Source organism: Brucella sp. NBRC 113783 (assembly GCF_040372265.1).
Lineage (GTDB): Bacteria > Pseudomonadota > Alphaproteobacteria > Rhizobiales > Rhizobiaceae > Brucella > Brucella teleogrylli.
The window spans coordinates 1-56291 of record NZ_BAABRX010000001.1 but is presented as its reverse complement, the minus strand read 5'-3'; the positions used below and the strand labels follow the sequence as shown (position 1 = coordinate 56291).

Sequence of the window (56291 nt, the reverse complement as noted above, 5' to 3'; positions counted from 1 at the left end):
GACCTTGGCAACGCCTTCCACATGTTCCTTGCCGGGCACGTAGGCTGCGATGTTGAGCAGGCCGGCCTTGGGCTGGGGACGGGAAAGGTTTTGCTGATCGGTCATGATTTTGGCTCCGCCAAAAGAACAGTGTTGCTTTATGGGACGCTCAAGGGATTTGAGCCCCGATGCGACATAAACCGCCATGGGCGCGAAGTCGAGAAAAACCTTGTTTTATGGGGGTTGAGCAAATCCCGAAAAGTGCGAAGCGGTTTTCGGACAAGATGTGCGTCAGAGTAAATATGTAGAGCTGATCTAATGTAATCAGATGGGCTCTAGGCGTCAGACTCTTGTTTGGCCTTGCGCAGTCCGCTGACCGGGGTTCCAAGCACCGGCACGAAAACACGCCGCGACGAGCGCTGCGCAACCGGCAGACCCTGATAGAGACGTTTCTGGGCTTCCACCACCAACACGCCTGAGAAAAGCGGCCACAGCCGCCGCCCCAGACCTTCGATTGCCAGACAAGGCCGCATCATCCAGCGCCGCGTGGCGGGTGGGAAATGCAGGGCGTCGCTGACGGTGTTGACCGTGAAATTGGCTTCGCGCAGCAGGGTGGAAAGCTGGTCGCGGCTGTAAGGCCGCCCGCTGCCGAAAGGCGTATGTTCGAAGCGGGCCCAGACGCCACGGCGGTTGGGCACAACGATCACCAGCCGCCCGTTGGGCGCCAGTACGCGCCACATTTCCTTCAGCGTTTCCGGTGCGCTTTCGGCATATTCCAACGCATGGACCATCAGGATGCGGTCGATGGAGGAATCCGGCAGCGGCAATTCTTCATCGAAGACCAAAGCCGTGGTGGATTTGTCCGCCGAAGGCCAGGCGATCGCGCCCTGTCCGGCTGGCATGAAGGCAAAAGTGCGTTCCGTATCGGCGCTGAACCGGTCGAGATAGGGCAGGCTGTAGCCCATGCCGATGAGCCGTTCGCCCGGAACACGTTCCCAAAGACCGGCAATCGCCATGCGTATGGCGCGCTCGGCCAAATGACCAAGTGTCGTGTCGTAAAAGGAGCGCAGTTCGATAATGTCCGGATGCATGCGGGCACGCTATATCAAATCCTGTCATCGGGGAATGGATATAAGAGCCTGTTCCAAAAGTCGCCCTGTGTGGCTGCAAATGGCAATTTTCTCCATTCCGGTGCTCTCGTACCAATAGTACGCTCCGCTCCGGTACTCGAAAATCACCATTTTCGCACACACATGCCGCTTTTTGTTTCAGGCTCTAAGCCTGGGCTTGTTGACAGGCGGGGTGCATTTTCTTCAAACCGTGCTATAGAGCGTGCCTTCTGCAGGAAAGCGCATCCCGAAAAGCCTGAAAAGGCTTTCGGTGGCCCATAAGCAAAGCAAACGATCAGGAGAGAACCGGCAATGCCAGAAGTCGGCGGCAAGACGATAGAAATTCTATTCAGCCCGGAAGATATTGCCGGTCGCAATCTTGAACTGGCGAAGGCTATTGCCGAACGCAAGTTTCACAATCTGCTGACGATTTCCATTCTCAAGGGCTCGTTCATTTTCGCAGCCGACCTCATCCGTGCCATGCATGATGCGGGCGTGGAACCGGATGTCGAATTCATCACGGTGTCCAGTTATGGCAAGGGCACGACCAGTACGGAAGTTCGCCTGCTGCGCGATATCGACAGCGAAGTGCGTGACCGCGATGTGCTGCTGATCGACGATATTCTGGAATCTGGCAAGACGCTCAAATTCGTCCGCGAACTGATGCTGGAACGTGGCGCGCGCAGCGTCAGTATTGCCGTCCTGCTGGACAAGAGCGTGCGGCGCAAGGTCGATCTGGAAGCTGATTTTGTCGCCTTCGAATGCCCGGATTATTTTGTCGTCGGCTATGGCATGGACGTAGCCCATTCGTTCCGGCAGTTGCCCTATGTCGGACACGTCAAGGATTGAGCGGCAAATTCGTGATGCCGGGCTGCAAAGAGCGCTTTTCTGTGCGCCGGTGCTCACGTACCCTTAAGTACGCTCCGCTCCGTTGCTCGAAAATCACTCTTTTCGCCACGGCCTGACGAATTTGCAACCGTCGTACGAGTTCGTTGAGCAGCCTCTAATCGAACTGTAACAGGCGCTGCAGATATTCCTTTTCCATCTGCGGCGTCAGCGCGTTGCCGAGCTTGCGGCGGATTTCATCCAGAATTTCACGCGCGCGCTGAATGTCGATTTCGCCGGGAATTTTGGTGCCGTTGCCATCATCGGCTCCCATGCCCTGCTGGCGTCCGAGCGGATCGCGGCCACGAGAACCATTCGCGCCCTGACCCTGCTGGACGTCCTGCCCCATCGCCTGCTGCATCTTCTGCATCATGTCGCGACCGGCACGGCGCAGGGCGTCCAGAGCGCTGCCCTGATTGTCGTTGGCCTCCGCGCCTTCATTGCGTCCTAGCGCTTCGGCGGCATTGCCCATGGATTTTCCAGCATCGCCGAAATCCTTGCCGGGTTCTATACCCAAGCCTTTCAGGTCTTCCGTCAGCTTTTGCAGTTCCTGCTGCAATTGCTGCTGCTGCTGTTGCAGCTTGCGCATGGCCTCTGCGGTCTTCTCATCCGTCTGGCCGCCTTGCTGCGAACCGCCGCCCCTGGAGCCGTCATCGCCGGGGAACAGGCCTTCCATGTCCTCACCTTCGCCCTCTTCACCGGCACCCGGATTGCTGTCGAACTGGCGCTGCTGCTGCTGGTCGAGATTGAAGGTCTCATTCATCATCTGCTGCTGGCGGCGCATCAGATCGCCAAGCTTGTTCATCTGCTGCTGCATCTGCCCTTGCTGGCCCTGCTGTCCCTGACCCTGCTGGCCGGGTTGTGTCTGACCCATTTGCAGATTGTTCATCAGGTCCTGCAATTGCGACAGAAGCTGTTCGGCCTGATCGCGCGATCCCTGACGGGCCAGATTTTCGATCTGGTCCATCATGCGCTGTAAATCCCGTTCCGTCAGCATCTGCGCATTGGGATCCGGCGCTGACTGGCGCGCATTCGGGTTCTGCTGCTGGCGCTGGGCGAATTCGCGCAGGAAATCCTGCATCGCCTTGCGCAATTCGGCGGTGAGCTTCTCGATCTCTTCCTGCGAGGCACCGTTTTGCAGCGCATTTTTCAGTGCTTCCTGCGCCTGACGCAGACGCTTTTCGGCTGCCGAAAGATTGCCATCCTCAATACCGAGCGCCACCTGCCACATATAATAGGCAGTATCGCGTAGGGCGTCGTCGCTTCTCGCCATGCGAAGCCTGGTGCGGATGGTGACGAGGCCCAGATAATGCGCGGCGTTCTTGATCGTTTCTTCCGGGCGCAGCATCAGCGCCGACAGCATGTCCAGCACATGATCGCGCTGGTTGGCGTCAAGCGCCAGAATACGCCGCTGTTCGGCAATAGCGCGCGCCAGCGGGTTGCTGAAAGGCCGTTCGGGAAGCGTTATCACCTTGGTTTCGCTGCGCCCAACCTGGCCCGCCGCGTCGGTGACGACGAGGGTTAGCGCTATCTTCTGGCCTGCCCATGGATGTTCGGTCAGGTCTTTCGATGTGGTGGTTTCCTTCACGCCGCGGCGCGGCAATGCGAGCGGCAGCTCCGGTGCCTCGTAAAGCGGGGAGGCCTCTTCGTCTTCATCGATTTCCAGCGGCACGATCTCGGCAAAGGCTCTGGCCGGCACATAGTCGTCATCGATTTCATAGGTCAGTTGCAGCGTGCCGTTGAGCGCGTGACCGGGTTCCTTGGTAAAGCGGATCGTCGGCGGCGTGTCTGGCGTCACCGCAAATTTCCAGCGCGCATCGGTGCCGGAAAGGGTCACGGTTTCGTCTTCGCGTAAATCGTAGCGGAAGTTGCGGCTTCCATCGACAGCGCTTTCTTCCGGCGTCTGTACCGGCCTCAGTCCTTGCGCTTGCGTCTGCTCTTCCTTCGGGGCGACGGGCTGGACTTCCCGTTGCTCGCCTTCTGCATTGGTTGCGGTGAGGCGTTCCGAGCTGCCGCCGATGACGCGGACCGAAAGCACACTGCCCTCGGGAACCGTGATCGCTTCGGCATTGCGGCTGTTTTCAGCGCTGGCCGTCAGGAAGACCGGCGCGCGGCCTGTATAGCGCGGTGGTGTCACCCAGGCATCGACACGGGCAAGGGCGGCACCGTTGCCGGGGCGAATGTGAAAGGCGTCGGCAATGCGCCCGCTGCCAGCGCTGGACGTGTAGGCGAGCGCTGTGACGAAAAGCAGCGCCACGACGGCGCGCAGGCCATAAGGATCGCGTTCCGGCAGGCGCGGTCGCGGCAAGCCGGATTGCAGGTTCTTGAGCCGTTCGGCCATACGCTTCTGATGTTCGCGCCACAGAGCCTGCGAAAACGGATCGTGGGTGCCGCTGGCCATATGGCCGGATTGCACGGCCAGCGGTTCGTGCACGAGGCCGTTGACCGCCTCGATGCGCGCCGTGACATCGTCTTCGGTCGGCTGGCGAAAACGGGATGGGAGATAGAGCGCAACCAGCCCTGCCAGCGCGAAGATCGTCAGCACGGCGATATGCAACCAGCGCGGCATCATGCCGAACAGGCCAAACCAGCTGATGCTTGCAAAAAGCGCAACCAACAGAATCAGCGGCAGGACCAGCGGCCACAGGCGTTCAAACCCGACGGACAAGAAGGTGCGCAGACGCAGTCGGCGCAACAGAGCGCCATCGCCTGAAAACAGGCGCAAAAAGGCTTCCCGCATCAGCTGCGGCCTATCCTTCTTGTCTTGGCCTTGATCCGTCATCCGGGCTTTCTGCTCTGTCTGCCAGCGTGCAATCAAATGACAGGATAACATGCATCATGGCAAAGGCGAGGCTTTGCCATGATTAATATGGGCCCTGATTAATTGGGCCCGATGGCTTACAGCCAGTCCGGTATGGAATCGAGCGCAAGCAGCTCTTCGTAAGTGTGGCGCGGGCGCACGACATGGTAGCGGTCGCCATCGACCAGAACTTCCGGCACCAGAAGGCGGCTATTATAGGTGCTCGACAGGACCGCACCGTAAGCGCCAGCGGTGCTCACCGCAATCAGGTCGCCGGGCGCTGGCTTGGTCGTCTCGCGGTCGAGGCCGAGATAATCGCCCGTCTCGCAGACAGGTCCGACGAAATCGGCGCGGATGCGCGGCGCGTCGTCCTTTGCCAGCTTGACCGGGCGGATATCGTGAAATGCTTCATAAAGCGTCGGGCGGATGAGATCGTTCATCGCGGCATCGACGATGATGAAGTTCTTCGCATCGCCTTCCTTGACGAAAATCACTTCCGTCACCAGCAGACCGGCATTGCCGACGATCAGGCGGCCCGGCTCGAAAACCGTCTTGAGGCCGAGCGGCTTGATGTGCTTGGCGACAATCTCCGCATAGGCCACCGGCAGCGGCGGCGGGTTGTTGTCGGTGCGATAGGGAATGCCGAGACCGCCGCCGACATCGACATGGCGGATGTTGTGGCCATCGGCCTGCAATTCCTTCACCAGCTGCGCCATCAGCGCAAAAGCATTGTCGAAGGGTTCAAGATCGATGATCTGGCTGCCGATATGCATATCGATGCCAACCACGTCGATGCCCGGCAGGCTGGCCGCACGGGCATAGGCCTCGCGCGCCTTGATGCGCGGAATGCCGAACTTGTTTTCAGACTTGCCGGTCGAGATCTTGGCGTGGGTCTTGGCGTCGACATCCGGGTTGATACGCAGCGATACCGAGGCAACCTTGCCCGCCTTGACAGCACGGGCCGAGAGAATTTCCAGCTCCGGTTCGGATTCGACATTGAAGCAATAGATACCGACCTCAAGCGCGAAATCCATTTCGCGCGGGGTCTTGCCGACGCCGGAAAAGACGATTTTGCTGGCAGGGATGCCTGCGGCGAGCGCACGGCGAATTTCGCCTTCCGACACCGTATCGGCACCGGCGCCGAGCTTTGCGAGCGTCTTCAACACGGCCAGATTGGAATTGGCCTTCAGCGCATAGGCGATCAGCGGTTCCATATCGGCGAAAGCTTCGCTGAACACGCGGAAATGGCGCTCGATCGTGGCGCGGGAATAGACGTAGAAAGGCGTACCGACCGCCTTGGCGATTTCAGGCAGGCTGACATTTTCGGCGTGCAGCACACCGTCGCGATATTCAAAATGATTCACGGAAGATAGTCCTTGGGAACTAGAGCAGCTTATCAAGAATGAAAGGCTTGTCTTCCTTGGGTTTCGGCTTGGTGTGGCCCTGATCATCGGTGATCAGCGATGACGGCGGCGGTTCCAGCGGGCCTTTACGTCCACAGGCGGCAAGCGTGGCTGCGAGTGCGGCGATCATAAGCACGGTCGAAATGGCGGAGCGGCCTGTCATCAGCTTTGGTTCCTGAATCAAAATCTTGGTTGGGCTAGCTGTAACGCAAAATTCTCAAGAGTGAAATCACCCGTTGGCCGGATGATTTCACATGACTTTATCTTGAACGGCGATCAGGCCTTCACGATGCGCTTTTTCCAGTACCGGATCTGGCGGCGCACTTCCTGCGGGGCCGTGCCGCCAAAGGACTGGCGGCTCTTGACCGATTTCTCGACCGTGAGATAGCCGAAGATCGCATCGGTGATGCCGGGATGGATCGATTGCAGCTCTTCCAGCGAGAGCTTGGCGAGGTCAACCTTGCGGCTTTCCGCCAGAGCAACCGCGCGACCGGTGATGTGGTGCGCTTCGCGGAAGGGCAGTCCCAGTTCCCGCACCAGCCAGTCGGCGAGGTCGGTTGCCGTGGAATAGCCCGAACCGGCGGCTTTCTTCATGGAAGCGACATTGATCGTCAGGTCGCGCACCATGCCCGCCATGGCGGCAATGGCGAGTTCCAGATTTTCGGCAGCGTCAAAAACCTGTTCCTTGTCTTCCTGCATGTCCTTGGAATAGGCGAGCGGCAGACCCTTCATGATGGTCAAAAGGGCGACCAGCGAACCGTTGATACGGCCAGTCTTGGCGCGAACCAGTTCGGCGGCATCCGGGTTCTTCTTTTGCGGCATGATCGACGAGCCGGTGGAGAAGGCATCGGACAGGCGCACGAAGTTGAACTGCGGCGTGGACCAGATGACGATTTCTTCGGCAAGCCGCGACATATGACCGGCGCAGATGGCTGCAAGCGACAGGAATTCCAGCGCATAGTCGCGGTCGGAAACGCTGTCGAGCGAGTTGCGGGTCGGTTCGCGGAAGCCGAGCGTCGTGGCCGTCATATGACGGTCGATCGGGAAGCCGGTGCCAGCGAGGGCTGCGGCACCCAGCGGCGATTCATCCATGCGCTCGATAGCGTCGCGCACGCGGGACAGATCGCGTCCGAACATTTCCACATAGGCCATGCAATGATGGCCGAAAGTGACGGGCTGCGCGGTCTGGAGATGGGTGAAGCCCGGCATCACGGTCGCCGCGTGTTCTTCGGCGCGTTCCAGAAAAGCTTCGATCAGGTTTTTCAGGGCGACGGCGGTCTTTTCCAGTTCCTGCTTGACCCAGAGGCGGAAATCGACGGCCACCTGATCGTTGCGCGAGCGGGCGGTGTGGAGGCGACCTGCCGAGGGGCCGATCAGATCGGCCAGCCGCGCCTCGATATTCATGTGAATGTCTTCGAGCTTGCGCGAGAAGGTGAACTTGCCGTCCTCGATCTCCTTGAGGATGGTTTTCAGGCCCTGCTCGATCTGTTTGTGATCGTCTGCCGTAATGATGCCCGTCTTTGCGAGCATGGCTGCATGCGCGAGCGAGCCTTGAATATCTTGCGCATAGAGCTTGCGGTCGAAGCCGATGGATGCATTGATCTCTTCCATGATCGCATCGGGTCCTGAGGCAAAACGGCCGCCCCACATCTGATTGCTTGATTTTTGTTCGCTCATGCTCATATGCCCCGAGTGACGATTTGGCCGGATATTAGAAAGAAGTGACGCGACATGGCAGAAGACAACGAAAAGGCGAAATCGGGAAATCGCAAGATCGTCCTTCTTGCAGCCCTTGCCGGTGTCATTGCCGGTATCGGGGCGGTATACGTGATGGAGCGCCCCTCTGGCAATGTGGTAGCCGCTAATGTTTCGTCCGAAAATGACGAAGCGTCCGCCCAATGCGCCTTAAAAGCGGATTCGCTGAAGGCGCTCGACGCGGCTGCAACCGGCGGCGTGGCCGCCATGCGCCCAGCGGAAAAGCCGATTTCCGTGGCGCATCTTGCCTTCACGGGCCCCGACGGCAAGCAGATGACGCTTGGCGATTACAAGGGCAAGACGCTTCTCGTTAATCTCTGGGCGACATGGTGTGCGCCATGCCGCGAGGAAATGCCAGCCCTCGACAAATTGCAGGCCGAAAAGGGCGGCAAGGATTTCGATGTCGTGGCGATCAATATCGACACGGGTTCCGACGACAAGCCCAAGGGTTTTCTAAGCGAGATCGGCATTAAGAACCTCACGCTGCACCGCGATGCGACTATGGCAAGCTTCAATGAGCTGAAGCGCAAGAACCTTGCTTTCGGCCTGCCGGTGACGCTTCTGGTCGATAAGGACGGCTGCCAGATCGCATCCATGAACGGGCCCGCCCCATGGGAAGGGCCGGACGCCATGAAACTGATCGAAGCCGCGCAGAAACTTTAACGCTCGACAACGGGGCGAATTGGTGGCTTCCTCCTTTTCCGAAGGAGACATCGCATGAGTCTCGACGTCTGGCTTGCATTCACCGCCGCATCCATCGTGCTTCTGATCATTCCGGGGCCAACGGTTCTGCTCGTCGTGTCTTATGCGCTGGGGCAGGGATGGAAGACGGCTTTTCCGATGGCGGTGGGCGTGGCGCTGGGCGACTTCACGGCCATGACGCTGTCCATGCTGGGCGTCGGGGCACTGCTCGCGGCTTCCGCAACTGTGTTCACAGTGGTTAAATGGATCGGCGCTGCCTATCTCGTCTGGCTCGGCATCAAGCTGTTCCGGGCCGGAGGCACGATGAATGCCAAGGCCCGGCATGACAAGGTGCATCCGGTTAGGATGCTGGTTCATGCCTGGCTGGTGACGGCGCTCAACCCGAAAAGCATCACTTTCTTCGTGGCGTTTCTGCCGCAGTTCCTCAGCCCGCATCGGGATTTTCTGACCCAGATGCTGGTCTTTGAAAGCACATTTTTGGTGCTCGCCTTCCTCAATGCCTTCGCCTATGCGCTGACGGCGGCACGGGCGCGGCGCTTCTTTGCCAGCGAGCGGGCCCTGCGGATTTTCAATCGCGCAGGCGGCACCTTGCTGATCGGCGCTGGTGTTGCGACTGCAACGATCAGGTCAAGCTGATGTAAAACCGGCGCGCTTTAACCGCACAATGGCGAGATCGAGCGCCGACAGAAACGCCGACCGGTCCTTCGGCGCAAATGGCGCGGGACCGCCGGTGATTTCTCCGGCAGAGCGTAGCGAATCCATCAGATTGCGTGTCGCGAGCGTGTTGCCGATGGTGCTTTGCGTATGAACGCGTCCATTGGGCGCGATGACCGATGCGCCTTTTTCGAGCGAACGGCTGGCCAGCGGAATATCGGCGGTGATGACGATAGCACCCGGCTTAGCATTTTCGGCGATCCAGTCGTCGGCGGCGTCGAGCTTGTCCGAGACGACAACCCGCTCCACCCGTTCGGCATCACGCGGGATCGCCACGAAACTGTTGGCGACCAGCACCACAGGCAGGCCATGCCGCTCGGCGACACGGTAGATTTCAGCCTTCACCGGACAGGCATCGGCGTCAACGAGGATGCGGATCGTATTGGTTTCAATGGTCATCCGTTCTCAATAAAACGACGCCTGCCTTTTGGCAAATTGAACGCTGCAATCAGATTTATGCGATAGGTGTTTCTGACGAAGCGGTATAAGGCGAGCGCAAATAAGAGAGTTTGCCATGGCCGCGCGCTTCTTCCCCATTATGTTTGTTCTGCTCTGGGCCACCGGCTTCATCGGGGCCGGATTGTCCATGCCCTATGCGGAACCGTTCACCTTCATGGCGGTGCGGTTTTCCATTGCGGCGGTCATCATGACGCTGTGGGCGCTGGCGAGCCGGGCGGTGTGGCCGAAGGGCGCCACACTGGTTCACGCGGCTATCGCCGGTTGTTTGATCCATGGTGCCTATCTTTCAGCACTTTTCTGGGCGGTTCATCACGGCCTGCCTGCTGGCATGTCGGGTCTGGTCGCGGGGCTGCAACCCATGCTCACCACGCTGATTGCGGCAATGCTTCTGCGCGAAAGGGCGAGCGGACGCCAGTGGACAGGCCTGCTGATCGGCTTTCTCGGTGTGGCGATGGTCGTCTGGCCGAAGTTTTCGGCAGGCAGCGGCGTCGATCCCAAGAGCCTTGCGGCGGCTTTTTTCGCTGTGCTTGCCATCAGCACCGGCACGGTCTGGCAGAAGCGTTTCGGCACGACCAGTGATCTGAAAACCGGTACGGCAGTTCAGTATATCGCTGCTGCCGTCCTGACGGCGCTCTGTGCTTTCAGCTTTGAAACCCGCGTGATCATCTGGTCGCCACAGCTCATTTTTGCGCTGGTCTGGCTGACGCTGGCGATTTCCATCGGCGCCATTCTGGCGCTTCTGGTGATGATCCGCGAAGGCGCGATGTCGAAAGTCGCCTCGTTGTTCTATCTCGTACCGGGCACGGCGGCGATCATGGCCTATCTGATTTTTGGTGAAACGCTCGGTCCAATCCAGATTGCCGGCATGGTTGTCACGACTTTGGGTGTTGCCCTGACGACCATGAAGCGCTGATTATTCCAAGACCAGATCTGGTTGCTGCTCGCGTTTGCGGAAATTCATGATCGCGGCGTTGATTTCAGCGCCGATGATGAAAATAGCCGACAGCATGTAGAGAAAAACGATTGCCACCATGATCGAGGCAAGGCCCGCATAGGTGGTGACATAAGTGGCAAAAGTTTCGAGATATTTTGCAAAGGCGGTCGCGGCCGCCAGCCAGGCGACAAGTGTGATGAGAATGCCGGGCAGGATATCGCCGAGACTGCGGCGTCCGGCTGGCAGCCAGATATGCACCATGAACAGCGCCAGCACCAGAACGGCCACGGCGACGCTATAGCGCCAGAAGGCGATGGTGCCGGTGAAAGGCGCGATGTCTGGGAACCATTGCTCGGCAATGCGCACGGCGAGCGGGGCCAGAACCAAGAGGAAGCTGATCGCCATCAGGCTGAGCGTGCCAACCAGAACGAAGCCGAGGCTTTGCAGGCGGCAGAAAATAATCGAGCGCTGGTCGGTGACGCGGTAAGCACGGTTGAGCGCAATGCGCAGCGCCTCTACGCCATTGGAGGCAAAATAGGCAGCGGCGATCACGCTGAGAGTCAGAAGCCCGCTGCGCTGCACGGTCAGAACGTTGGTCACTTCATTGGCGATGGGGGCCGCGATATTCGATGGCCACATGTCGAAAATGACGTGGACAGCCGTTTCAGCAAATTCCTTGGTGCCGAGAAAACTCGCCAGCGAGGTTGCGAAGATCAGGAAGGGAAACAGTGCCATCAGGCCCGATAGGGCGATGTGACTTGCAAAAGCCCAGCCGTCGTCCGAACTGAAATGGCCCAGCACATCATAGGTAATCTGACGGAGAAAACGTCTGATTTTTCGCATCCGCAGATTTTACCCTTTTCGCCGCCAGCATTGAGTTTCAATGCCTTAAATCTAGCATCACCTGACAGATTGCAAGGGTGGCGCCGTTTTAAAGGCCATGCGAATCAAGCACTGTAGAGGAAACGCGGCGGCAGGATGGGACGAAATGGTTGAGGAACGCGCAAATCGCAGCATCATCATAACCGGCTGTTCTTCCGGCATCGGCGCTTATTGCGCGGAAGCTCTGCACCGTCGTGGATGGCAGGTTTTTGCCACCGCTCGCAAGGAGCAGGACATTGCCGCCCTGCAAGCCAAGGGGATGACTGCCTATTATCTCGATTATGCGGAGCCGGATTCCATTGCCGCCCTTGCCGACGAAGTGTTGCGCAAGACCGATGGCAGGCTGGATGCACTGTTCAACAACGGTGCCTATGCCCAGCCGGGCGCGGTCGAGGATTTGCCGGTGGAAGCACTTCGCGCACAGTTCGAAGCCAATTTCTTCGGCTGGCATGATCTGACGCGGCGGGTGGTGCCGGTCATGCGCGCGCGGGGGCATGGGCGCATCGTCCATTGCTCATCGATCCTGGGGTTAGTGCCCATGAAATGGCGTGGGGCCTATGTCGCGTCCAAATTCGCCATTGAAGGATTGATGCTGGCACAGCGCATGGAGCTTGAAGGTTCCGGGGTGGAGGTTTCGCTGATCGAGCCGGGGCCGATTGCGTCGCAATTCACCTATAATGCCGCCCGGCATGCGCAAGCCAATATCGATATGGAAGCCTCCGTGCATCGTGAGCTTTATCAGCGCCAGATGGCCAAGCTGACGAGCGGCGGCACCAAATCGAAGAACAAGCTTGGACCGGAAGCCGTCTATGATGTACTGCTTCACGCATTGGAGGCGCCGCGTCCGAATCCGCATTATGCGGTGACGAGACCGGCGAAACTGGGAATTCTGGCGCGCCGCCTGATGCCGTCGCGCTGGCTTTACCGGATGCTGTCCGATCAGTCTTGAAGTATTTTCAGCAAAAGTGCGAAGCGGTTTTGCGTCTGAAAATTCAATAGACTGCGGATGATGGGAAGGGAACAAGATGGACGTTGTGTTCAAAGGCGCAGCCATGGTGGCCATGCTCGCCGTTGCGATTGTGTTGATCATCGGCCTGCGCAATATGATGCGTGGTGGCGACGCCAATTTTTCCAACAAGATGATGCAATTGCGCGTCTTCCTGCAATTCATCGCAATCGTTCTGATCGTGGGCGCAATCTATTTCGCACGGTACACGGGCGGACAGTAAGGCATGGTCAAGCTCAACAAGATTTATACGCGCACCGGCGATGACGGCACCACCGGTCTTGCCAGCGGTCCGCGACGGCTCAAATCCGATCTGCGGGTGGAAGCCTATGGCACGGTGGACGAAGCCAATGCCTGTATAGGCATGGCGCGAATTCATACCGGCGAATATGCAGAAATCGACGCGATGCTGTCGCGTATCCAGAACGATCTTTTCGATCTCGGCGCCGATCTTTCGACGCCCGATGACGGCAAGCCGCTGGCCTATGAACCGCTGCGTATCGTTGCGTCGCAGGTCGCCCGCGTCGAAGCCGATATCGATAATCTCAACGCCCATCTTCAGCCATTGCGCTCGTTCATTTTGCCGGGTGGTTCGGCGGCGTCGGCTGCACTGCATCTTGCGCGCACCGTTTCGCGCCGCGCCGAGCGACTGATGGTGGCGCTGGCGAAAATCGAGGGCGAGGTGGTGTCGCCGGAGGCGCTGCAATATATCAACCGCCTCTCGGATTTTCTCTTCGTCGCCTCCCGCGCCGTCAACGATAACGGCGCGAAAGACGTGCTCTGGGTGCCGGGCGCAAATCGCTAAGTTTTTATTTTCGCACATCTTTTCCGAAAACCGCTTCACACTTTTCGGGATGTGCTCAGACGCCTCGCTTGTTGCCCCAGATCAGCACATGCAGTTGGGGCAGCACATGCGCCTCGAACCAGCGGTCGGCAATCACCTTATCCACCAGCCATTCCATGCGGCGCATAATGCCGTCGATGTCGATCAATGCATCGTCCGTTTCTGGCGGTGGCGGCGTGTGATTGCCGGGCTGGAGATAGACCGGCAGATGCGGATAAAGCGCCGAGACGTGTTTTGCGAAAGCATAATCGGCATCGTCGAAGATCACGAATTTCAGCACCGTTCGGGGCTTTGGCCCCGCCGCTTCGACACAGGCTGCCAGTGCGTCGGGATCGAATGCCATCGCGCTGGAAGGCGGTTTCGGGCTCAATACCAGCGTGTCCAGCGCGGAAAACCAGTCTTTTGCGACGGACCCCTGCGTTTCCAGTGCAAAGCGATAGGCCTCCTTCTTGCCATGGGCGATGAGCGGGCCAAGCGGCTGTATGGCCGGATTGCCGCCCGAAAGTGACACTGTTAAGGGTCGATTTTCCGAAAGTGCCGTCACTTCATGCCAGATGGCCTCGACGCCCATTGACTTCCACTCATGGCGAAAGCGGCTTTCGACCGCGTGCAGGCTGTCGCACCATGCGCAGCGGTAGTCGCAGCCGCCCGTTCGCACGAAGACAGTCGGCTCGCCGATCAGGACGCCTTCGCCTTGAATGGTCGGGCCGAAAATTTCGCTGATGCGGATTTCGGAGACCGGTTTCATGGCTTTGCACTTGGGCGATATTCCGCCCAGGTTTTTGGCGTTTCGCTCACCCGCACGGCGGATATTTCCGGCCAGCGCGCATGGCACCAGTCGAAAAAGTGCTTTGCCAGTGTTTCGGCTGTTGTCTGGCCATGGCCCAGCACGTCATTGAGATGCCGATGATCGAAAGCGTCATCGATATAACGCTTAAACGGCGCCAGTTCATGATAATCGCGCACGAAGCCATGGCCGTCGAGATCAGGAGCGGAAAGCTCGACCTCTACAATGTAGTTGTGGCCGTGCAGGCGTGCGCATTGGTGATCGGCAGGAAGTCCGGTCAATTGATGCGAGGCGGAGAAGTGAAACTCCTTGGTGATGCGAAACATCAGGTGTTCCTCCGCGCAACGGCTTCACGCCAGAAATCGGCATCTTCATAGACGGTCGGGTCTTTGACGCCCGCAAGGTGAAAGGCTTCGCGGCGCTCCACGCAGGTGCCGCAGCGGCCGCAATGGTTCTCGCCGCCTTTGTAGCAGGACCATGTCGCCTCGAAAGGCGTGTCGTGCCTCGCCCCATCGGTGACGATATCGGCCTTGGATGCGTTCACATAAGGCGCGAGTAATTTGATATCGGCATAGCCTTCCAGCGCATGGTTTTGCATGGTCTGGAACGCATTGATGAAGTTGGGGCGGCAGTCGGGATAGATGAAATGATCGCCGCCATGGACGGCAAGCGCCACCGCTTCGGCCTTTTGCGCAGCCGCCACGCCAAAGGCAATCGCCAGCATGATGGCGTTGCGATTGGGGACGACGGTGATCTTCATCGTCTCCTCGGCATAGTGGCCGTCTGGCACATCGACATTGTCCGTCAGCGCCGAGCCGGTCAGGCTGGCGCCGATGGTGCGGATATCAATGATCTGGTGCGGAACGCTCAGCCGTTCGGCGCAGGCTTTGGCCGAATCGAGTTCCTTTTTATGACGTTGGCCATAATTGAAAGAGAGAAGGGCAGTGAGGTCATGTTCCGCCGCGATTCTATGCGCAAGCGAAACGGAGTCGAGTCCGCCGGAGCAGACGACAAGCGTTTTCATAGTCAGGGTTCCTTGTTTTGACCGGGTAGGCTGCGACCGGTTAGTGCGGGCGTGTCGTAAAGCAGGATGCCGCCTTTGTAAACGCCACGGATGAGGGAGCAGAAGGCCTCTCAGGGGATGTCGCAATCTGAGAATGAAGTTCTGCCAGAATAAATGGATATTAATCGATATAGATCGCCGAGGCTGATTGACGTGCACGTCAAGCGTCTTTAGGTTTCCCGCCGGTTTCTAATAGGAAGTGCCGTGACGGGACGGTTTGTCACCGTGCTTCCTACGGAGCCGCTTTCACGTCGCATTCCCGTCGGAATCTGGCATGCAGGCGGTGGTTCATGGCGGCATAGTCTGCCGCAAGATTCATGGAAGAGGTGATCGCGGATGAAAGTCCTTGTCGCAGTAAAACGGGTTGTCGATTACAACGTAAAGATCCGTGTGAAGGGAGACGGTTCGGGCGTTGAGCTTGCCAACGTCAAGATGTCGATGAACCCTTTTGACGAGATTGCGGTTGAAGAGGCGATCCGTCTGAAGGAAGCTGGCAAGGTAACGGAGATTGTGGCTGTTTCGGTTGGCCCGGCACAGGCGCAGGAAACGCTGCGCACGGCGCTCGCCATGGGTGCGGACCGCGCCATTCTGGTCAAGACCGACGAGACGGTCGAGCCACTCGGCGTTGCCAAGGTGTTGAAGGGCGTTGTCGAGGCTGAACAGCCGGACCTCGTCTTCCTCGGCAAGCAGGCGATCGACGACGATGCCAACCAGACCGGCCAGATGCTGTCGGCGCTCCTCAACTGGAGCCAGGCAACCTTTGCCTCCAAGGTGGAACTGGCTGACGGTTCGGCCAAGGTCACGCGCGAAGTGGATGGCGGTCTGCAGACCATCGATGTGAAGCTTCCGGCGATTGTCACGGTTGATCTTCGTTTGAACCAGCCGCGTTATGCGTCGTTGCCCAATATCATGAAGGCGAAGAAGAAGCCGCTGGACGAGAAGTCGCCTGCCGATTTCGGCGCCGATATTGCACCGCGCCTCAAGGTGCTGAAGACCGAAGAGCCGGGTGGTCGCAAGGCTGGCGTCAAGGTCGGTTCGGTCTCTGAACTGGTTGAAAAACTCAAAGCCGATGGCGTGCTGTAATAAATCGGAAGGGACGAGAAAAATGGCTATTCTTCTTATTGCCGAACACGACAATGCAACCCTTTCGGACCAGACGGCAAAGGCGCTGACGGCAGCTGCCCAGATCGGCGGCGATGTCGATATTCTGGTTGCAGGCAAGGGTGCAAAATCTGCAGCCGATGCAGCCGCCAAGCTCAAAGGCGTGCGCAAGGTTCTGCTGGCTGAAAGCGATGCGCTGGAAAACCGTCTGGCTGAGCCAACGGCAGCACTCATCGTGGAACTTGCCGCCCATTACGACACGATCATCGCACCGGCGACGACCTCGGCCAAGAATATCCTGCCGCGCGTTGCAGCGTTTCTCGATGTGATGCAGTTGTCCGAAATCATGGAAGTGGTGTCAGCGGATACGTTCAAGCGTCCGATCTATGCGGGCAATGCGATCCAGACAGTGCAGTCTACTGACGCCAAGAAGGTGATCACCGTTCGCACGGCCTCCTTCTCCGCAACGGGCGAGGGCGGTTCGGCTGCCGTCGAGAACGCAACGGTGCCTGCCGATCCGGCCCTGTCGAGCTTTGTTGGCAATGCGCTGTCGGCTTCGGATCGTCCGGAACTGACCTCGGCGAAGATCATCATCTCGGGCGGTCGCGCACTTGGTTCGGCTGAAAAGTTCCAGGAAGTGATCCTGCCGGTTGCCGACAAGCTCGGTGCGGCGGTTGGCGCCAGCCGTGCGGCAGTCGATGCGGGCTATGCGCCAAACGACTGGCAGGTTGGCCAGACGGGCAAGGTGGTTGCACCGGACCTTTACATCGCTGTCGGCATCTCCGGCGCGATCCAGCATCTGGCTGGCATGAAGGACAGCCGCGTCATCGTCGCCATCAACAAGGATGAAGAAGCGCCGATCTTCCAGGTTGCTGATTATGGCCTCGTCGGTGATCTCTTCACCGTGCTGCCGGAGCTGCAGAAGGCTCTCTGATTTTTGCGAAGCGGCGGGCTGATCTCGCCGCTTCGTTATTTTGCGACCCGTCCCAGTCGGAGACTTAGTCTCGCGTTTGGGGCGGGTTCTTTGTAATGAGCGAGAATTTTGGATTGCATTTTAGGCGTTCAGCCTATCATTTGCTGGATGAGCCTTTTGCAATTCGAAGCGCGGTTTTCCGCTTGCTGTAGAAAAGATATGCTCGACAGGCCCCTTTTGGGGAGGATGAAGGAGTTACACGGTGGCGATCAAGACGGTTGGTATAGTTGGCGCGGGGCAGATGGGTGGCGGCATCGCTCATGTCTGCGCTCTGGCAGGGTTTAGTGTGCTTTTGCATGATGCTGCGCCGGACCGGCTGGAAAAGGGCATTGCCACCATCAATGGCAATATGGCGCGTCAGGTTTCTTCGGGCAAATTGCAGGAAGAAGAGCGCGCCGCCGCCATGAAGCTGATCCGCGCGGCGAATTCCATGGAAGACCTTGCTGGTGTCGATCTGGCCATTGAAGCGGCGACGGAAGACGAAACCGTCAAGCGCAAGATTTTCGCGCAGCTCTGCCCGATCCTGAACCCGCAAGCCATTCTGGCGACCAACACCTCGTCAATTTCGATCACACGGCTTGCTTCGACGACGGACCGCCCGGAACGTTTCATCGGTATTCACTTCATGAATCCGGTGCCGGTGATGAAACTGGTGGAACTGGTGCGCGGTATCGCCACCGATGAAGACACGTTCCGCAAATCGAAGGATTTCGTGCAGGCGCTGGGCAAGACCGTGACGGTCGCCGAAGATTTCCCGGCATTCATCGTCAACCGCATCCTGCTGCCGATGATCAACGAGGCGATCTATACGCTTTACGAAGGCGTGGGCAGCGTCGAGGCTATCGATACGGCCATGAAGCTCGGTGCGAACCATCCGATGGGCCCGTTGCAGCTGGCAGACTTCATCGGTCTCGACACCTGCCTTTCGATCATGCAGGTGCTGCATGACGGGCTTGCGGATTCCAAATATCGCCCATGCCCGCTGCTGGTCAAATATGTCGAGGCAGGCTGGCTTGGACGCAAGACGGGCCGCGGCTTTTACGATTATCGCGGCGAGCACCCGGTGCCGACGCGCTGATAGTGCTATTGCCAATCGATCTAAAAAGCCGGTTTTGACCGGCTTTTTTTGTGAGAACTTTCAACTGTGACAAGTTTCAGGCAGTTGTGGAAAACCGGAATATCGTTACTATTAACTTACCGTTAACGATGCGGATTTAGCACTTATTCATCTTTGATCGTTAAAGTTTTCATTAAGATGTTCGGAAGTGAAGATTACTTCACAAGCTCACATTGAGCGCGGAACATCATTTCGAACATGATTGAGATGAAGGTGAAAGCGATGAGCATTCTTGTTCAGTTGCGTGACAGCGTTAATGTCATCCGCGAGTTCGTCGCACCGAGCTATCGGCCTGAGCGTCATTATATGCGCGGACCTGGCCCGGCTTGCGAAGCACGCACGCGCCACTAAAGTGCATTTCGATCTGATTATATCAGATCGGACTGTGCCCTAAGCCTCTCCCAAGGCACCCCAGAATGAAATAAAGCCAGAACGGTCGCCCGCTCTGGCTTTTTGCTTTTCTGAAATTAGGCTTCGATAAAGCCGATTATTCCAGCCCTTCAAACAGCGCCGTCGAGAGATAGCGTTCTGCAAAGGATGGAATGATGATGACAATGTTCTTGCCAGCATTCTCCGGGCGCTTGCCCACTTCAACGGCAGCAGTCAGCGCTGCGCCCGACGAAATACCGACCGGGATGCCTTCGATGCGGGCAATCAGGCGCGCATTAGCAAAGGAATCCTCGTTGGAAACCTGCACCACTTCATCGTAAATGCCGGTGTCGAGCGTCTTTGGTGCAAAGCCTGCGCCAATACCCTGAATCTTGTGCGGGCCGGGCGTCCCGCCGGACAAGACGGGTGAATCCTTCGGTTCGACGGCAATCACCTTGAAGGAAGGCTTGCGCGCCTTGATCACCTGACCGACGCCGGTAATCGTGCCGCCGGTGCCGATGCCGGAGATCAGAATATCGGCTTCGCCATTGGTGTCGTTCCAGATTTCTTCCGCCGTCGTGCGGCGATGGATTTCCGGATTGGCGGGATTTTCAAACTGCTGCGGAATGATGGCGTTCGGGTTGCCTTCGGCGATTTCCTCAGCCTTGGCAATGGCGCCCTTCATGCCCTTGGCGCCTTCGGTCAGCACCAGCTCGGCGCCAAGCAGCTTGAGAAGCTTGCGGCGTTCCACCGACATGGTTTCCGGCATGGTGAGCACGAGGCGATAGCCTTTTGCGGCAGCGGCAAAGGCCAGCGCAATGCCGGTATTACCCGAAGTCGGCTCCACAAAAACCGTCTTGCCGGGCACGGCCTTGCCCTGTTCTTCAAGCGCCTCAATCAAGGCGAGACCGATACGGTCCTTGACGCTTGCCAGCGGATTGAAGAATTCCAGCTTTACCAGAAGGTTCGCGACAACGCCGTTTTCCTTGGCAAATTTATCAATGCGCACAAGCGGCGTATTGCCGATTGTTTCCAGAATGGAGCCGTAAATACGACCACGTCCCGCAGTTTCGTCGCTCTTCGAGCCAAGGGGTTTGTTCATAGCGTAATCTCCCTTCATATTGCGCAAAGTTTAAGAGGAAACAGCGCAAAAGCATAGCTGGGCATATGCGCTTGATGGATCAAGATTAGAATTATATTCTATATAATCGAATTTTTTAAAAGTGAATTCCATCAAAATTGGGAGTGCGCGTATTAGCTTATCTGAAAGCTCATTGATCCGCGTCAATGCAACCGTGAGAGCGGCGCGCGCATAATCAAGCTGTCAGGCAACAGGAGACCGAGTGATGTACAAGAATATTCTGATCGCAACCGACGGGTCGGAACTCGCTGAAAAGGGCGTGGATCAGGGCGTGGAACTGGCCAAGGAAACGGGCGCGAAATTGACTTTCGTGTCGGTGACCGAGCTTTTGCCGTCCTATGGCATCGTCGTTGCGGCGGAGTGGGCGTCGAGCCCTGTTGCGTTTCAGGAATATCGCGAAGCAATCACCAAGGCGGCAACCGAGATTCTGACCAAGGCCAAGGGCAAGGCGCAGGCCGCCGGTGTGACCGCTGAAGCGGTGCATGTCGAAAACCAGTCGCCCGCGCAAGGTATTGTGGAAGTTGCCAAATCCCACGGCAGCGACCTGATCATCATTTCTTCACATGGCCGTCGCGGCGTCAACAAACTTCTGCTCGGCAGTCAGGCGGCGGAAGTCCTGTCGCTCAGCACTGTTCCGGTTCTGGTGATCAAATAATTGGTAGCTACTTGTTTTCTATCGGGCGTTTCACACGGGTTCAGCGATTGCCCGTGAGAGGCAAACAACGAAAGAAGATTGCCGATCACCTCTGTTAAGCTCCTCTTGTCCGCCTATCTGGTTGGGCAAGAGGAATTTGGCTTTTCAGGAGATCGTCATGACTGCGCCACGTCCATCCAAGACCAGCTTGGGCAATCATTTGCTTCACCCCGAAACGCAAATGCTGAATTACGGCTATGACCCGGAGCTTTCCGAGGGCGCAGTCAAGCCGCCGGTCTTTCTGACGTCAACCTTCGTGTTCAAGACCGCCGAAGACGGACGCGATTTCTTCGATTTCGTTTCCGGACGCAAGGAGCCGCCCGCCGGTGTCGGCGCGGGGCTGGTCTATTCGCGCTTCAATCATCCCAACAGCGAGATCGTGGAGGACCGTTTGGCCGTCTATGAGGGCGCCGAAAGCTCTGCGCTATTCTCATCCGGCATGTCGGCCATTGCGACCACGCTTTTCGCCTTTGCCCGGCCCGGCGATGTCATCCTGCATTCGCAGCCGCTCTATGGTGGTACTGAAACGCTGCTGGCGAAGACGTTTTTGAATTTCGGCGTGGAAGCGGTGGCTTTTGCCGATGGCGTGCATGAGGCGGCAATCGAAAAGGCGGCCGAGGAAGCCTTGGCTAAGGGGCGCGTTTCGGTCATCCTGATCGAAACACCGGCCAACCCGACCAACAGTATCGTCGATATCGCCGCCATCCGGCGCGTGGCTGAAAAGATCGAGCAGCAGCAAGGGCATCGCCCGATCATCGCCTGCGACAACACCTTGCTGGGGCCGGTCTTTCAAAAGCCACTCGATCACGGCGCGGATTTGTCGGTTTATTCGCTGACTAAATATGTTGGCGGCCACTCAGACCTGATTGCGGGCGCGGTGCTGGGTTCCAAATCCATCGTCCGGCAGGTGAAAGCCTTGCGCGGCGCCATCGGCACGCAGCTCGATCCGCACTCCTGCTGGATGCTTGGCCGATCACTGGAAACGCTGGGGCTGCGCATGGAACGCGCCAACAGCAATGCGCGGGCGACGGCTGAATTTCTGCGCGAGCATCCGAAGGTCGAAAAGCTGCATTATCTGCCCTTCGCGGATGAGAATTCCGATGTCGGCGCATTGTTCAGGCGGCAATGCACGGGCGCCGGCTCTACCTTCTCCTTCGATATCAAAGGCGGGCAGGCCGCAGCATTCCGTTTTCTCAATGCGCTTCAGATTTTGAAACTGGCCGTCAGCCTCGGCGGCACGGAATCGCTTGCGAGCCACCCGGCGGCAATGACCCATTCCGGCGTTCCGCTTGAGGTCCGCGAGCGTATCGGCGTGCTGGAATCGACCATCCGTCTGTCCATCGGCATCGAGCATCCGGACGATCTGATTGCCGATCTCGCGCAGGCGCTGGACGTGGCGTAAGCAAAGCCGCCGCTGACGTCGGGTTGGCCTGGCCTCAGCGGCGGTAATCGATTTCTGATAGCAGTTCCTGCAATTGGCGGCCCGTCGTTGTTTCGGACCAGCTGCCGCTGTTGCCGAGGCTGCGAAACGTTGCTCCGGCGGCCAATGCAATTTCGTTCGGCAGTTTCGCATCGGCCAGCATTTCCGCAAGCGCCTCCATTTCCTCGGCGCGGCGCAGCACGTGGCGCGGATAGGTCGGCACCAGTTTGCCGAAATCGGATAATGTGCCGCCCAGATGTTGGCCGATCAGTTCGAACAGGGAATCGGTCACGCCAAAAGCATTGGCCGTGTTGGCCGTCTCGAACAGGGCAGCGGCGACGGTCTTGTTGAAACCGGCAAAGGCCATTTTGAACACTGAAGCCTGCGCGATTTCCTCGCCAAGTGCGATTACTGGCAACAGGCCTTTAAACAATTCTTCCAGCGGTTTCGTGTCGGGGCCGCTGGCATAGATGCGGCCTTCGTCGCCAAGATGCGAGGCGCGACCGATGATGCAGGCATTGCAGAATGGAAGCGAAGCATTGCCGAAAGCTGTGTTCAGCCGTTCGGCATCGGCAGGCGTCTTGGCATTCATATCGACGTAAAACGGCGCCGCTTTCTGTTCGCGGCTGGCCGCGATTGCCTGTTCGGCCACGTCGATGACTGCCGATGGCGGCACGAGCGACAGCACGAGGTCGCTTTCTGCCAGAGCGGAAGCCATGTCGTCCCGCATTTCGACACCGATTGACCGGGCTGTCTCTTGCGTCTGCTCGCTGCGACCGCCCATCGGGCTGACGACTTTATGACCGGCAGCAATCAGCAATTTGGCAAAGGCGCTGCCCATATCGCCGGGATAGAGAAGAGTGATTGTGGACATGATGAGCCTCCTGCTGGTTCAAGCTTTTGTTGATGTCTTGCGCGACACACTGGCGCCGAACAGTGCCAGTCCGCCGAGAACAGAAATGACGGCGTAGATTTCGAAGGCGAATACGTAGCTACCCGTCATGTCGAACAGCAATGCGGCCAGCATCGGACCGCCAATGCCGGAGATCATCACCATTGGCGTGACCACACCCATGATGGCGCCCTGATTCTTGCGACCGAACAAGGAAGCCAGCAGAAAGGGCATCATCATGATGAGCCCGCCAGCCGACAAGCCGCTCAACACACCGTAGCCAAGCTGCAACTGCCAGATACTATTGGCGCTGATAAAAAGGATCAGCCCGATGGCCTGCATCGCCGAAAGGCAGAGAATCACCAGCCGGGTCGGGAACTGATCGGCGATGAAACCCGTGAGCAATTTGCCCAGAATGGCACAAATACCGTAGGTCAGGACGACGCTGCCCGCTTGCGCGGTGGTGAAGCCAAGCGACTGCGCGGCTGGGATCTTGTGCAGCAGGGCACCTTTCAGCACGAAGTCGGAAAGATTCCAGCCGACCATGAGAAACCAGAAGCCCGGCGAGCGCATCGCGTCTGCCACCGTCAGATCAGGGCTGGTATCGGCTTTTCCGGCTTGGACCTTCGCATCGTCCGTTTCGTCTCCCAACGGCTTCAGCCCCATATCGGAAGGTTCGCGGCGAAGGACGAAGATTGCGAGTGGCACCAGAATGAGAACCGGCAAGAAGCCGAGGACGAACCAGGTCGAGCGCCAGTCCGAAATCGACAAAAGCCAGATGATCAGAGGCGACATCAGGATGCCGCCGAGATTGGCCCCGGATGAAACCAGCCCGGTTGCGCGACCGCGCTGCGCTGAAAACCACTTGGCGATCAGCGGAAACACCAGTGCGTTGGACAGGCCCGCAACCCCGACGCCGCCGATAACACCGAAAGTCAGTGCGAACTGCCAGAAAGTCTGGGCGAGAGACGTCAGGCTGAATGACAAGCCGACGAGTACCGCGCCGATAATCATGATGGTTCTCGGTCCACGTTGGTCCACCCATCGTCCGACGAGGGGCGCCATGATCCCGGCGACAAGTTCACGGAAGGCAATCACGCCGGTGATCTGGGTATTGGACCAGCCCAGTTCCTCGCGCGCGGGATTGATGATGAAACCCATGGTCTGGAAGCCGATGCCGGCGCGGATGCACGAGATGGCGAGACAGGCGAGGGCAATGTACCAGGCATAATGAATCTGACTTGGTTTTCGCATTTGCACGGTCCTCCGAAGTAGCGAGACGGGACTTTGAAGCGAGCAAGGAATGCGAGGTCGTCAGGCGGAAAATGCACGCAAGTATCCGTCACCGATGCACGGGCATCGGTCTGTTTGACTTTTCATCGTCATGGCAGAATCAGGAGCGCTGAGCGTCGTACTGCCCTAAAGCGCATTTCGATCACATGAAATCAGATCGGCGCTCTGAGGAGCGGGAGTGCAACATGGATGCACTCCCGAGCCTTGCCGAAAAACGCCCTATGCGCTCTCGGTCTTTTCCATTCTCGACAATGCAGACATCTTTTTCGCAGATGCAGGCGCCACCATCGGGTAATTGGCGGGCAGGTTCCATTTGCGCCTGTATTCATCAGGTGTCAGCCCGAAGCGGCTCATCAGGGCGCGCTTGAGCGTCTTGTAGCGGCGACCGTCTTCCAGGCAGATGATGTAATCTTCGAAAACCGACTCTTCGGGGTTTACCGAAGGTATTGCGGGAGGCTCCTCGGCAGAAAAGCTGCTTCCTTCCGACAACTCCCCGATGCATTCGCAGACATCAGAGATTGTCTTTAGTAATTCCTCATGGGTTACCTGATTTTTGTTCAGATAAGACGTTATAATGTTGTTCGCAAGTTGTAGGTGGAGGTTTCTATTTACGTATACATATTCTTTTTGGGTGTTTTCCATCATATGTCGCCAGATAGGAGGGAGGTTTATTTTATCAAGTTTTTGTAATGCGATTGCGTGAGCCTGATCGTGATGGGTTTGTGGTTTCAACGTGCGGTTTAAGTATCATCGTATTTGACTTTACAGTAAAGTCAAAATTAACATTGCGTAATGTAGCAAACTACGAAATAAGGCCGTGTCAGCGGCTGAAAGGCGCGTGGATACTGGGCTGGTTGTGTCGAACGCAAATCGGTTCGATCAGAGTCGAACGAAATCCGGCGCAGGCGCGTTGCACATGCGTTTTCGGTCTATGGGGAAGGTGCCATCCGGCGATGTCGAATAGCCGTGATCAACCCGGCGGAAAGAGGCCGGGTGACAGAAACTCGAGATTTTTAATGAAGTGGTGCGGGTGGTCGGAATCGAACCGACACTCCTTTCGGAACCGGATTTTGAGTCCGGCGCGTCTACCAGTTCCACCACACCCGCACAGGTCTGCCGAAGCAGTTCGATATGGTCCGAATTGGACAGCGGGTTGGGATATACCGACTAAACGAAACAACGTCAATTGCCCACAAGCGCAGGTTTTGGCGTAGAATGACAATTGTTATGAATGGCCTATCCAAAGCAGCCAGAACCCTTGGCCAACGCATAGGGCAGCATGGCGCGGCCAGCTTTGAAAGACGCGCTAAAAAGTCAAACGTCGAAAAGCCGAAAACTCCCCTGACACTCGTTGCTTGAAAGCACGGCGCTCGTTGGGGCGATCAGCACCTGCCGTTCCGCCGCAGAACGCCGGGCGTTTGCGCGGGCAATCAAATCGCAAATGTTTTCGACGGCAAGACCTTGCCGGTTTGGTGCGGACTATCTTTGGCGCAGACCGTGTTCAACCACGTTCCAAACCACCACCACGGCAATGAAGCCGAGCAGGATGTAATCCAGCGTGCTGATATAGTGGAAATATTCCATAGCGCATCTCCTTCCCATGGGAGGGCGCAATGGCGGTTGCGAACCAGACGAAAGCCGGTCCTGTTGTTATGACCCGGAACGCTTCGCACCCTCTTGCGAGGTGGAATTGCACCGGTGCGGACCTCCTCTTCCGCCTGTCATGCGCTCTCCCGGAGCTGATGATAACACGTCGGAAAAGCTTTCACAAACTGTTGATCTTGCCCGCTATTTCTATAGCGGGCAAAGCATCGTTTTAGCTCCGATCCGTGAAGCTGCGAATGCGGTTTCGCACGATGCGCGCCAGATTGCGGGTGCGCTGATAAAGATGGATCTGCGATGCGGCCTGACGCGCGAGCTTGTCTGCACCGGGGTTTAGTCCGACCACCAATGTCTCGATGGTTTCGCGCTCGCGGAAAAGCCTCGTCATCACCGGATGGTCCGGCACGGCACAGGAATCCGTTCTGAGAATATTCGGATCGTTCAGGTGGCTTTTCGCGACTTCGATCATGAGCAGAACGCCGGGCGAGAAAGTCTGAAGGCTTTCGTCATAGGCGGTTTTCCAGGTCCAGGCTTCGCCTGCAACGGTGAAGACGGTGAGGATGGCGATGACGCGTCCGTCCAGTTCCAGCGTGTGGATGCGCACACAATCGCGTTCGGCAAGATTATTGACCGCCTCGCGCGCGAAGGCCGCACGGAAACGGTCTACGGCCATGGCCGTGCCGCGCTTTCCCTTCCAGCCGCTGGCTTCCAGCGACAGGAAATGCTCGAAGGACTGCCGCACTTCGTCCGGCGTGCGATAGATGCGGTGGACGAGTTCGCCTTTTTCGGCCAGACGCCGCCACTGGCGCTGATAATCGCGGCGGTGATGCGCGCCGATCGCCTGCTGGATATAGCTGTCGCCGTCGAGATCGCTCTTGAGGAACGGACGCTCTTTCTGTTCGATGGCGACGACCGGCAATTGCCGTCCGACCGCGACGGAGCGGATGAGTTTTGCCGCAGCGCCATTGGCGCGCATTTCGGGCAGAACCAGCACATCGGGCAGTTTGAGGTGATCGCGCGCCAGAATATCGAACAGATCTTCCACAACGCCGACCGGATCGTCATGGTCGATAAGCGGCGTGCCCTGCGGGCCGAACGGCGTGGACCAGGCGCGGATGACCGGCGTGGACAGCGGGAGACCCGGACGCTCAATGGTGTAGGGCATCACGAAGCGCAGGCGGCTGCGGATTTCGTTCTCGTCGCGCATGACCATGAAGCGCACTTCACGGTCTTCCAGCCGTGGCATGGCGGGAGCTAGAAAACGCGCATTGAAGAAGACATTCGGTTCGATGGTCCGGTTGCTCAGGTGGTCCAGCTCGTCGCGCAGTTCGAAGCCTGCCGCAGCGCCGTAGATCGCCAGCTTGCGCGGAATATCGCGGCTGTGAAGGCTTTCCTCCAGCTTCTTGGCGGCATCCATGGCGGCGACCGTATCGGACAGTTCCGAGACGATGCGAGCTGCGTTTCCGCCTGCGGATTCTTCAAGCAAAGGTTTTGCGGCCATTACAAAATACCCTCCGGGCTATTGTCTCGATCTCGGGGGATGAGAATGAACATAGCGATATGCATGGTGCGAAAGACGGCTGTTGAAAGCAGCGTGGCTTCCATCAGCATGGCGATAGCTGTCGAAATTGCGGCGCCGGTCAGGCCGAAGCGTGGGATCAGCACCAGATTGAGAATGACATTGACGCCAAGTGTGGCTGCATAGAGCAGGGCGCAGATATTCTGCTTGCCCGACATGTTGAGAAGGCTTTCCGCTGGCCCCACGCTGGCACGGGCGATCACGCCGATGATCAGTATGAACAGCAGCGGATAGCCTTCCGTGAAGGCTGTGCCGAACAGGCGCAGCAGCGGATAGCCGGCCATCAGGATGACGATGCCGAGTACGAGCGTGGGCCAGAAGGTCCAGCGGACGGAAGCCTGCGCAAAGCTCGCAAATTCCTCACGACTGCCGCTGTGCAGCAGGTCCGAATAACGCTGCGCAACGCTAGCCTTCACCGCGAAATAGACGAAATGGGCAAGCGCCATGATTTTTGTCGCAGCGAAATAGATTGCGACATGCTGCGGGTCCATCTCGCGACCGACCATCAGCACATCGACATTGATGAGCAGGAAAAAAAATCCTTCGACAAGGAAAATCGGCAGGGCGACGGTCATCCATTCGCGCAGGCGCTGGTCGCGCGGGGCTGCCGGAATGTCTTTTTGTAGCGATCGGTCGACGGTGAAAAACTGCCCGACGGTGGTGAGCCATGTTGCGGCGATCGATACGGCAAGCGCGGTTGCCGCCGTCGATGGCAGGCCCGAGCCATGCGCCACGATCATGAACAGAAGCACCAGAAGCGGCCGCACGATATAGCTCGGCGTCAGCGCCAGAGTGACCCAGGTGCGCGAACGGGCGATACCATCCAGCATGTTGCCGAGCGTGATCATGGGCAGGCAGACGAAACCCAGAATGAAGGGCACCAGATAATAGCTGGCGACCTCATCCTTCAACAGCCAGAGCGCGAGTGAGCCGATCAGCGCGATCACAGTTGCAGCCGCAAAGGCAAATGCGCGTCCGGTGAACAGGATGCCCCGCACCAGACCGAACATCTGGCGCTGAACATATTCCGGCACAAAGCGAATGATGGTCGTGTGCAGGCCGAAACAGGCGAGATCGCCGATGATCACCATCGTCAGCCAGACGAGAACGAAAATGCCATATTCGAATTCGCCCATCCAGCGAGCGAGGATGACTTGCGACAGGAGCGCGATGGCGGCGCTCGCCACACGAACGGAAAATGCGATCAGCGATGCGCGCTGTGCAGCCGCCTGCGGACCGCTATCGGTCAGCACGGAATCCAGCCGCTCCGTCACAGGACGGAGTTTGGCCGCGATGGTGCCGGGTAAAAACCGGCCCGCTGCTTCAGCTGCCGAAAACCACACGTCTATGCCAACCCTGTTATGCGCCGCCCTTGTGATGAGCGTTTCGCTTGTTTGCGCCGGGATTCTCCCGGTCTCGTTGTCTGTTGTCTCGCACACTTATCCGAAAAACATTTCACGTTTTCGGGATGTGTTGGAATTCTTGTTATCGGTCCCGATACGAGCCCGATGGCAGGACCTTAGATGGGAGTTCTTTAAAAAGGGAAAAAAGAAAAATCCAGCGGAAGATTTCACGCGGAAATTGTAGGAATGGTGAGTATTTCCTGAATCCCGCGCATCTATGCTTACTGCTTGATTAAAGCATCGATAGACAAGGCTGCAAAGAAAAACCCCGGCGTTTGGCGCGCCGGGGTTTTGTTCTTATTCGAAAGCACCGTGGCAGTGCTTGTACTTCTTGCCCGAACCGCATGGGCAGGCCTCATTGCGGCTGACCTTACCCCAGGTGCGGGGATCGACCGGGTCCCGGTCGGCTGCCGGGATGACGCGCTCATCGTGCTGATGATCGGTCCATGCGGCATCGTCGAAGTCGTTCTGCCCGGTCGTCTCGTCAATGTGGCGGCCCTGCATGACCGGCAGTTCCGGCTCCTGCGGTGCTTCGCGGACAATCTCAACACGCATAAGCTGCGAGATGACCACTTCGCGAAGGTTCGCCAGCATGGACTGGAACAGTTCGAAGGCTTCCGTCTTGTACTCGTTCAGCGGGTCGCGCTGTGCATAGCCACGGAAACCAACAACCGAGCGCAGATGGTCGAGATTGACCAGATGCTCACGCCACAGATTGTCGAGCGACTGCATGATGACCGACTTTTCAACATAGGTCATGATCTGCGGACCAAAGCGTTCGGCGCGGTCGGCAGCAGCCTTGTCGGCAGCTTCCTTGATGCGGGTCTCGAATTCTTCTTCGGCGATGCCTTCTTCCTTCGCCCATTCCTCGACCGGCAGGTCGAGATTGAGCTTGGTGGTAACGTCTTCCTTCAGACCGGCAATATCCCACTTTTCCGCATAGGCGTCCTTGGGGATACGCAGCGCAACCATGTCCTCGATGACCTCGTGGCGCATCTCGGCGACCGTTTCGGTCAGGTCCGGCTCGTCCATCATTTCAAGACGCTGTTCGAAGATCACCTTGCGCTGATCGTTCATCACGTCGTCGTATTTGAGCAGGTTTTTACGAATTTCGAAGTTGCGGGCTTCGACCTTCTTCTGCGCCTTTTCCAGCGCCTTGTTGATCCAGGGGTGGACGATGGCTTCGTCTTCCTTGAGGCCGAGCTTTTGCAGCATGCCGTCCATACGGTCGGAGCCGAAGATACGCATCAGGTCGTCCTGCAGCGACAGGAAGAATTTTGAACGGCCCGGATCGCCCTGACGACCGGAACGGCCACGCAGCTGGTTGTCGATGCGGCGGCTTTCGTGACGCTCGGTGGCGAGAACATAAAGTCCGCCTGCGGCCAGCGCCTTTTCCTTGAGCTGCGCGATATCGGCCTTGATCGCGGCGATCTTGGCTTCGCGCTCCGGACCTTCCGGAATGTCGGCCAGTTCCTGACGGACGCGCATTTCCAGATTGCCGCCAAGCTGGATGTCGGTGCCGCGACCGGCCATGTTGGTGGCGATGGTGACAGTGCCCGGCACACCGGCCTGGGCGATGATATAGGCTTCCTGCTCGTGATAGCGGGCATTCAGAACCTGGAAATCCTTGATGCCTTCCTTGCGCAGACGCTCGGCGAGAAGTTCCGACTTTTCGATCGAGGTCGTGCCGACGAGGATCGGTTGGCCCTTTTCGTGCGACGCACGAATATCGCGCACGATGGCTTTGTATTTTTCTTCGACAGTACGATAGACTTCGTCGTCCTCGTCGATACGCTGCACCGGCAGGTTGGTCGGGATTTCGAGAACTTCGAGACCATAGATATTGCCGAATTCTTCCGCCTCGGTGGCAGCCGTACCGGTCATGCCAGCCAGCTTGTTGTACATGCGGAAGTAGTTCTGGAAGGTGATCGATGCCAGCGTCTGGTTTTCCGGCTGGATGGTCACATGTTCCTTGGCTTCCAGCGCCTGATGCAGACCCTCCGAATATCGGCGGCCCGGCATCATGCGACCGGTGAATTCGTCGATGATGACGATTTCGTCGTTGCGGACGATATAGTCCTTGTCGCGCTGGAACAGCTTGTGCGCACGCAGCGCGTTGTTCAGATGGTGAACGACGGCGACGTTTTCGATGTCGTAGAGGCTTTCGCCTTTCAGATGGCCAGCGGCTTCGAGAAGCTGTTCGACCTTTTCCGTGCCGACTTCGGTGAAGATGGCGGTCTTCTGTTTTTCATCGACTTCGTAATCTTCGTCTGCCAGCGGCGGAATGAAAGTGTCGATGAGATTGTAGAATTCCGAACGATCTTCCAGCGGGCCGGAAATGATCAGCGGCGTGCGCGCTTCGTCGATGAGGATCGAGTCCACTTCGTCGACGATGGCGTAATTATGCGGGCGCTGCACCATCTGGGCGCGCTCATACTTCATATTATCGCGCAGATAATCGAAGCCGAGCTCGTTATTGGTGCCGTAGGTGATGTCGCAGGCATAGGCTTCGCGACGCTCATCGTCGTCCAGACCATGCTTGATGACGCCGACCGTCAGACCAAGGAAATTGTAAAGACGACCCATCGTTTCCGCATCGCGGGTGGCGAGGTAGTCGTTGACCGTCACAACGTGAACGCCCTTGCCCTCAAGCGCATTGAGGTAGACGGGCAGCGTCGCCATCAACGTCTTGCCTTCACCGGTGCGCATTTCTGCGATGCCGCGTTCATGCAGCACCATGCCGCCAATCAGCTGCACATCGAAGGGGCGCATGCCGAGCACGCGCTTGGCGGCTTCACGCGCGGTCGCGAAAGCGTCGGGCAAAATGGCGTCGAGCGTCTTTCCTTCAGCCAGTGCGGCGCGGAATTCGGCGGTCTTGGCCTGAAGCTGCTCATTGGTGAGCGTTTCGTAATTCTTCTCAAGCGCGGTAATTTGTTGCGCACGCTGACGCAGGGTCTTTACCTGGCGGTCGTTGGATGAACCGAATATCTTGCGGGCGAGGCCGCCAAAGCTGACCATCTCTGGTCCTTTCCTGTCCGTTCAGCCGGAAGCGCTTCCGGCAATGTCGAATGCTTTATTCACGCGTATTGAAACAAATGCAAGAAAAGTACACCGCTAAAGCAGCCCTTCAAGGCGCAATTTTGGCACAATTTCCCCCCGGCCGCTCGCTGAACGCCCAAGCCCCGGCAGATTTGCGGGGCATTGCTGTAAACACTCTGGACGCAAAGCCGAAGGACAGATAAGTGGGGCTTAGGGCGATGTCAACGTTGCTCAACAGGCCGGAAATCCCGCTCTTTCGTGATAGGGTGGCGGTAGCCGGGCCAAATTCCGCCGCATTCATCGGGCCGGTAAGCGGTCTCGAAGGAGAGAATCTCATATGAAAGCCATTCTCAAAGCCCCTTATCGCAAGGCTCTCGCTGTTCTTGCGGCATCCGTTGCCCTCGCAAGCCTCTCTGGCGCTGTTTCATTCGCGCAGGACGCTCCCAAGCCTGCCGACGCAGCACAGACCGCAGCTGCTCCCGCTGAAAAGGAAGATCCGGCAAAGGTTCTGGCAACCGTCAACGGCAAGGACATCACTGTCGGCGACGTCGATCAGGCCGCGGGCGATCTTGATCCGCAGTTTGCCCGTCTTCCGGCTGAACAGCGCCGTCTGGCAGCCCTGGCCGCGCTGATCGACATCAAGGCGATGTCGGCGGAAGCGGAAAAGCAAAAGCTGGACCAGACCGACGAGTTCAAAGCCCGTCTAGCTTTCCTGCGTGAGCGCGCGCTGCACAACGAATATTTCAAGGATTCTATCGTCGACAAGATCAGCGATGCCGATATTCGCGCTCGCTACGACAAGGAAATTGCCGCCATGCCGCCTCAGGTCGAAGTGCGTGCGCGTCACATTCTCGTGAAGACGAAGGAAGAAGCCGAAGCCATCATCAAGAAGCTCGCCGGTGGAGCGAAGTTCGAAGATCTGGCCAAGGAAAGCTCCACTGACGGTTCCGCTGCCAATGGCGGCGATCTTGGCTACTTCACCGAAGGCCAGATGGTTCCGGAATTCGAAAAGGCAGCCTTCGCGCTGAAGCCCGGCGAATACACCAAGGAGCCGGTGCAGACCCAGTTCGGCTTCCACGTCATTCAGCTCGAAGATCGTCGCACCAAGCAGCCGCCTGCATTCGATCAGGTCAAGGAACAGATCCGTTCGATCATTCTGCGTGAGCGTTATGTCGAAACGGTCAAGAAGCTCCGCGATGCCATGAAGATCGACTACAAGGATCCGGCCGTCGAAAAGGCGATGAAGGACGCAGCCGCCGCGCAGGACGCCGGTGATGCGGGCGACGCGCCTGAAGGCGAACAGCCGCAGCAGTAAGTTTCGATCAATGTAAAACGCCCCGGTCTTCCGGGGCGTTTTTCGTTGTATCAGCTGTTTCTGCTTGATTTTGTCCCGCAAACATTTCCAATGCGCCAGAATCAAGAATTTCGATGATCCATCGAACCGAACCTCCTGAACCGACCCCTTTTGAGGCACTCATGTCTGCGTCCGTTTCTCCGCTCGCTCCAAAACATTATCCGTCCATGCCTGCCATCGACGGTGTGCGCATCGCTACTGCCGCTGCCGGAATCAAATATAAGGGCCGAACCGATGTGATGCTGATGGTGTTCGACCGCCCGGCGGAAGCCGCTGGCGTGTTCACCCGTTCGCTTTGCCCGTCGGCTCCGGTCGATTTTTGCCGCAAGAACCTCGTTCACGGCAAGGCGCGCGCCGTGGTGGTCAATTCGGGCAATGCCAATGCCTTCACTGGCGTCAAGGGCAAGGCCGCGACCGAAGCGACGGCGGAAGCCACGGCAAAGGCCGTGGGCTGTGCCACGACCGATGTGTTTCTGGCCTCTACTGGTGTCATCGGCGAGCCGCTCGATGCGAGTAAATTCTCCCATCTGCTCGGCGACATGAACAAGGATGCGGTCGCGGATTTCTGGACCGAGGCCGCCAAGGCCATCATGACCACGGACACCTATCCGAAGGTCGCCACCGAAACCGTGCTGCTGGGCAAGGTTCCCGTCACGATCAACGGTATCGCCAAGGGCGCTGGTATGATCGCGCCGGATATGGCGACGATGCTGTCCTTCATCGTCACCGATGCGCCGATCAAGGCCGATGTGTTGCAAAGTCTGTTGTCGAAAGGCGCGAACAAGAGCTTCAACGCTGTCACCGTCGATAGCGATACCTCCACCTCCGACACGCTGATGCTGTTTGCAACCGGCGCTGCGGCAGGTCGCGGCGCGCCGAAGATCACGGATGTATCCGACAAACGTTTGAAGGAATTCAAGAAGGCGCTGAAGCGCGTTTTGAAGTCGCTGGCCTTGCAGGTCGTGCGTGACGGCGAAGGTGCGCGCAAGATGATCGAAATCGAAGTAACTGGCGCCAAGTCGTCCGTTTCGGCGAAGAAGATCGCGCTTTCCATCGCCAATTCGCCGCTGGTCAAGACGGCTGTGGCGGGCGAAGACGCCAATTGGGGCCGTGTCGTCATGGCTGTCGGCAAGGCAGGCGAACCGGCGGATCGCGACAAGCTCGCCATTTCGTTCGGTGATATTCGCGTTGCCTATCAGGGCGAGCGCGATCCGGCTTATTCCGAACAGGCAACCTCCGCCTATATGAAGGGCGAGGATATCCACATCCATGTCGATCTTGGCATCGGTCGCGGGGAAGCCACCGTCTGGACCTGCGATCTCACCAAGGAATATGTGGCCATCAACGGCGATTACAGAAGTTAAACGGCTTCGCGCCGTCAGATGTTGAAATGCTTGCAGGAATTCCAATGACCAAACCAAGTCTTGCCATTGTCCGCCAGCTTGAAGCCGTAGGTTTCCGCGCCTGGCCTGCCACGTCGGTTCATTACGACGGAACATGGGCGATCCGCATGACGGCAGCGCATTCCTCCAAGCGTTTGAACTCGATCAATCCGCTTGATCCGGGCGATACGCGGGATATTCCAACCCGTGTGGAACTGGCGGCGCAGCGCTTCCGCGCTTATGGCCGCGTGCCGTGTTTCCGGCTTTCGCCGCTTGCACCTGTCGAGCTTGAAGATTATCTCGAAGGCCTCGGCTGGAAGCGTCAGGACGAAACCATCGTCATGACCTGCAATCTGACTGAGATCGATCTGTCGGGCGAGATCGACCAGATTCCGCTGAAAGATATCGGTCGTTTCGTCGATGCGTCGCTCTCCATTCACGAGCGCCCGGAAGAGATGCGCCCCGGCATGTCCGAAATTCTGGACGGCATTCGCCCCAACAAGGGCATGTTCGTGCTGGAGGCAGAAGGCCGTGCAGTGTCCGATGTGCTGTGCGTGCAGGATGGCGTCATGGCCGGTTTGTTCGATGTCGGTACCTTGCCCGAGGCGCGCCGCAAGGGCTACGGCCACAGTGTCGTCGGCTCGGCGCTCAAATGGGCGGCAAAGCTTGGCGCTAGGACGGCATGGCTGCAGATCGAAGCGGAAAATGTCGCCGGTCTCGCGCTCTATGAACGCTTCGGCTTTCAGGAAGCCTATCGTTACGCCTATCGGGAGAGCAACGAGAAATGAGCGAAGTGAAGAACCGTCGCATTCTTCTCGTGGCAGCCTGCGCCCTGGTGGATTCCGATGGGCGGGTGCTGCTGGCACAGCGTCCGGAAGGCAAGCAGCTTGCAGGCCTTTGGGAATTTCCCGGCGGCAAGGTCGAGCCGGGCGAAACACCTGAAGAGACGCTCATCCGCGAATTGCAGGAAGAAATCGGCATCACCACGAAGGTGGCCTGTCTCGCGCCTTTGACCTTTGCCAGCCACACCTATGATGATTTTCACCTGCTGATGCCGCTCTATGTCTGCCGCCGTTTTGAAGGCATTGCGCGCGGACTGGAAGGGCAGGCGCTGAAATGGGTGCGCCCGAAGGATATGCGCGATTATCCGATGCCCCCTGCGGATGAACCGCTGATCCCGTTCCTCATTGATCTCCTGTAGCTTTTCGAAAATCGGTAGCGCTTATCAACAGCTGTGAAAAAGCTGACAATTTATTACGATTAAGGCTGCCAGTTAATCTCTGATTCACTCCGTTGCGGCATTCTCGAATGGGAGCCGCTCCGGAGTTGGGTATCATGAGTTTCGACAACAATTATTTCAGTGCCGATCACAACGAATATGCACCCACCACTTTGACAAAAGCGGGGCGTGGTTTCCTGCGTCTGGTGCTGTTGTTTGGTTCTGCCGCTGTGGCAATGGCGCTGATTATTGTCCCGATCCTCAACGATCAGGCGGCGAAGGTTGCGGCCCAGTCGGTTCTGCCAGCGGGTATTGATCGGACCATGACCGGCTCCATCAAGCGCGATCCTGCCACCCAGCCACGTGCCGCCGCACAGACCTATACGGTGCGCAAGAGCGTGCTTCAGCCGAACCCGAATTCGGTCTGCGTCATCGATGTGGATGGAAGCCATCGCGGCGACTGTTAATTACTCTTCTTCGGCTTTCTTCAGCGCATCGGCCAGCGATGCCTTGGCGGAGCCGGGCTTGAGCGGCTTTTGCTGGGATTCATGCGGAGCCCAACCGGACAGCCAGATAATCGAGAATGTAGCGCGGATGCGCCCGTCCGGGTCGCTGAAGCGTTCGGCATAGATTTCCGCTGCGCGCAGGAATAGCCGTTTCGATACCGGACGGCGCGAACGGTCGCGCACGATATTCTGCATGCCCATGGCGCGTAGATCGGCCATCAGGTTGAACAGCGAATCATAACGCACCGTCACGTTTTCCACGTCCGTTACCGGCAGTGCAAAGCCCGCCCGCTGCAACAGTCCGCCGACATCACGCACATCTGCAAACGGAAAAACGCGCGGCGATGCACCACCGGTCAGTTCGATTTCCGCCTGTAACAGGCTTTCTCGCAATTCGCCGAGCGTGCCGCTGCCGCTGAGCGCTGCGAGAAAAAGCCCATCAGGCTTCAATGCGCGGGCGATCTGCACCATGGCGCCGGGCGTGTCATTGGTGGCGTGCAGCGCCATCAGCGATACGATCAGATCGGCACTGCCGGGTTTGATCGGCAGCATCTCCTCGTCACCGACGATGGCCGGAAACGGACCTTTCAGGAAATCCGCATCGCGTTCGACGCGCAAAATCGTGTCCGCCTTGCCGGAACTCGCAATGGCCGCTGCCGCAAGACCATTATGGCCCGCCAGATCGATGGCGACGGGAAAGCGACGCTCGACGGTATCCAGACGGTCGGCAAGGTCTTCGGCCACGCGCCGCAACAGAAAATCGGCACCCGGTTCGGCACGCCGAAAAGCGCGGCGGCGAAAGGCAAGCTGTAGATCGCGGTCGAAGATCGCGCTTTCGGGGGCAGGCATGGAATCCGTCTTTTCTTTTGCTACGCGGCGTATAGTGTAAAGCATGTCGCGGAAAAGTGGGAACCGGTTTTCCGGCAACGACATGCGTAGAAACAAATAGATAAAGCGCGACGCGCTTTAGTCGCGGGCATAGATGCATTCGAACGGGGGCGAATGCAATGGCGGATGATGATACACCGCATCAAACCTTTTTGCGCAGGCTTTACGCTGGCGTGCGGTTCGCTGCGCGGCATCTGCTGCGCACGACTACCAATCTGTTGTTTCCAGCAAACTGTGTCGGCTGTCAGGCGCATGTCTCGCAACCGGGGACATTGTGCCCGGCCTGTTGGTCGCAACTTCGCTTTATCGAGCGGCCTTATTGCCCGGTGCTGGGTGTGCCGTTTGGTCACGACTTTGGCGACGGCTTCATGAGCGCTGAGGCTATTGCCGATCCGCCGCCGTTTCGTCGCGTGCGGTCGGCGGTGGTGCATCGCGGGGCGGCGCAGCGCATGGCCGTGGCGCTGAAATTCCATGACCGCACCGATCTCGCGCCATGGATGGCGCGCTGGATGCAGCGCGCAGGCCGTGAATTGCTGGAGGAGTGCGAGGTGATCCTGCCGGTGCCGCTGCATCGCTGGCGCTTCTGGAGCCGCCGTTTCAACCAGTCAGCCGAGCTTGCGCGGGCGCTGGCAAAGCAGAGTGCACTGCCTTTTGCGCCGCAAGCCCTGAACCGCATCCGGCGCACCGAGCAGCAGATCGGGCTTGGCTCCAAGGAGCGCAAACGCAATGTGGATGGTGCCTTCCGTGTGCCGAAGGAGCAGGAAATTCACGTGCGCGGACGCCGCGTCCTGCTGATCGATGATGTTTACACGACGGGCGCGACGGTGAAGGCCGCAACACGCGCCTTGCTGCGCGGCGGGGCAAAAAGCGTCGATGTTCTGACATTCAGCCGTGTTCTGCCTGATTGAAACTTGCGGGCAAGAACAAGCCTGCACACACCGTCGTGAAACCGGGAGGGTCTTCCAGAGCGGAGCGTTGCCGACTATATAGTGTGGCAACGAATGGAGTTTTTCATGGTTGATGTCACCATCTATACGCGTCCCGGCTGCCCTTATTGCTCGCGTGCAGTCGATCTTCTGACCCGCAAGGGCGTGGAGTTCAACGAGATCAATGCGGGCGCTACGCCGGAACTGCGCGCCGAAATGCAAGAGCGTTCGGGCCGCAACACCTTCCCGCAGATTTTCGTCGGCGCCGTGCATGTCGGCGGCTGCGACGATCTCTTCGCGCTGGACAGTCAGGGCAAGCTTGATGGTCTGCTCAGGACCGGCGAACTGAATTAATTTTTATAACGGGGGAGAAACCGATGAGCACGTTTCGCGCTGCCGCACTACAGATGCGTTCCGGCACTGATGTTGTCCGCAATATCGAGGATCTGGAGAAACTTGTCGCTGAAGCGGCGGCGCAGGGCGCGACTTACGTGCAATCGCCCGAAATGACCGGCGCGATGATGCGTGATCGCGTGGCGTTCAAGGCAAGCCTGCGCGACGAAGCCAATGACCTTGTTTTCAAGGCAGCGTCGGCGCTGGCGGCAAAGCATGGCATCTTCCTGCATATCGGCTCGACGGCCATTGATGCGGGCGATGGCAGGATTGCCAATCGCGCCGGATTGTTTACGCCCTCCGGCGAAAAGCTCGTCACCTATGACAAGATCCATATGTTCGATGTCGATCTCGACAATGGCGAAAGCTGGCGCGAATCGGCAACCTATGAGCCGGGCAAGGAAACGGTTGTCGCCGAACTGCCTTTCGCCAATATCGGTATGGCGATCTGCTACGACATTCGCTTCCCGCAGCTTTTCCGCGCACAGGCGCTTGCTGGCGCCAATGTGATTACCGGTCCCGCCGCCTTCACCAAACAGACCGGCGAGGCGCACTGGCACATCTTGCAGCGTGCGCGGGCCATCGAAAATGGCGCATTCCTGATCTCGGCGGCGCAGGGCGGATTGCACGAGGACGGGCGCGAGACCTATGGGCATTCGATCATCGTGTCGCCCTGGGGCAAGGTGCTGGCCGAAGCCAACCATGATGAACCGGCTGTGATCGTTGCCGATATCGATGTTGCCGAAAGTGCTGCGGCGCGCGGCAAGGTGCCGAATTTGAAGAATGCGCGCGAGTTTACCGTGAAGACGGTAACCGCAAAACAGAAAGAGGATGCATAATTCCATGATCCGCTTTTCGCTTCATTGCGATCACGGCCATGAATTCGAGGGCTGGTTCCGCGACAATGCCGATTTCGATCGGCAGTCGGAGATGAAGTTCGTCTCCTGTCCGGTCTGCAATTCGCATCAGGTGCAGAAGGCTCTGATGGCTCCTGCCGTCTCGACGGCGCGGGCGAAGGAAAAGATCGCAATGGCGCTGGGTGAAGCCCAGAAGAAGGTTCTTGAAGAAATGCGCGATTTGAGCCGCAAGGTCCGCGAGAATGCGGATTATGTCGGTGACAAATTTGCCGAGGAAGCGCGCAAGATCCATTTCGGGGAAACGGAACAGCGTGGCATCTATGGCGAAGCCTCGCGTGAGGACGTGCATTCGCTGCTTGAAGACGGCGTTGACGTGATGCCATTGCCGGTTTTCCCGGAAGATCAGAATTAGGTTTCCGCCCGACACCTGTTCGGCATGACAGCACGGCAGGGGAGGCCGAACGCATGAAATTGATGGAGTCCGCCTCCTTTCTGCTTCTGGCCACCGGCACCTTGCTGGGGCTTATCCTGCCTCTGGGAAAAATCGCCGCCCAGGCGGGCGTCCCGCCTGCCATGTGGACCTTTCTGTTTTCCGCCAGTGCTGGCGTGATCTTGCTTGCCCTTCTGCTTTTGCGGGGAAAAAGCCTCGGCTTTTCCGGCGGGCGCGCACGCTATTACGTCTGCACGGCAATCATTTCCTATGCCTTGCCCAATCTTCTGATCCTGTCGGCAATTCCGCGTCTCGGCGCTGGTTTCACGGGAATCATGTACACGCTGTCACCGGTTATCACGCTGGTGATTTCGATGGGTTTCGGCTTACGCCGTCCCAATGCGCTGGGCATTGGCGGTATTGCCGTCGGCTTCATCGGCGCAATCCTCGTGGCGCTGACACGCGGCGAGGTCGGCAAACCCGCCGATCCGCTCTGGGTTGCGGCCGCCTTGCTTATTCCGGTGTTTCTCGCCTGCGGCAATGTCTATCGCACACTGGACTGGCCAAAAAACTCCGATCCGACGGAGCTTGCGGCAGGCAGTCATCTGGCTTCCGCCATCATGCTTTTTGCAGGAATTTTGCTGTTCACCGGCGGTTTTCCGGTTGAGACATTTGCGCTTGCACCATGGGCTGCCACAGCACAGGCGATTGCGTCAGCTGGAATGTTCGCGCTGTTCTTCCGGCTACAAGCGGTGGGCGGACCGGTCTATCTCAGCCAGATCGGCTATGTGGCCGCAGCGCTCGGACTCATTTCCGGCACGCTGTTTCTGGGCGAGCATTATCCGCCCCTCACATGGATCGGTGCTGTCGTCATCGCGATTGGTGTGGCGATGACAACCAGAGCCCAGAAGGGATAATTATTAAAGCTGATTATTGGATGATTATTCGGGCCGCTCGGCCAGAACCATATAATTCACATCCGTATCGCGGGAGCGGCTCCAGCTGTCGGCAAGCGGATTATAGGTGACGCCCAGCTTGTCGATGAGGCGCAGCCCGCCTTTCGAAAGTGCGGATTCCAGCTCTTCCGGGCGCACCAGTTTTTCATATTGATGCGTGCCGCGCGGCAGCCAGCGCAGCACATATTCCGCGCCGATAATCGCCAGACCATAGGCTTTCAGCGTGCGATTGATGGTGGCGACGAACATCAGCCCGCCAGGCTTCACCATTTCGCTGGTCGCGGACATGAACAGATCGACGTCCGAAACATGCTCGACCACTTCCATGTTCAAAACCACGTCGAATTTCTCCCCTGCCTCGGCCAGAGCTTCCGCCGTCGTGGCGCGGTAGTCGACCTCGACGCCGCTTTGCGCGGCGTGGATTTTCGCAACCTCGATGTTGGTGGTGGAGGCGTCCGCGCCGATCACGGTTGCACCGAGACGCGCCATCGGTTCGCAAAGAAGGCCGCCGCCGCAACCGATGTCGAGCAGGCGCAGTCCTTCGAAGGGGCGCGGCGAATTCGGATCGCGATTGAACCTGACGCAGATTTTTTCCTTGATATAGGCAAGGCGCGTCGGATTGAATTTGTGCAGCGGGCGGAACTTGCCCTGCGGGTTCCACCATTCTGCGGCAATGCGCGAGAAATGCTCGATCTCGGAAGCGTCGATGGTGGTGCGGGCAGTCTCGGTCATTTCATTCTCCAGCTGCGGAAGCGTGCAGTTCTGCTCTCAAGGTAGCGCTTCAAAGTCAAGCTGCAAATCAAATTCCGGCATTCGTGGCCCTATCGGAACGTTCTTGCGAATCGCGGCCTTGCGGAACCGCGACATATTAGCTATGTGACCCCGGGTTTGCCTGTCGCAAGATTATAAGGTTTGGACAGGTGAGAGTGTAATTTTCAAAATAGCGGGACGTATCCTTAAATGGCGCGCATCGTGATGAAATTCGGCGGCACTTCGGTGGCCGATCTGGAACGCATCTATAATGTGGCGCGCCACGTCAAACGCGAGGTCGAGGCGGGCAATCAGGTTGCTGTTGTCGTCTCGGCCATGTCCGGCAAGACCAATGAACTGGTCAACTGGGTTCAGAACATGCCGAAGGTATGTGGCGCCAGTTCGCCTTTCTATGATGCGCGCGAATATGACACCATCGTCGCTTCCGGCGAACAGGTGACGAGCGGCCTTCTGGCAATTGCGCTTCAGTCGATTGGTGTCGATGCGCGTTCGTGGCAGGGCTGGCAGATTCAAATCAAGACCGACAATGCGCATGGCGCGGCCCGTATTCAGGACATCGACGGTTCGGAAATCATCCGTCGCATGGAAATGGGACAGGTTGCTGTTGTGGCCGGTTTCCAAGGCTTGGGCCCGGATAACCGCATCGCGACGCTCGGACGCGGTGGTTCGGACACCTCGGCTGTGGCTGTCGCCGCTGCGGTGAAGGCTGATCGCTGCGATATCTATACCGATGTAGACGGCGTCTACACGACCGATCCGCGCATCGAGCCGAAGGCGCGCCGCCTGCCAAAAATTTCCTTTGAGGAAATGCTGGAAATGGCTTCGCTTGGCGCCAAGGTTTTGCAGGTGCGCTCGGTCGAACTCGCCATGGTGCACAAGGTACGCACTTTCGTGCGCTCGAGCTTTACGGACCCCGATGCGCCGGGCATGGGTGATCCGATCAACCCGCCCGGAACGCTTATTTGCGACGAGGATGAAATCGTGGAACAGCAGACCGTCACAGGTATCGCCTTTGCGAAAGATGAGGCTCAGATTTCGCTGCGGCGTGTGGCCGACCGACCGGGCGTGTCGGCAGCCATTTTCGGCCCGCTCGCCGAAGAACACATCAATGTCGATATGATCGTCCAGAACGTGTCGGAAGACGGTTCCAAGACCGATATGACCTTCACGATCCCGACCGGCGACATCGACAAGGCGCTGCGCGTTCTCGACACGGTCAAGGGTGAAATCGGCTTCGACAACATCCAGTCGGAAACGGGTCTGGCCAAGATTTCCGTGATCGGCATCGGTATGCGCAGCCATGCGGGCGTTGCCGCCACCGCCTTCAAGGCGCTGGCCGAAAAGGGCATCAACATTCGCGCCATCACGACGTCGGAAATCAAGATCTCGATCCTGATCGACGGCCCTTATGCGGAACTCGCGGTGCGCACGCTGCACGCCGTCTACGGTCTCGACAAATCGTAATCAGCTGAACGCTGATATTAAGCCGGCATAAAACCCGGCTTTTACTAAACCGTTTTGAAACAATGCCGCGTCCGTAAATGGTTCGCGGCATTTTTTCGTTCCGGAACCTGGCAGAATTTCTGCTTAAAGCACTAGACGGCAGTGTCAAAAATGCTCACAAAGGGGTTGGCGTAACGCGTCGCGGGCGGGTAATGGGAATCGGTCGGCGAAAGCGGGCCACCAGTCCGAACGGCTTTCGGTAGTACGGAGCAAGCAAAGCCGTTTTCTCTTTATTCGCCGCAGTTCGCACGGAAAGCCGCTTCACCTCGGTGCCGAAACTGCACAAGAGGAGTGTCCGACGATCATGCGCGATCAGACAACCGGTCCCCGCGTGCTGCTGAAGCGGCTGCGCGAATTGATGGCTGAGCCGCTTGAGCCGCAGCCGCGCCTTGACCGGATCGTCCGTGAAATCGCGCAGAATATGGTCGCGGAAGTCTGCTCCTTCTATGTGCTTCGCGCTGACGGCGTACTCGAACTCTATGCCACCGAAGGTTTGAACCCTCAGTCGGTCCATCTGGCGCAATTGCGTCTCGGTCAGGGTCTTGTCGGCACGATTGCTGCAAGCGCGCGCCCGTTGAACCTCACCGATGCGCAAAGCCATCCGGCTTTCGCCTATCTGCCGGAAACGGGCGAAGAAGTGTATAATTCTTTCCTCGGCGTTCCCGTGCTGCGCGCAGGCCGCACGATGGGCGTTCTCGTCGTGCAGAACCGCACCAAGCGCGCCTATCGTGAAGATGAAGTCGAAGCGCTTGAAACGACAGCCATGGTACTTGCCGAAATCATCGCATCCGGCGATGGGCTGAAGCTCGTGCGCCCCGGCATCGACCTTGATATGGGCCGCCCGATGAGCGTGACCGGGGCGGCCTTCAATGACGGCATCGGTCTTGGTCACGTCGTGCTGCATGAGCCGCGCATTGTCGTCACCAATCTCTTCAATGAGGATAGTCAGGCGGAACTTGCCCGTCTCGATCAGGCGCTCGGTTCCCTGCGCATTTCCATCGATGACATGCTGTCGCGCCGCGATGTGGCCATTGAGGGCGAGCATCGCGAAGTGCTGGAAGCCTATCGCATGTTCGCGCATGATCGTGGCTGGGTGCGGCGTCTGGAAGAGGCGATCCATAACGGTCTGACCGCAGAAGCCGCAGTCGAAAAGGTGCAGAGCGACACGCGCGCGCGGATGATGCATCTGACCGATCCCTATATGCGCGAGCGCCTGTCGGATTTTGATGATCTTGCCAATCGTCTGCTGCGCCAGCTGATGGGCCGCGACATCAAGACGATGGCCGAATCGCTGGTCAAGGATGCGATCATCGTGGCGCGCTCCATGGGCGCCGCCGAATTGCTGGACTATCCGCGTGAGCGTTTGCGCGGCGTGGTGCTGGAAGACGGCGCCGCGACGAGCCATGTGGTGATTGTGGCGCGCGCTATGGGGATTCCCGTGGTGGGGCAGGCCAAGGGCGCCGTTTCCATGGCGGAAAACAACGATGCCGCCATCGTCGATGGCGACGAGGGCGTGGTGCATCTGCGTCCGCAGTCCGATCTCGAATCGGCCTATGCGGAAAAGGTTCGCTTCCGGGCGCGGCGTCAGGCGCATTATCGCGAATTGCGCGACAAGCCCGCCTTGACCAAGGATGGCGTCGATATTTCGCTTTTGATGAATGCGGGCCTTCTGGTCGACCTGCCGCAGCTTGCGGCATCGGGCGCATCGGGCATCGGCCTGTTCCGCACCGAGCTGCAGTTCATGGTCGCCTCGACTTTCCCGCGGGCGGAGCAGCAGGAGCGGCTCTATCGCTCGGTCATGGAAGCGTCGGGCGACAAGCCGGTCACTTTCCGCACGCTCGATATTGGTGGCGACAAGGTGCTGCCTTACTTCAGCGCATCGGCGCAGGAAGAAAACCCGGCGCTTGGCTGGCGCGCCATCCGTCTCACGCTCGACCGTCCGGGTCTGCTGCGCACCCAGCTGCGCGCGCTTTTGAAGGCGGCGGGCGGACGTGAACTGAAGCTCATGCTACCGATGGTGACGGAAGTTGCCGAGGTGAAGGCGGCGCGTGAGATCATCGAGCGCGAGGTGCGCCATCTGTCGCGGTTTGCGCATGCGCTTCCGACGCGGATGAAGCTTGGCGCGATGGTCGAAGTTCCAGCCCTGTTGTGGCAGCTGGACGAGCTGATGACGGCGGTTGATTTCGTGTCCGTCGGCTCCAACGATCTGTTCCAGTTCCTGATGGCGGTGGATCGCGGCAATTCGCTGATTTCCGGTCGTTTTGACCAGCTTTCTCCGGCTTTCCTGCGGACGCTGCGCCATATTGTCGATACCGGCAACCGGCATGACAAGCCGGTCACGCTCTGCGGTGAAATGGCAGGACGTCCGCTGACGGCGATGACGCTCATCGGCCTCGGCTTCCGCTCCATCTCCATGTCGGCTGCGGCCATCGGCCCGGTCAAGGCGATGCTCGGCGCGCTCGATACCACGAAGCTGAATGCGCTTCTCAATGAAGAGCTGGACAAGCCGAACGTCGCGCATTCGCTGCGCGAATTGATGCTTCGATTTGCAGAAGACAACGATATTCCGTTATAGCAAGGCAAATTGCATAGAATGACCGGGTGTGGCGCGGAATGCGGCAGGCCCGGTTTCGCACATTTGCACACGGACGACAGTTTTTAGGACATGACATGATCGCATTGCCGCAGGACCGGATGGACCAGCTCTTGAAGCGGTTCTCGATGATCGAAAGCCAGATGGCCGACAATCCGGATTCGGAAACCTATGTGAAGCTTGCTTCCGAATATTCCGAATTGCAGGAAGTCGTCGGCAAGATTCGCGAATTGAGCGATGCGCGTGGCGAAGCGAAAGATCTGGCGGCGATGCGCGACGATGCGTCGATGGATGCCGAAATGCGCGCCTTGGCTGTCGAGGAATTGCCGGAGGTCGAAAAGCGCGTCGAGGCGCTGGAGCAGGAAGTGCAGATTCTGCTTTTGCCCAAGGATGCGGCTGACGAAAAGAACGCCATTCTTGAAATTCGCGCCGGTACGGGTGGACTGGAAGCAGCGCTTTTCGCGGGCGATCTCTTCCGCATGTATGAGCGCTACGCCAGCGAAAAGGGCTGGCGCGTCGAGCTGGTCTCTGCCAGCGAAGGCGATGCGGGCGGCTATAAGGAAATCATCGCGACGGTTTCCGGCAAGGGCGTCTTCTCCAAGATGAAGTTCGAATCGGGCGTGCATCGCGTGCAGCGTGTGCCGGAAACCGAGGCTGGCGGGCGCATTCATACATCGGCTGCGACGGTTGCCGTGCTGCCGGAAGCTGAAGACATTGATATCGAGGTCCGCAACGAGGATATCCGCATCGATACGATGCGCGCATCGGGCGCTGGCGGACAGCATGTCAACACGACTGACTCGGCCGTGCGCATCACCCATATTCCGACCGGCATCATGGTGGTTCAGGCGGAAAAATCCCAGCATCAGAACCGCGCCCGCGCCATGCAGATCCTGCGCGCCCGCTTGTACGATATGGAACGGCAGAAGGCGGAAAGTGAACGCTCGGAAGCGCGCCGCAGCCAGGTCGGTTCCGGTGACCGTTCGGAACGTATCCGTACATACAATTTCCCGCAGGGCCGCGTTACCGATCACCGCATCAACCTGACGCTCTACAAGCTCGACCGTGTGATGGAAGGCGATCTCGACGAACTGGTCGATGCGCTGATTTCCGATCACCAGACAGCACTTCTGACCGAACTGGGCGCCTGAGCGTGAGTAGCGAGCGTCTCGACGTTCTGGCAGCGCAGGCGCGACGGCAGTTGCGCGATGCCGCGCTCGAAACGCCCGATCTTGATGCGCGCCTGCTCATCGAATGGGCGACGGGCGCAACAAGGCTCGATCTGATTTCCGCGCCGGACCGGCAGATCGATGCCGAGCGTGTCGAGACATTGCGTGCGGCGCTGGAGCGTCGTGCAAAAGGCGAGCCCGTGCATCGCATCATCGGCGTTCGCGAGTTTTACGGCCTGTCATTCCGGCTTTCCGCCGAGACGCTTGAACCGCGCCCGGATACGGAAGCGCTGGTGGAACTGGTTATTCCGCGGCTAGAAGCGCTGATCGAAAAACATGGCGTCGCCGAACTGCTTGATATGGGCACCGGAACCGGGGCGATTGTGATCTCGCTCCTGCATCGCTTCGAGACATTGCATGGCATCGGTCTCGATGTGTCGGAAGGCGCGCTGGCTACGGCGCGAATCAACGCTGCGAACAATGGCGTAAGTGAACGTTTCGCGGCGCTGCGAAGCGACTGGTTCGCCAATATCAGCGGACGGTTTCATATGATCGTCTCAAACCCGCCCTATATTCCGCATGAAGACATCGCCGGTCTGTCGCGGGAAGTGCGCGAGCATGATCCGCTTGCGGCGCTGGATGGCGGTCAGGATGGGCTGAATTTTTACCGGGCCCTTGCAGAACGGGCAGTTGAGTACCTATATGAAGGTGGTATGGTTGCCGTAGAAATCGGCGCCGGACAATTCCAGGATGTAAAAGCGCTGTTTGAGCAAGCGGGTTTTGAACTCGCAAACGATGCGCGTGATCTGGGCGGCCATAGAAGGGCCATGCTTTTTGCGCAAAAATCATAAACGAAATTTTGATACCCAACGGCGCGAAAAAACACTTGGAATTTGCCGCGAAGCCGTTTAGTTTCCGGCCACCGTATACAGCCAGAATGGTTTTGCCCGCTTTTTGAGGGCCGTGGCGGAAATGCTCCATGACGATTTGAGGTCATGCTCTCCCGGGGTCTAAGCCTTTGGAGATGGCTCGTACGGAAGTACACGACTTTCAGGCATGGTCCCGAAAAGCGATGCTTTTCGGAATGGGCCTTGCACAATGCAACCGTCAGGTTCCGGCCATCCATCTGGATATGCGGAGCTGAGAGGCATGTCGCGGAAAAGTGGGGACCGGTTTTCCGGGAACGGCATGCATAAAAGCAACCCCTTAATGTGCGTCACGCGAACAATATGAAATGCGGCGCGCTTTAAGAATAGTCGATGTGTAGGAAGTTTTAGGGCGTGCTTCCTCCATGGCTCAATAGCAAGAAACAGGCGGCTTTTTTCGTCGCAACGTTTCTGCGCCCTTTAATCTGAAAAGAGATGAATATGAGGCCAGCACAGCAGAATAGGCGTATGCGCGGACGGGGGAATAACAACAATAATAATAACAATAACCGCAAGGGCCCCAATCCTCTGTCGCGTAATTACGAAAGCAACGGACCTGACGTAAAGATCCGTGGCAATGCGCAACATATTGCAGAAAAATATTCGACCCTCGCGCGTGACGCTCAGGCTTCTGGCGACCGGGTGATGGCTGAAAACTATCTTCAGCACGCTGAACATTACAACCGCATCATCATGGCTGCCATGGCGCAGAATCCGGTGCCGTTCCAGCGCGAAGAAACCTTCGACGATGACGGCGCCGATGACGACGATACCGGCTTCACGCCAGCCGTGGCCGCAGAGCCGCGTCCGGTCAATGGTTCGGGCCCGCAGCCGGTCATCGAAGGCACCCCTGCCGAAGTAATCTATGGCGAGGAAAGCGGCGAAAGCCGCCAGCCGCGCGAACGTGACAATCGCGATCGCCGCCTTGGACGTGGACGCCGCCCGCAACGTGAACGCTTCAATGCCGAAGAGCGCCCGGAAGCGCAGGCCGGTGAAGCAGGCGAACAGCCGGTCGTAGAAGCTCCCGTGGAAACACAAGAACCAGCTCCGGTCGCCCGGGCTGCAAAGGTTGCTCCGGTGGTTGCCGAAGCTGCACCGGTTGAGGCTCCGGCAGAAGCACCTGTCGAAGCAAAGGCTGATGATGAAGCTGCGCCGCGTCGCGCCACCCGTCGTCCGGGTCGTCCGCGCCGTGTTGCTAAAGATGCCGGCAGCGATACGCCAGCAACGGAACCTGTCGATTCGGACGCTTAAGCGTTTCGATATCCAATTTGAAAATGGCGCGGTTTTCCGCGCCATTTTTATTTGGTCGCGCTTGCGTTGCCCACCCTTGCCGAAAGGCGGTCATAGTCCCATATCCTGTCTTGGAAAGACATGAAGCCCGCCCTTGCGGGGGCTTCGTCACCCAACATCTTCCGGTGCCTCTAGAGGGCTGGAGGGCAAAGGAGACATTATGAATATTGAAAAATACACGGAACGCGTTCGCGGTTTCATTCAGTCGGCACAGACCTTCGCGCTTTCGTCCGGCAACCAGCAGTTCACCCCTGAGCACATCCTGAAAATCCTTGTCGATGACGATGAGGGGCTTGCCGCATCGTTGATCGAGCGGGCTGGTGGACGCATTGCCGATGTGCGCCTCGGTTTGCAGAGCGCATTGGAAAAGCTGCCGAAAGTATCGGGCGGCAACGACCAGCTTTATCTCTCGCAGCCGCTGGCCAAGGTTTTCACGCTTGCCGAAGAGCTTGCCAGCAAGGCTGGCGACAGCTTTGTCACGGTCGAACGGCTGCTGACGGCGCTGGCCATCGAGAAATCCGCAAAGACATCTGAAATTCTTGCCGCAGCCGGTGTCACACCGACGGCGTTGAACAAGGTCATCAACGATATGCGTAAGGGCCGCACTGCCGATTCCGCTTCTGCCGAAAGCAATTATGACGCGCTGAAGAAATATGCGCGTGATCTGACCGAGGATGCCCGCAACGGCAAGCTCGATCCGGTGATCGGTCGTGACGAGGAAATCCGTCGCACTATTCAGGTTCTGTCGCGCCGCACCAAGAACAATCCGGTGCTAATCGGCGAGCCAGGCGTCGGCAAGACAGCTATTGCTGAAGGTCTGGCGCTGCGTATCGTTAATGGCGACGTGCCCGAATCGCTGAAGGACAAGCAGTTGATGGCGCTCGACATGGGCGCGCTGATTGCCGGTGCGAAATATCGCGGCGAGTTCGAGGAACGGCTGAAAGCGATCCTGTCAGAAGTGCAGACGGCTGCCGGTCAGGTCATTCTCTTCATCGATGAGATGCATACGCTTGTCGGTGCAGGCAAGACTGATGGTGCGATGGATGCGTCCAACTTGCTCAAGCCTGCCCTGGCGCGTGGTGAGTTGCACTGCGTCGGCGCGACCACGCTGGAAGAATATCGCAAATATGTCGAGAAGGATGCCGCACTTGCGCGCCGTTTCCAGCCGGTCTTCGTGGATGAGCCGACAGTCGAGGATACGATCTCGATCCTGCGCGGCCTGAAGGAAAAATACGAGCAGCATCACAAGGTGCGCGTATCGGACTCCGCACTGGTCGCAGCCGCAACGCTGTCGAACCGCTACATCACCGACCGCTTCCTGCCCGACAAGGCTATCGACCTTGTGGACGAGGCCGCGTCGCGTCTGCGCATGCAGGTCGATTCGAAGCCGGAAGAACTCGACGAGATCGACCGCCGCGTCATGCAGCTGAAGATCGAGCGCGAAGCCCTGAAGGTGGAAACCGATGCCGCTTCCAAGGATCGTTTGCAGCGTCTTGAAAAAGAGCTGACCGATCTGGAAGAAGAATCAGCTGAACTGACCGCCAAGTGGCAGTCGGAAAAGCAGAAGCTCGGCCTTGCCGCCGATCTCAAGCGTCAGCTTGAGGAAGCGCGCAATGCACTGGCTACCGCACAGCGCAACGGTGAATTCCAGAAGGCTGGTGAGCTTGCTTATGGCAAGATCCCGCAGCTTGAGAAGGAACTTGCCCAGTCTGAAAGCCAGGAGAACAAGGGTTCCCTGCTGGAAGAGACCGTGACGCCGGAACATGTCGGGCAGGTCGTTTCCCGCTGGACAGGCATTCCGGTTGACCGGATGCTCGAAGGCGAGCGCGAAAAGCTGCTGCGGATGGAAGATGAGCTTGCAAAGCGCGTCATCGGTCAGGGCGAAGCCGTTCAGGCGGTTTCCAAGGCGGTGCGCCGTGCGCGTGCGGGTCTTCAGGACCCGAACCGGCCTATCGGTTCGTTCATCTTCCTTGGGCCGACGGGCGTCGGCAAGACCGAACTGACCAAGGCACTGGCATCGTTTCTGTTCCAGGACGACACCGCGATGGTGCGTATCGATATGTCGGAATTCATGGAGAAGCACTCCGTGAGCCGTCTGATCGGTGCACCTCCCGGCTATGTCGGTTATGAAGAAGGCGGTGCGCTGACGGAAGCTGTTCGCCGGAGGCCATATCAGGTGATCCTGTTCGATGAGATCGAAAAGGCGCATCCCGATGTGTTCAACGTGCTATTGCAGGTTCTGGATGATGGGCGTCTGACCGACGGTCAGGGCCGCACGGTCGATTTCCGCAACACGGTCATCATCATGACGTCCAATCTTGGCGCCGAATATCTCGTCAATCTGGGCGAGAAGGACGATGTCGAGAGCGTTCGTGATGAGGTGATGGGTGTGGTCCGGGCGGCATTCCGGCCGGAATTCCTGAACCGTGTCGATGAAATCATCCTGTTCCACCGGCTGCGCCGCGAGGATATGGGGGCGATTGTCGATATCCAGTTGCAGCGTCTTCAGACCTTGCTTACCGATCGCAAGATCGCATTGGAGCTGGGAGAGGATGCGCGCGAATGGCTCGCCAACAAAGGATATGATCCGGCCTACGGCGCACGTCCTTTGAAGCGGGTGATTCAGAAGGAAGTCCAGGACCCGCTCGCCGAGCGCATTTTGCTGGGCGACATTCTGGATGGTTCGCTCGTCAAGATCACCGCCGGTTCGGACAGGCTCAACTTCCGCCCGGTTCGTGGTGCTCTGGAACCCGATCCGAAGAACGAAAGCGTGGAAGCCTGACCTCCCGCTTGCCCCAACAAAGCGCCGCAGTCGCAAGATTGCGGCGCTTTTTCTTGGGCTCTACCGCATCCGGCTTCGGATGTGCCGCAAGCGTGAAGAAATTTTACAGATACAAATTTCATAAAACTTGTCGTCACTTGGCCATTTTCATGTCCAGTTCATCTGGCATCTGCTGATACTCGGATAATCAGTTATTAACCATATTCGCGGCATCCATGATCTGACGATCCGATTGAACGGTCTGATATTACGGGCACCTGGGACTTCCTTCATGACGCATTCCATACGCATGCTTCGTTTCGCATTGTTCGCTTCTGCGGCGCTTCCCGCTACCGGTGCGGGCGCTTTCGCAGAAGAAACCCGTGATGCCACGCTCACGGAAGCCCCGGTGCAACTGGCGCAGCTCTATGATCCCGGCGAAGAGGTCTATCACGACCGGCGCGTGCGCGTTTACATCGACCAGTATGGACGGCGCGTGACGATGGATCGTCGTGGGCGCATCATCAGCGTTGAGGATGCCAATAGCTATGATCGCAACAGCTATGGCGGTCACAACAGCCGTCGTGATCCGCAGGAAGACGACAACTGGACACTGAACGGCCCGGTTGATGGCGGTTCGCCCTATGACGGCTTCAGCAATGTGCCGGAAGACCCGAATTATTATCCCGCCGCCCCGTCTGATCCGAGCTATCGCGGCAATCAGGATGGTCAGGTGCAGCGTTCGGAATTGCCGCCGTCCGGCGAAAACTATCCCGATAATACGGGCACCAATTCCGCAAGCATCGACCAGAATTATGGCGGTCAGGACAATTACGGTCAGCCCGGCTACGAGCAGCCCCGCAACGTGCCGCAATCGAGCGATATGGCCCCGGCCATCGAAATGCCGAAGGGCGAGGGCGCCAAGGCCAAGATCGCAGCCTTTCAGGTGCTGCTTGATCGCGCTGGCGCATCGCCCGGCGTTATTGACGGCCGCTCCGGCAGCAATGTCGACAAGGCTGCTGCCGCTTATGGCGAATTGACTGGAAAATCCATCAACCCGACGGACGAGGCGGCAGTGAATGCCGAGTTGGAAGCAACCGGTGGTGCGGCCTTCTTCGAATATACGATCACCAACGAGGATGTCGGTCGCCAATATGTGGCGTCGATCCCGGAAGATTACGCCCATAAGGCGCAACTCTCGTCGATGGCCTATACATCGGTGACGGAAATGCTGGGCGAGAAATTTCACATCGACGAAAATTATCTGAAGGAAATCAATCCGGGCGTGAATTTCAATCAGCCGGGTTCCATCGTCAAAGTACCGAATCTCGGCAAGCCGGTGCGCGCCAAGGTGGCGAGAATTATTGCCGACAAGGGACGCAAGCAGGTTCGTGGCTATGATGAAAGCGGCAAGCTCGTCGTGGCCTATCCATCGACCATCGGCTCATCGGATAACCCGTCGCCGTCCGGCATCGTGCAGGTGGAGCGTATCGCGATCAACCCGAATTACACCTATAATCCCAAGATCAATTTCAAGCAGGGCAATAACGATAAGGTTCTGACTATTCCGCCGGGACCGAACGGGCCGGTCGGCACGGTCTGGATTGCGCTGTCAAAGCCAACTTACGGTATCCATGGAACGCCGGAGCCGTCCAAGATCGGCAAAACGTCGAGCCATGGCTGCGTGCGATTGACGAATTGGGACGCAGAAGAACTGGCCAAGCTCGTCAAGGCAGGCGTCACCGTCGAGTTTTCCGAATAGTTCGACCTGCGCGGGTCATATAAACAAGCCGGGACAAGCATTGCTTTCCCGGCTTTCTGTTATCCCTTGGTCGATGCGTTGGCAGCAAGCTTGGTGCCGTTATCGTCGCTGTTCAAAAGCGCGTCGATGCGATCACGCTCCTGCTTGAAGGCTTCAAGTTCTTTGCCCTTCAAGGCCTTGTTATCCGGCAGGCGGATGCGAAGCGGGTCCACCTTGGTTCCGTTGACGATCATTTCATAATGCAGATGCGGCCCGGTCGAGAGACCGGTCGAACCGACATAGCCGATCACCTGGCCCTGACGCACCCTTGCGCCGGCGGTCACGCCACGGGCAATCGCATTCTGGTGGTTGTAGCTGCTGACATAGCCATTGGCATGACGAATCAGGGTCTGATTGCCATAACCATTGGACCAGCCTGCCTTCTCGACGACGCCATTACCCGTCGCAATGATTGGCGTGCCGCGCGGTGCTGCCCAATCGACGCCCGTATGCATGCGGCTATAACCGAGAATCGGATGACGGCGCATGCCGAACGGGGAGCGGAACACACCGTTGGGCACCGGATTGCGCAGCAGAAACTGCTTTGCGCTCTTTCCGCTCTCATCGAAGTAATCGACGCTGCCGTCTGGCGCCTGATAGCGGTAGAATTTACGGGTCGTGCCGCTGAAAGTCGCCGCAACGTAGAGAAGTTGCGAATCGCTGTCTGCCTTGTCCTGTTCGTCGGCCCCGTCGGGTAGCGAGAAGAAGGCGTCGATATTGTCGGTCGGCGTCAGCTGCGCCTGAAGGTCTACGTCGGTGGCCAACATCTTGACCAGCTGTTCGCGCATTGTTTCGGTCATGCCATAGGCAAGGGCCGCGCGGCTGATACCGTCATAAACATTGGGCAGGTTGCCGCGGATGGCGCTGGGGACAGCATTGCCCTCGAATGCCGTCTGCAAAAGCGGCGTTCCTTCGGGTTCATCGGACGGCACATATTGTTGGCGGTCGTTCAACGTGACGGTAACAAGGTGCGTGGTGCGATTATAAATGCTCGCGCGTACGATGCGGTCTTCGCCGTCGCGGGTTTCAGTCCCGATGCGCAGGACACTGCCTTGCTTCAGGCGCGGCGAATTCATCATCTTGCTCAACGCATCGACCATGTTCGACGTGTCATCGCCAGTATAGCCCGCATCTTCCAGCGCCTGCGCAATATCGGCGGTCTGCCGGAAGGGAATCAGTTCTTCTGAAAAGCCGTCTTCGGTCTGTTCGTCATTCGCCTTCGGCGCAACGCTGACATTTTCCTGCGTGATCTTCACGCCGAGGGCGGGGCCGAGCGCATAAGGAGAATCATTGCCGCCAAAGCGGGCCGGATCAACATAATGCAGCGAGGCGACCTGAACATCGCCATCGGTCAGCAGGCCGCCGGTGTCGCGAACGACCTTTTCAACTTCATCGACCGACAAATCGCTCGATGCGTCGAAGGTCGCGCTGTTCAGCGGAAAATCGACAACATGGAGACTGACTTCGCTTTCAACCTTGGCGCCGTAAATCTGGCCGGTGTCCGCCGGTTGCGGCGAGGCGGGACCTTCGGAGAACACGGTCAGCGCATCGAATGCCGGATATTTGCGGCTGGTCGGATGATCAACTGCAAGCGCCATGCTCACTAGTTCGAACGGGCGGGTGCGGATCACTTCGCGTTCGCCGACTTTCTGCATGGTAGAAAGGTCGAACCGGCGGCGGTCGCGCGGTTGCTGAGCCGAAACCGTGCTGACGAGACGGCCACCTTTGGTGACAGCACTTTCCTCAGCGGCGCCTGGCATATCATTGAGGGCAAGAATTTCGGGCGGGGTCGCCAATTGCTCGCGCCCATCGAGAGCTGCAAAAAGTGCAACACCAATCAGCATGCAGGACGTAACGCCAGTCAGGAAGGTGCCGGCAAGCCAGCGTGCCGAAACTTCGCGCCGATCTGGAGGCCGCCGCCGTCCGCCGACGCTCAGCGGGGGCTCGTCACCCGGATCGAGATTATTCGGCCCCATATCCTTCATACTGCTATAGTCGGCCCTTCTTTTTAACCTGATGGCACGAAAACGTGCTTGAACATCGCTTGTCAGAAAAGCGACTTATGCGCTGATCCGATGCTAAGGTGTCTTCCTTTGTATAGGGAAGGCTCCCAAACGGGCATCAGAGTTTTGCCTGCCGTTGACGCGTAAGTCAATGACGAGGCGGCCAAACGCCGATATCCACAATGCAATCGGTTCGGCAGCTATCGGTGCAATACGGCGAAATTTTAAATTCAGCGGAAGCTAATCGTCCAATGAGGCTGGTTTGTGGCCCGGCTTTCCGCAACGGTACTTTCGCCTCCCCGTATATATAGAGTGGTGAAATCCCCGAATTTGCCACCCTGTGGACGATTGTCAAAAAAATATCAAAAAACCTCAGAACCTGTGTTGACAGTTTTGGTGTGCGGGGCCTATATAGCGCCACAACGAGGGCGGCGACGCTGCTAGCGGCAGGTTGCTTCGTCCTTGAGTTCTGGTGAAAGTGGTTGACAGGTTGTTGGCTGACGAGTAGGTGGGGCGGCCAAGATTGGGTGGAAATCTGGTTTTGGATTTGAGGAAGTTGCGGTTGATAAGATTGTGATTTTCTTGAAAAAAACGGGTTGACAGGCTGAACGGTCTGGA

At 58.1% G+C, this 56291-nt stretch carries 53 protein-coding genes and 1 tRNA gene (1 of these 54 running past the window's edge); 30 read left to right on the top strand and 24 right to left on the bottom strand.

What is annotated here, in order from left to right:
* Positions 1 to 105 carry the beginning of a histidinol-phosphate transaminase gene (hisC, locus tag ABWW11_RS00270; protein WP_109369908.1) on the bottom strand. Its footprint begins 1002 nt before the window's first position, so only the first 105 of its 1107 coding nucleotides appear in the window; the start codon lies at positions 103 to 105; its stop codon lies off the left edge, out of view.
* Positions 106 to 314: 209 nt separating this feature from the next.
* Positions 315 to 1070, bottom strand: coding sequence for a methyltransferase domain-containing protein (locus ABWW11_RS00265; RefSeq protein WP_109369907.1), 756 nt, complete (start codon positions 1068 to 1070; stop codon positions 315 to 317).
* Between the two features lie 330 nt (positions 1071 to 1400).
* On the opposite strand from ABWW11_RS00265, the gene hpt reads away from it, so the two are divergent.
* Positions 1401 to 1937: a hypoxanthine phosphoribosyltransferase gene (gene hpt, locus ABWW11_RS00260; RefSeq protein ID WP_124915119.1), complete on the top strand. Its 537-nt coding sequence runs from the start codon at positions 1401 to 1403 to the stop codon at positions 1935 to 1937.
* Positions 1938 to 2091: 154 nt separating this feature from the next.
* Here hpt and ABWW11_RS00255 read toward each other — a convergent pair whose 3' ends face one another.
* The 4 genes from ABWW11_RS00255 to argH all read right to left on the bottom strand — a co-directional run bounded on the left by ABWW11_RS00255 (position 2092) and on the right by argH (position 7853).
* A complete protein-coding gene (locus ABWW11_RS00255) occupies positions 2092 to 4755 on the bottom strand; it encodes a TIGR02302 family protein (protein WP_124915118.1) in 2664 nt (887 codons plus the stop codon).
* A 116-nt stretch (positions 4756 to 4871) separates the two neighbouring features.
* Complete coding sequence (gene lysA / locus ABWW11_RS00250) at positions 4872 to 6137, bottom strand: diaminopimelate decarboxylase (protein ID WP_109369904.1); 1266 nt, start codon at positions 6135 to 6137, stop codon at positions 4872 to 4874.
* Between the two features lie 19 nt (positions 6138 to 6156).
* Positions 6157 to 6339: an LPS translocon maturation chaperone LptM gene (gene lptM / locus ABWW11_RS00245; RefSeq protein WP_078337809.1), complete on the bottom strand. Its 183-nt coding sequence runs from the start codon at positions 6337 to 6339 to the stop codon at positions 6157 to 6159.
* Between the two features lie 113 nt (positions 6340 to 6452).
* Positions 6453 to 7853: an argininosuccinate lyase gene (gene argH, locus ABWW11_RS00240; RefSeq protein ID WP_109369903.1), complete on the bottom strand. Its 1401-nt coding sequence runs from the start codon at positions 7851 to 7853 to the stop codon at positions 6453 to 6455.
* Between the two features lie 54 nt (positions 7854 to 7907).
* On the opposite strand from argH, the gene tlpA reads away from it, so the two are divergent.
* Positions 7908 to 8594: a thiol:disulfide interchange protein TlpA gene (tlpA, locus tag ABWW11_RS00235; protein ID WP_109369902.1), complete on the top strand. Its 687-nt coding sequence runs from the start codon at positions 7908 to 7910 to the stop codon at positions 8592 to 8594.
* Between the two features lie 54 nt (positions 8595 to 8648).
* Entirely contained in the window at positions 8649 to 9269 is a 621-nt protein-coding gene (locus tag ABWW11_RS00230) for a LysE family translocator (protein WP_109369901.1), read from the top strand.
* Here ABWW11_RS00230 and ABWW11_RS00225 read toward each other — a convergent pair.
* On the bottom strand, positions 9261 to 9746 hold the full coding sequence (locus ABWW11_RS00225) for a YaiI/YqxD family protein (RefSeq protein WP_109369900.1): 486 nt from the start codon (positions 9744 to 9746) through the stop codon (positions 9261 to 9263). The two genes, ABWW11_RS00230 and ABWW11_RS00225, sit on opposite strands and share 9 nt — an antisense overlap.
* 115 nt (positions 9747 to 9861) lie before the next feature.
* Here ABWW11_RS00225 and ABWW11_RS00220 point away from each other — a divergent pair, with 115 nt between their 5' ends.
* Complete coding sequence (locus ABWW11_RS00220) at positions 9862 to 10719, top strand: DMT family transporter (RefSeq protein ID WP_109369899.1); 858 nt, start codon at positions 9862 to 9864, stop codon at positions 10717 to 10719.
* Here ABWW11_RS00220 and ABWW11_RS00215 read toward each other — a convergent pair whose 3' ends face one another.
* Entirely contained in the window at positions 10720 to 11583 is an 864-nt protein-coding gene (locus ABWW11_RS00215) for a YihY/virulence factor BrkB family protein (RefSeq protein ID WP_109369898.1), read from the bottom strand.
* A 145-nt stretch (positions 11584 to 11728) separates the two neighbouring features.
* Between ABWW11_RS00215 and ABWW11_RS00210 the strand changes: the two genes are divergently transcribed.
* The 3 genes from ABWW11_RS00210 (at position 11729) to ABWW11_RS00200 (ending at position 13433) form a co-directional block, all read left to right on the top strand.
* On the top strand, positions 11729 to 12571 hold the full coding sequence (locus ABWW11_RS00210; protein WP_109369897.1) for an SDR family oxidoreductase: 843 nt from the start codon (positions 11729 to 11731) through the stop codon (positions 12569 to 12571).
* Between the two features lie 76 nt (positions 12572 to 12647).
* On the top strand, positions 12648 to 12851 hold the full coding sequence (locus tag ABWW11_RS00205; protein WP_109369896.1) for a twin transmembrane helix small protein: 204 nt from the start codon (positions 12648 to 12650) through the stop codon (positions 12849 to 12851).
* A gap of 3 nt (positions 12852 to 12854) precedes the next feature.
* A complete protein-coding gene (locus ABWW11_RS00200; protein WP_109369895.1) occupies positions 12855 to 13433 on the top strand; it encodes a cob(I)yrinic acid a,c-diamide adenosyltransferase in 579 nt (192 codons plus the stop codon).
* Positions 13434 to 13488: 55 nt separating this feature from the next.
* On the opposite strand, the gene queE is transcribed toward ABWW11_RS00200, so the two are convergent.
* From queE to queC, 3 genes are read right to left on the bottom strand one after another with little or no spacing between them, the layout of a single operon-like run.
* Complete coding sequence (queE, locus tag ABWW11_RS00195) at positions 13489 to 14220, bottom strand: 7-carboxy-7-deazaguanine synthase QueE (protein WP_124915116.1); 732 nt, start codon at positions 14218 to 14220, stop codon at positions 13489 to 13491.
* Positions 14217 to 14585, bottom strand: a complete 369-nt coding sequence (gene queD, locus ABWW11_RS00190) for a 6-carboxytetrahydropterin synthase QueD (protein WP_109369894.1) — start codon at positions 14583 to 14585, stop codon at positions 14217 to 14219. The genes queE and queD overlap by 4 nt, the downstream gene beginning before the upstream one ends.
* A complete protein-coding gene (gene queC / locus ABWW11_RS00185; RefSeq protein ID WP_124915115.1) occupies positions 14585 to 15283 on the bottom strand; it encodes a 7-cyano-7-deazaguanine synthase QueC in 699 nt (232 codons plus the stop codon). The genes queD and queC overlap by 1 nt, the downstream gene beginning before the upstream one ends.
* A gap of 375 nt (positions 15284 to 15658) precedes the next feature.
* Here queC and ABWW11_RS00180 point away from each other — a divergent pair, with 375 nt between their 5' ends.
* The 4 genes from ABWW11_RS00180 (at position 15659) to ABWW11_RS00165 (ending at position 18864) form a co-directional block, all read left to right on the top strand.
* Positions 15659 to 16405 carry an electron transfer flavoprotein subunit beta/FixA family protein gene (locus ABWW11_RS00180; RefSeq protein WP_121537525.1) on the top strand — a complete coding sequence of 249 codons (747 nt, stop codon included), beginning with the start codon at positions 15659 to 15661 and terminating at the stop codon, positions 16403 to 16405.
* A 22-nt stretch (positions 16406 to 16427) separates the two neighbouring features.
* Positions 16428 to 17357, top strand: coding sequence for an electron transfer flavoprotein subunit alpha/FixB family protein (locus ABWW11_RS00175; protein WP_109369891.1), 930 nt, complete (start codon positions 16428 to 16430; stop codon positions 17355 to 17357).
* A 241-nt stretch (positions 17358 to 17598) separates the two neighbouring features.
* Positions 17599 to 18474: a 3-hydroxybutyryl-CoA dehydrogenase gene (locus ABWW11_RS00170; RefSeq protein ID WP_078341045.1), complete on the top strand. Its 876-nt coding sequence runs from the start codon at positions 17599 to 17601 to the stop codon at positions 18472 to 18474.
* A 261-nt stretch (positions 18475 to 18735) separates the two neighbouring features.
* On the top strand, positions 18736 to 18864 hold the full coding sequence (locus ABWW11_RS00165) for a hypothetical protein (protein WP_268898867.1): 129 nt from the start codon (positions 18736 to 18738) through the stop codon (positions 18862 to 18864).
* A gap of 136 nt (positions 18865 to 19000) precedes the next feature.
* Here ABWW11_RS00165 and cysK read toward each other — a convergent pair whose 3' ends face one another.
* On the bottom strand, positions 19001 to 19984 hold the full coding sequence (gene cysK / locus ABWW11_RS00160; RefSeq protein WP_109369890.1) for a cysteine synthase A: 984 nt from the start codon (positions 19982 to 19984) through the stop codon (positions 19001 to 19003).
* 244 nt (positions 19985 to 20228) lie between these two features.
* Between cysK and ABWW11_RS00155 the strand changes: the two genes are divergently transcribed.
* Together ABWW11_RS00155 and ABWW11_RS00150 are read left to right on the top strand one after the other, a co-directional pair.
* Positions 20229 to 20678 carry a universal stress protein gene (locus ABWW11_RS00155; protein WP_109369889.1) on the top strand — a complete coding sequence of 150 codons (450 nt, stop codon included), beginning with the start codon at positions 20229 to 20231 and terminating at the stop codon, positions 20676 to 20678.
* Positions 20679 to 20835: 157 nt separating this feature from the next.
* A complete protein-coding gene (locus ABWW11_RS00150) occupies positions 20836 to 22119 on the top strand; it encodes a cystathionine gamma-synthase family protein (RefSeq protein ID WP_109369888.1) in 1284 nt (427 codons plus the stop codon).
* A gap of 34 nt (positions 22120 to 22153) precedes the next feature.
* Here the strand turns inward: ABWW11_RS00150 and ABWW11_RS00145 are convergent, their stop codons facing one another.
* From ABWW11_RS00145 to secA, 7 genes are all read right to left on the bottom strand, one after another.
* Positions 22154 to 23011: an NAD(P)-dependent oxidoreductase gene (locus tag ABWW11_RS00145; protein ID WP_109369887.1), complete on the bottom strand. Its 858-nt coding sequence runs from the start codon at positions 23009 to 23011 to the stop codon at positions 22154 to 22156.
* A gap of 18 nt (positions 23012 to 23029) precedes the next feature.
* Complete coding sequence (locus tag ABWW11_RS00140) at positions 23030 to 24283, bottom strand: MFS transporter (protein WP_109369886.1); 1254 nt, start codon at positions 24281 to 24283, stop codon at positions 23030 to 23032.
* Positions 24284 to 24541: 258 nt separating this feature from the next.
* Positions 24542 to 24964, bottom strand: a complete 423-nt coding sequence (locus tag ABWW11_RS00135; RefSeq protein ID WP_171319748.1) for a Ros/MucR family transcriptional regulator — start codon at positions 24962 to 24964, stop codon at positions 24542 to 24544.
* Positions 24965 to 25344: 380 nt separating this feature from the next.
* Positions 25345 to 25429, bottom strand: a tRNA-Leu gene (locus tag ABWW11_RS00130).
* Between the two features lie 709 nt (positions 25430 to 26138).
* Positions 26139 to 27425: a type IV secretion system effector crotonyl transferase BspF gene (gene bspF, locus ABWW11_RS00125; protein WP_109369883.1), complete on the bottom strand. Its 1287-nt coding sequence runs from the start codon at positions 27423 to 27425 to the stop codon at positions 26139 to 26141.
* A complete protein-coding gene (locus tag ABWW11_RS00120; protein ID WP_109369882.1) occupies positions 27425 to 28846 on the bottom strand; it encodes a lipopolysaccharide biosynthesis protein in 1422 nt (473 codons plus the stop codon). Before ABWW11_RS00120 ends, bspF begins: the two co-directional genes overlap by 1 nt.
* Positions 28847 to 29203: 357 nt before the next feature.
* Positions 29204 to 31924 (bottom strand): preprotein translocase subunit SecA, encoded by a 2721-nt coding sequence (gene secA, locus ABWW11_RS00115; protein ID WP_109369881.1) that lies wholly within the window; start codon positions 31922 to 31924, stop codon positions 29204 to 29206.
* 358 nt (positions 31925 to 32282) lie between these two features.
* Here secA and ABWW11_RS00110 point away from each other — a divergent pair, with 358 nt between their 5' ends.
* Positions 32283 to 33260 carry a peptidylprolyl isomerase gene (locus ABWW11_RS00110; RefSeq protein ID WP_109369880.1) on the top strand — a complete coding sequence of 326 codons (978 nt, stop codon included), beginning with the start codon at positions 32283 to 32285 and terminating at the stop codon, positions 33258 to 33260.
* Between the two features lie 7 nt (positions 33261 to 33267).
* On the opposite strand, the gene ABWW11_RS00105 is transcribed toward ABWW11_RS00110, so the two are convergent.
* Positions 33268 to 33423 carry a hypothetical protein gene (locus tag ABWW11_RS00105; RefSeq protein ID WP_167836045.1) on the bottom strand — a complete coding sequence of 52 codons (156 nt, stop codon included), beginning with the start codon at positions 33421 to 33423 and terminating at the stop codon, positions 33268 to 33270.
* On the opposite strand from ABWW11_RS00105, the gene argJ reads away from it, so the two are divergent.
* The 4 genes from argJ to ABWW11_RS00085 all read left to right on the top strand — a co-directional run bounded on the left by argJ (position 33422) and on the right by ABWW11_RS00085 (position 36367).
* Positions 33422 to 34663 carry a bifunctional glutamate N-acetyltransferase/amino-acid acetyltransferase ArgJ gene (gene argJ, locus ABWW11_RS00100; RefSeq protein WP_109369879.1) on the top strand — a complete coding sequence of 414 codons (1242 nt, stop codon included), beginning with the start codon at positions 33422 to 33424 and terminating at the stop codon, positions 34661 to 34663. The two genes, ABWW11_RS00105 and argJ, sit on opposite strands and share 2 nt — an antisense overlap.
* Before the next feature lie 44 nt (positions 34664 to 34707).
* Positions 34708 to 35469: a GNAT family N-acetyltransferase gene (locus ABWW11_RS00095; protein ID WP_109369878.1), complete on the top strand. Its 762-nt coding sequence runs from the start codon at positions 34708 to 34710 to the stop codon at positions 35467 to 35469.
* Positions 35466 to 35882 carry an 8-oxo-dGTP diphosphatase MutT gene (mutT, locus tag ABWW11_RS00090; RefSeq protein WP_109369877.1) on the top strand — a complete coding sequence of 139 codons (417 nt, stop codon included), beginning with the start codon at positions 35466 to 35468 and terminating at the stop codon, positions 35880 to 35882. Before ABWW11_RS00095 ends, mutT begins: the two co-directional genes overlap by 4 nt.
* A 134-nt stretch (positions 35883 to 36016) precedes the next feature.
* Complete coding sequence (locus ABWW11_RS00085) at positions 36017 to 36367, top strand: hypothetical protein (protein WP_109369876.1); 351 nt, start codon at positions 36017 to 36019, stop codon at positions 36365 to 36367.
* Here ABWW11_RS00085 and ABWW11_RS00080 read toward each other — a convergent pair whose 3' ends face one another.
* The gene (locus ABWW11_RS00080) at positions 36368 to 37255 is read right to left on the bottom strand and encodes a methyltransferase domain-containing protein (protein WP_109370329.1); all 888 of its coding nucleotides are present in this window, start codon (positions 37253 to 37255) and stop codon (positions 36368 to 36370) included.
* A 158-nt stretch (positions 37256 to 37413) separates the two neighbouring features.
* On the opposite strand from ABWW11_RS00080, the gene ABWW11_RS00075 reads away from it, so the two are divergent.
* The 5 genes from ABWW11_RS00075 (at position 37414) to ABWW11_RS00055 (ending at position 40817) form a co-directional block, all read left to right on the top strand.
* Positions 37414 to 38202 (top strand): ComF family protein, encoded by a 789-nt coding sequence (locus tag ABWW11_RS00075; RefSeq protein ID WP_109369875.1) that lies wholly within the window; start codon positions 37414 to 37416, stop codon positions 38200 to 38202.
* A gap of 105 nt (positions 38203 to 38307) precedes the next feature.
* Positions 38308 to 38574, top strand: coding sequence for a glutaredoxin 3 (gene grxC, locus ABWW11_RS00070; protein WP_109370328.1), 267 nt, complete (start codon positions 38308 to 38310; stop codon positions 38572 to 38574).
* Between the two features lie 23 nt (positions 38575 to 38597).
* Positions 38598 to 39452 (top strand): carbon-nitrogen hydrolase family protein, encoded by an 855-nt coding sequence (locus ABWW11_RS00065; protein WP_109369874.1) that lies wholly within the window; start codon positions 38598 to 38600, stop codon positions 39450 to 39452.
* 4 nt (positions 39453 to 39456) lie between these two features.
* The gene (locus tag ABWW11_RS00060) at positions 39457 to 39882 is read left to right on the top strand and encodes a DUF1178 family protein (RefSeq protein ID WP_109370327.1); all 426 of its coding nucleotides are present in this window, start codon (positions 39457 to 39459) and stop codon (positions 39880 to 39882) included.
* Between the two features lie 53 nt (positions 39883 to 39935).
* Positions 39936 to 40817: a DMT family transporter gene (locus ABWW11_RS00055; RefSeq protein ID WP_109369873.1), complete on the top strand. Its 882-nt coding sequence runs from the start codon at positions 39936 to 39938 to the stop codon at positions 40815 to 40817.
* A gap of 24 nt (positions 40818 to 40841) precedes the next feature.
* Here the strand turns inward: ABWW11_RS00055 and ubiG are convergent, their stop codons facing one another.
* Positions 40842 to 41588: a bifunctional 2-polyprenyl-6-hydroxyphenol methylase/3-demethylubiquinol 3-O-methyltransferase UbiG gene (gene ubiG / locus ABWW11_RS00050; protein ID WP_109369872.1), complete on the bottom strand. Its 747-nt coding sequence runs from the start codon at positions 41586 to 41588 to the stop codon at positions 40842 to 40844.
* Between the two features lie 228 nt (positions 41589 to 41816).
* Here ubiG and ABWW11_RS00045 point away from each other — a divergent pair, with 228 nt between their 5' ends.
* The 7 genes from ABWW11_RS00045 to ABWW11_RS00015 all read left to right on the top strand — a co-directional run bounded on the left by ABWW11_RS00045 (position 41817) and on the right by ABWW11_RS00015 (position 53631).
* A complete protein-coding gene (locus tag ABWW11_RS00045; protein WP_109369871.1) occupies positions 41817 to 43091 on the top strand; it encodes an aspartate kinase in 1275 nt (424 codons plus the stop codon).
* Between the two features lie 343 nt (positions 43092 to 43434).
* Positions 43435 to 45705, top strand: a complete 2271-nt coding sequence (ptsP, locus tag ABWW11_RS00040; protein ID WP_109369870.1) for a phosphoenolpyruvate--protein phosphotransferase — start codon at positions 43435 to 43437, stop codon at positions 45703 to 45705.
* Between the two features lie 95 nt (positions 45706 to 45800).
* Positions 45801 to 46874: a peptide chain release factor 1 gene (gene prfA / locus ABWW11_RS00035; protein WP_124916452.1), complete on the top strand. Its 1074-nt coding sequence runs from the start codon at positions 45801 to 45803 to the stop codon at positions 46872 to 46874.
* A gap of 2 nt (positions 46875 to 46876) precedes the next feature.
* Positions 46877 to 47743 (top strand): peptide chain release factor N(5)-glutamine methyltransferase, encoded by an 867-nt coding sequence (gene prmC, locus ABWW11_RS00030; RefSeq protein ID WP_109369868.1) that lies wholly within the window; start codon positions 46877 to 46879, stop codon positions 47741 to 47743.
* A gap of 516 nt (positions 47744 to 48259) precedes the next feature.
* A complete protein-coding gene (locus tag ABWW11_RS00025; protein ID WP_109370326.1) occupies positions 48260 to 49069 on the top strand; it encodes a DUF4167 domain-containing protein in 810 nt (269 codons plus the stop codon).
* Between the two features lie 199 nt (positions 49070 to 49268).
* The gene (gene clpB, locus ABWW11_RS00020; protein WP_109369867.1) at positions 49269 to 51890 is read left to right on the top strand and encodes an ATP-dependent chaperone ClpB; all 2622 of its coding nucleotides are present in this window, start codon (positions 49269 to 49271) and stop codon (positions 51888 to 51890) included.
* Positions 51891 to 52161: 271 nt separating this feature from the next.
* A complete protein-coding gene (locus ABWW11_RS00015) occupies positions 52162 to 53631 on the top strand; it encodes a L,D-transpeptidase (protein WP_109369866.1) in 1470 nt (489 codons plus the stop codon).
* A gap of 59 nt (positions 53632 to 53690) precedes the next feature.
* On the opposite strand, the gene ABWW11_RS00010 is transcribed toward ABWW11_RS00015, so the two are convergent.
* Both ABWW11_RS00010 and ABWW11_RS00005 read right to left on the bottom strand, forming a co-directional pair.
* On the bottom strand, positions 53691 to 55655 hold the full coding sequence (locus ABWW11_RS00010; protein WP_109369865.1) for a M23 family metallopeptidase: 1965 nt from the start codon (positions 55653 to 55655) through the stop codon (positions 53691 to 53693).
* 166 nt (positions 55656 to 55821) lie between these two features.
* Positions 55822 to 56291 (bottom strand): hypothetical protein (locus ABWW11_RS00005; protein ID WP_353408646.1); only part of this gene is annotated, 470 nt, incomplete at its 5' end.

Coding starts and splice junctions, on each gene's coding strand:
- ABWW11_RS00265 (WP_109369907.1), bottom strand. CDS start 1,070: ATGCATCCGGACATTATCGAACTGCGCTCCTTTTACGACACGACACTT.
- hpt (WP_124915119.1), top strand. CDS start 1,401: ATGCCAGAAGTCGGCGGCAAGACGATAGAAATTCTATTCAGCCCGGAA.
- ABWW11_RS00255 (WP_124915118.1), bottom strand. CDS start 4,755: ATGACGGATCAAGGCCAAGACAAGAAGGATAGGCCGCAGCTGATGCGG.
- lptM (WP_078337809.1), bottom strand. CDS start 6,339: ATGACAGGCCGCTCCGCCATTTCGACCGTGCTTATGATCGCCGCACTC.
- argH (WP_109369903.1), bottom strand. CDS start 7,853: ATGAGCGAACAAAAATCAAGCAATCAGATGTGGGGCGGCCGTTTTGCC.
- tlpA (WP_109369902.1), top strand. CDS start 7,908: ATGGCAGAAGACAACGAAAAGGCGAAATCGGGAAATCGCAAGATCGTC.
- ABWW11_RS00230 (WP_109369901.1), top strand. CDS start 8,649: ATGAGTCTCGACGTCTGGCTTGCATTCACCGCCGCATCCATCGTGCTT.
- ABWW11_RS00225 (WP_109369900.1), bottom strand. CDS start 9,746: ATGACCATTGAAACCAATACGATCCGCATCCTCGTTGACGCCGATGCC.
- ABWW11_RS00220 (WP_109369899.1), top strand. CDS start 9,862: ATGGCCGCGCGCTTCTTCCCCATTATGTTTGTTCTGCTCTGGGCCACC.
- ABWW11_RS00215 (WP_109369898.1), bottom strand. CDS start 11,583: ATGCGAAAAATCAGACGTTTTCTCCGTCAGATTACCTATGATGTGCTG.
- ABWW11_RS00210 (WP_109369897.1), top strand. CDS start 11,729: ATGGTTGAGGAACGCGCAAATCGCAGCATCATCATAACCGGCTGTTCT.
- ABWW11_RS00205 (WP_109369896.1), top strand. CDS start 12,648: ATGGACGTTGTGTTCAAAGGCGCAGCCATGGTGGCCATGCTCGCCGTT.
- ABWW11_RS00200 (WP_109369895.1), top strand. CDS start 12,855: ATGGTCAAGCTCAACAAGATTTATACGCGCACCGGCGATGACGGCACC.
- queE (WP_124915116.1), bottom strand. CDS start 14,220: ATGAAACCGGTCTCCGAAATCCGCATCAGCGAAATTTTCGGCCCGACC.
- queD (WP_109369894.1), bottom strand. CDS start 14,585: ATGTTTCGCATCACCAAGGAGTTTCACTTCTCCGCCTCGCATCAATTG.
- queC (WP_124915115.1), bottom strand. CDS start 15,283: ATGAAAACGCTTGTCGTCTGCTCCGGCGGACTCGACTCCGTTTCGCTT.
- ABWW11_RS00180 (WP_121537525.1), top strand. CDS start 15,659: ATGAAAGTCCTTGTCGCAGTAAAACGGGTTGTCGATTACAACGTAAAG.
- ABWW11_RS00175 (WP_109369891.1), top strand. CDS start 16,428: ATGGCTATTCTTCTTATTGCCGAACACGACAATGCAACCCTTTCGGAC.
- ABWW11_RS00165 (WP_268898867.1), top strand. CDS start 18,736: ATGAGCATTCTTGTTCAGTTGCGTGACAGCGTTAATGTCATCCGCGAG.
- cysK (WP_109369890.1), bottom strand. CDS start 19,984: ATGAACAAACCCCTTGGCTCGAAGAGCGACGAAACTGCGGGACGTGGT.
- ABWW11_RS00155 (WP_109369889.1), top strand. CDS start 20,229: ATGTACAAGAATATTCTGATCGCAACCGACGGGTCGGAACTCGCTGAA.
- ABWW11_RS00150 (WP_109369888.1), top strand. CDS start 20,836: ATGACTGCGCCACGTCCATCCAAGACCAGCTTGGGCAATCATTTGCTT.
- ABWW11_RS00145 (WP_109369887.1), bottom strand. CDS start 23,011: ATGTCCACAATCACTCTTCTCTATCCCGGCGATATGGGCAGCGCCTTT.
- ABWW11_RS00140 (WP_109369886.1), bottom strand. CDS start 24,283: ATGCGAAAACCAAGTCAGATTCATTATGCCTGGTACATTGCCCTCGCC.
- ABWW11_RS00135 (WP_171319748.1), bottom strand. CDS start 24,964: ATGGAAAACACCCAAAAAGAATATGTATACGTAAATAGAAACCTCCAC.
- bspF (WP_109369883.1), bottom strand. CDS start 27,425: ATGGCCGCAAAACCTTTGCTTGAAGAATCCGCAGGCGGAAACGCAGCT.
- secA (WP_109369881.1), bottom strand. CDS start 31,924: ATGGTCAGCTTTGGCGGCCTCGCCCGCAAGATATTCGGTTCATCCAAC.
- ABWW11_RS00110 (WP_109369880.1), top strand. CDS start 32,283: ATGAAAGCCATTCTCAAAGCCCCTTATCGCAAGGCTCTCGCTGTTCTT.
- argJ (WP_109369879.1), top strand. CDS start 33,422: ATGTCTGCGTCCGTTTCTCCGCTCGCTCCAAAACATTATCCGTCCATG.
- ABWW11_RS00105 (WP_167836045.1), bottom strand. CDS start 33,423: ATGAGTGCCTCAAAAGGGGTCGGTTCAGGAGGTTCGGTTCGATGGATC.
- ABWW11_RS00095 (WP_109369878.1), top strand. CDS start 34,708: ATGACCAAACCAAGTCTTGCCATTGTCCGCCAGCTTGAAGCCGTAGGT.
- mutT (WP_109369877.1), top strand. CDS start 35,466: ATGAGCGAAGTGAAGAACCGTCGCATTCTTCTCGTGGCAGCCTGCGCC.
- ABWW11_RS00085 (WP_109369876.1), top strand. CDS start 36,017: ATGAGTTTCGACAACAATTATTTCAGTGCCGATCACAACGAATATGCA.
- ABWW11_RS00080 (WP_109370329.1), bottom strand. CDS start 37,255: ATGCCTGCCCCCGAAAGCGCGATCTTCGACCGCGATCTACAGCTTGCC.
- ABWW11_RS00075 (WP_109369875.1), top strand. CDS start 37,414: ATGGCGGATGATGATACACCGCATCAAACCTTTTTGCGCAGGCTTTAC.
- grxC (WP_109370328.1), top strand. CDS start 38,308: ATGGTTGATGTCACCATCTATACGCGTCCCGGCTGCCCTTATTGCTCG.
- ABWW11_RS00065 (WP_109369874.1), top strand. CDS start 38,598: ATGAGCACGTTTCGCGCTGCCGCACTACAGATGCGTTCCGGCACTGAT.
- ABWW11_RS00060 (WP_109370327.1), top strand. CDS start 39,457: ATGATCCGCTTTTCGCTTCATTGCGATCACGGCCATGAATTCGAGGGC.
- ABWW11_RS00055 (WP_109369873.1), top strand. CDS start 39,936: ATGAAATTGATGGAGTCCGCCTCCTTTCTGCTTCTGGCCACCGGCACC.
- ubiG (WP_109369872.1), bottom strand. CDS start 41,588: ATGACCGAGACTGCCCGCACCACCATCGACGCTTCCGAGATCGAGCAT.
- ABWW11_RS00045 (WP_109369871.1), top strand. CDS start 41,817: ATGGCGCGCATCGTGATGAAATTCGGCGGCACTTCGGTGGCCGATCTG.
- ptsP (WP_109369870.1), top strand. CDS start 43,435: ATGCGCGATCAGACAACCGGTCCCCGCGTGCTGCTGAAGCGGCTGCGC.
- prfA (WP_124916452.1), top strand. CDS start 45,801: ATGATCGCATTGCCGCAGGACCGGATGGACCAGCTCTTGAAGCGGTTC.
- ABWW11_RS00025 (WP_109370326.1), top strand. CDS start 48,260: ATGAGGCCAGCACAGCAGAATAGGCGTATGCGCGGACGGGGGAATAAC.
- clpB (WP_109369867.1), top strand. CDS start 49,269: ATGAATATTGAAAAATACACGGAACGCGTTCGCGGTTTCATTCAGTCG.
- ABWW11_RS00015 (WP_109369866.1), top strand. CDS start 52,162: ATGACGCATTCCATACGCATGCTTCGTTTCGCATTGTTCGCTTCTGCG.
- ABWW11_RS00010 (WP_109369865.1), bottom strand. CDS start 55,655: ATGAAGGATATGGGGCCGAATAATCTCGATCCGGGTGACGAGCCCCCG.